Genomic DNA, 57671 nt, shown 5'->3' with positions numbered 1-57671 from the left:
TTAGAAAATTAAATGAAATAGCAGAAAAAAGAGGACAAACTCTTGCAGAAATGGCTTTATCTTGGGTTTTAAGAAAGGATGCTGTTACTACAGTCTTAATTGGTGCAAGTAAGGCAAGTCAAATTTTAGATAATGTTAAAATAATAGATAATTTAAGCTTTTCAGATGAAGAATTAAAGGAAATAGATAAAATATTATCTTAAGAATTTGAGAGACTATATAAAATCTCATTAATATTAAGGAAAATAAATTGGTAAATTTAATTAAAATATATTGAAATAAAAATAACCCCAGGGGACTGAAATTTAGTCACCTGGGGTACTTAGTTTTAGATTATTAAAAAAATCGTTGTAGTATGACTAGGAGCTTGCGATGGAGTAACTAATATAACATATTTATTTCTTTTCTAGCTTTATTTGGAGAAATCCCATAATACTTTTTATAAAGCTTACTGAAATAGTAGGGGTCATCATATCCAACCATTTTAGCTATAGTCTTTATAGATAGTTTAGAATTTTCCAATAATTCTTTAGATTTTAATAGTCTAATTTGTATTAAATAATTTATAGGAGAATCCCCCATAACCTCCTTAAATATCTTAGATATATAAACAGGGCTCAAGTACATATTTTTTGATAATGTGTACAAGGATATGTCTTGAACATAATTTTCATTTAAATATTTTCTGATATCCTCAACTAAATCTTTTTTCTCACGAGATTTAAAAGAAAATTCATGAGAATCTATATTTGGAGTTTCTTCATTAATTTCCCTATGTAATAGGACTAATAATTTCATTATAAGGGATTTTAACATAAAGGGAGAGGTCTGATTATAATCTTTTTGCTCATCAACTATTTCTGAGCAAGTTTTAAGAATATCATTTTTATATTTATTAAAAGTTAATACATTCTTGTTACCAATATCAATATAATCTTTTTTAGAATTACTAAATAAATTTAAATTAGTTAATCCAATATGAAGCTCCCTACATCTAGTTTTAGAATCAAAAAGTTCTTTATGATATATTCCAGGGTTAGATATTAAAACTTGTCCTTTTTTTAAGGTATATTTTTCACCTTCGATTAAATAATCTACTGATCCAGAAGTTATAAAAGAAAGTTCAATAAAGTCATTATGACAGTGATAGTTAGTTTCTGGAACAGAAATTTCAGGTGAGCAACACCCATCCATTACAAAAAGGATTTGAGGATTATAGCTGTCTATACTTGTGTATATTTTATTCATATCCACATCTCCATAAATATTACTTTTACTTTTTAGGAAATTATAAAAATGTTACCCTGTGAATAACTTTTTATAATTTCCATCATTCAGCTTTGAAGTGCATCTATTAATTTTGCGATGACTTGGAGCGTAGCGACGGAATAAGCAAAATTATATAGTTGCACTTTTTTATTAGTATAATAATATACATTTAAAGTTTAATATAATACATTTTTATTTTCAATATCTTCTTTATAATCATATTTAGGAAGAAATAAGATAAGGAGAGGGTAAATATGGATAGCCTAAAATGGATATTTAGTTATTTAAAGAAATATAAGTTTAAATACTGTTTTGCATTATTTTTAGTATTATGTACCTCAGCAATTAATATGGTAAATCCATTTATTACAGGTAACATTATTGATAAGGTTTTTGGAAATGGTGAGACATCACTACTTATTCCACTTGTTTCAATTATGATATCTGTTGTAGTTGTTAAAGGTATTATAACTTATATTTATCAAATGATATTAGAAAAAATTTCACAAGATGTTTTATTTAAAATAAGGACAGATTTATACGATAAGCTATTAAATTTGGATGTTAATTTTTATAGTAAGGTCAAAACAGGGGATCTTATGGCTAGAATGACAGGAGATACTGATGCTATAAGACATTTTGTGGCTTGGGTTGTTTATAATATTTTAGCATCAATAACAACTTTTACTTTTGCAATTATATCAATGATGTATGTAAATTATATTCTAACTATATGTATGCTACTTATAGCACCTATAATTGGATTTTTAACTTATAAGATGAGTAAGGAAATTTCCCCAACATTTCATAATATAAGAGAAGCTTATTCAAGATTAAATTCAGTTGTTCAAGAAAATATAAGTGGCAATAGAGTTGTAAGAGCCTTTGGTAGAGAAGATTTTGAAGTTAACAAGTTTACTGCTGAAAATGAAAATTATAAAGAGAGGAATTTAGATACAATTAAAGTTACTAAAAAGTATATTCCAAAGCTTGAATTTTTATCTAATAGCCTTTCTGTAGTTATGATATTAGTTGGAGGAATTTTAGTAGCACTAGAGAAGATTACTTTTGGAGAACTTGTTATTTTTAATAGTTTATTATGGGCATTAAATAACCCAATGAGAATGTGTGGATATTTAATAAACGATGCTCAAAGATTTATTGCATCATCTGCAAAAATTATAGATTTATTAAACACAGAAAGTAGTATAAAAAATAAAGAAGCTGCTCTTAATGTTAATAAATTTAAGGGAAATATTGAATTTAAAAATGTTAGTTTAGACTTAGATGGAAGAAGGGTAATTAATAATATTTCATTTAAGGTTAATTCAGGTGAAACAATTGGATTAGTAGGACATACTGGTTCAGGAAAATCTCTTATAATAAATTTACTTTCAAGATTTTATGATGCTACAGAAGGTAATATTTATATAGATGGTGTAGATATAAAGGATATAGATTTAGAAGTATTAAGAGGAAATATAGCTACAGCAATGCAAGATATATTCCTATTTTCAGATACAGTTAGAGATAATATAGCTTTTAGCAATCCAAGGGTAAGTTTCTCTGAAATAAAGAAAGTTTCTAAAAAAGCTCAAGCTCATGGTTTTATCAAAAGGTTAGATAACGGATATGAAACTATAGTAGGTGAAAGAGGTGTAGGGCTTTCTGGTGGTCAAAAGCAAAGAGTTTCATTAGCAAGAGCAATGATGAAAAAAGCTTCGATATTTGTATTAGATGATGTAACTTCAGCAGTTGATATGGAAACAGAAAAGAAAATACAGTATGAGCTTAAAAATATGAAGGAAAAGCAAACTACATTTATAATAGCTCATAGAATTTCATCATTAAAACAAGCAGATTTAATACTTGTGCTTGATAATGGAGAAATAGTTGAAAGAGGAACTCATGAGGAGCTTGTAAAAAGAGGAGGATATTATTCAAATATCTTTTATACTCAATACGGCAATCTAGATTTAAAGATAGGGGGAGTATAAATGGCAAGAAATAAATACAATGTAGATGAAGATTTAGAAACTGGATTTAACTTAGATTATTTAAAAAGATTACTAAGCTATATGAAACCATATAAATCAAAAATAATAACTTCAGTTATATTGATGTTAATATCAAGTTCAATATCTTTAATAGGACCAATAATAATTAAAACTGCTTTGGATAATTATATACCAAATAAAGATATTAAAAGTTTAGTTTTAATTTCAATTATATATGTACTGATGTTTATAACAATTGCAATAATTATGAAGCATAGAATGTACACTATGGGAGAAGTAGGACAGAAGATACTAGTAGATATGAGATATGATTTATTTAGAAATCTTCAATATGTTCCTTTTAATTATTATGATTCAAGGCCCCATGGAAAAATATTAGTAAGAGTAGTTAATTATATTAATTCACTTAGTGATATTTTATCTAATGGATTTGTAAATTTAATTGCAGATATGGTTACCTTAGTTATGGCAATAATATTTATGTCATTCTTAAGTATAAAATTAACTTTAGTTACACTAATAGGTATACCTATACTTATGGTAGTAATGATGTCTCTTAAAACTGCTCAAAGAAAGGCATTCCAAAGAGTAAGCTCAAAGCAATCAAATTTAAATGCATATATTCATGAAAGTATAAATGGTATAAGAGTTACACAATCTTTTTCTAGGAAAAAAGAAAGTATGGACATATTTAAGGAGCTTTGTTATGAGTGTAGTGATTCTTGGATGAAAGCAGTAAAACTAAATTTTTTAGTTTGGCCAAGTATAGATACTATTTCAGTAATATCTATAGCATTAATTTATATCTTTGGAATCTTAGTATTTAGAAGTTCAATTTCTTTAGGTTTATTAACAGCATTTGTATCATATGTGTGGATATTTTGGTCACCAATTACTAATATAGGGAACTTTTATAACACCCTAATTAATGCTATGGCTTATTTAGAAAGAATATTTGAAGCTATGGATGAAGAACCAGAGTATGATAAGAAGGATGCTATAGAATTAAAAAATGTTAATGGTAATGTTGAATTTAAAGATGTATATTTTGAATATGAGAAAGATATTCCTATTTTAGAAGATATAAATATGAATATTAAGGCAGGAGAAAAAATAGCATTAGTTGGACCGACAGGGGCAGGAAAAACTACCATTGTTAATTTACTTTCAAGGTTCTATAGAATAAAATCTGGAGAAATTTTAGTAGATGGAACAGATATAAATGATGTGACACTAAAATCTTTAAGAAAAGAAATAGGTGTTATGCTTCAAGATCCATTTGTTTTCTCTGGAACAATAATGGATAATATAAGATACGGTAGATTAGATGCTACTGATGAAGAAGTAATAGAAGCTGCAAAAATAGTTAGGGCAGATGATTTTATACGAGAATTTAAAGATGGATATAATACATTTTTAAATGAGCAAGGAAATGGACTTTCAGTAGGACAAAAGCAGCTTATATCCTTTGCTAGAGTATTATTATCAGATCCTAAGATATTAATCCTAGATGAAGCTACATCAAGTATAGATACAGAAACAGAAGCTTTATTACAAGAGGGAATTGAAGAGTTATTAAAGGGAAGAACATCCTTTGTTATAGCTCACAGATTATCAACTATAGTTAACTCTGATAAGATAATGTTTATAGGAGAAAAGCATATCTTAGAAGAAGGAACTCATAATGATTTATTAAATAAAAAAGGACTATACTACAATTTATATAAATCACAATATCTAGATGTTTAATTTATAAATTTCAAACTCCTCAATACCAAAATTTAGATATAAAATTAAATTTTGTATTGACAGGAAGGGGATGTATGTATAAAATATAGATTAAACAACAAAATATTTTTATCAAGAAAGACGGAGGGACTGGCCCTGGGAAGTCTAGTAACCTAAATTATAAGGCTTGAATTATGTATAATTTAAGGTTCTAAATCCTGCAGTTAACTACTGCGTCTGAAAGATAAGAATGGAATATATATGTGTATATTACACTGCTTTCTTATTTTTTAAGAAAGCAGTTTTTTTGTACCTTTTTTTAATCTCTAAGAAATTATATTTTTAATGATTGTATATAACAAGGGAGGGAAAAATATGATTGAATTAAAAAATTTAAATAAGATTTATAGTACAAAAGTTGGAGAAGTAGAAGCATTAAAGGATGTAACATTGAACATTAAAAAAGGAGAGATTTACGGAATTATAGGTTTTAGTGGAGCAGGAAAATCCACATTAGTTAGATGTATAAATTTTTTAGAAAAGCCAACTGGTGGCGAGGTAGTTATAGATGGAAGAGAGCTTGGAAGCTTATCAAATAGAGAGCTTAGACAAGAAAGAAAAAAGATAGGAATGATATTTCAACATTTTAATCTTATGAAATCTAGAACTGTATTTGAAAATATAGCGTATCCGCTTAAGGGAAATGGGCATTCAAAAGAAGAGATAAATAGTAAGGTTAATGATTTATTAAAACTTGTTGACTTAGAGGATAAGGCTAATGTTTATCCTTCTCAATTAAGTGGGGGACAAAAGCAAAGGGTTGGAATTGCCAGAGCCTTAGCAAATGATCCAAAAGTTTTACTTTGTGATGAAGCAACTAGTGCACTAGATCCACAAACTACAAAATCAATATTAAGACTTTTAAAAGAAGTAAATAAAAAGTTTGGAATAACAATCGTAATAATAACTCATGAAATGCAGGTAGTAAAAGAAATTTGTACAAGAGCTGCTGTAATGGAAGATGGAAAAGTTGTTGAAGAAGGAAATATATTTAAGATTTTCTCAGAGCCAAGGGAAAAGATTACAAAGAGTTTTATAGATAGTACATCTTCTTTAACTAATATTTATGACTTAATTAAAGATAAATCTTCAGTTGTAGATATAAAAGAAAATGAAAAGATATTAAAACTAAAGTATCTAGAAAATAGTACAAGCGAGCCAATAATTTCAATAGTATCTAGAGAGTTTAATGTAGATACAAGTATTATCTTCGGAAATGTAGAAATAATTCAAGAAGCACCTATTGGTGGACTTATAGTAATAATAAGAGGAGAAGAAGGACAGATTGAGAAGGTTATAGATTATCTAAAAGAAAATAAGGTAGAAGTTGAGGTGATTAAAGATGGAAAGCTTAGTACAAAAATTACTGCCTAATGCAATAACAAAGATACCAGAAATTTATAAGGCTACAGGAGAAACCTTACTTATGATTTTAGTAGCAGGAGTAATTTCATTTGTTATAGGACTTATTTTAGGAGTTATATTGGTTGTAACAGGAAAAGGAAATATACTAGAAAATAAACCAGTATACTATGTTTTAGAAAAAATAATAAATATAACAAGATCAATTCCATTTATTATATTAATGGCAGCAGTAATTCCTATAACAAGGGCTATAGTAGGTACTGCTATTGGAACAAAGGGATCTTATGTACCATTAGTTTTTGGTACTATACCATTCTTTGCAAGACAGATAGAAAGTGCATTATCTGAAATTGATAAGGGAGTCATAGAGGCAGCTGAGGCAATGGGATCATCGCCAGTTGAAATAATCTTTAGAGTTTATCTAAAAGAGAGTATTCCAAATATAGTAAGAGCTACAACTATAACATTTATAAGCTTAGTAGGATTAACAGCTATGGCAGGTTCAGTAGGTGGAGGGGGACTTGGTGATTTAGCTATAAGATATGGCTATCAAAGATATCAAGTAGATATAACCTTCGTAACTGTAATAATACTACTTATATTTGTAAATATAATTCAAGGGGCAGGAAATTTAATAATAAAAAGAACAACACATTAAAAAGCAATAAGAAATAAATAAAAAGGAGATTTTAAAATATGAAAGCTAAAAAATTATTAAATATTGTATTATCAGGAGTATTACTTTTATCATTAGCAGGCTGTGGGGCACAAAATGCAAATGAAGAAAATAATGTTATCAAAGTTGGAGTTGTTGGCGAAAATACAGACCAATGGGAACCAGTAATAAAGAATCTTGCAGAGGAAGGTATAACTTTAGAGCTTGTTACTTTTTCAGATTATAGTCAGCCTAACCAAGCTCTAGCAGATGGTGAAATAGATTTAAACTCTTTCCAACACAAGGCATATTTAGAACAAGATATTAAAGATAGAGGATTTGATTTATCAGTTATAGGAGAGACTATAATAGCTCCACTTGGAATTTATTCAAATAAGATAGCATCATTAGATGAATTAAAAGATGGGGATTCCATTGCAATACCAAGTGATGCAACTAATGGAGGAAGATCTCTTAAGGTCTTAGAAGCAGCTGGGGTTATAAAAGTAGATGAAGCTGCAGGCTATACACCAACTTTAAGTGATATAACTGAAAATCCTAAAAATATAAAATTTGTAGAAGTAGAAGCAGCTCAAACTCCAAGATTATTAGATGATGTGGCTGCAGCTTTAATAAATGGAGGGCATGCTGTTGATGCAGGCCTTAATCCAGATGAAGACTCTATTTACCTAGAAGAAGCTAATGAAGGTAGTGATAATCCATATATAAATGTAATTGTAGCAAGAACAGAGGATAAAGATAATGAAACTTATAAAAAAGTTGTAGATGCATATAGATCTGATGAAGTTGCAAAAGTCATAGAAGAAGTATACAAGGGAGCTTATATACCAACTTGGAAATAAGCGTTAAATTTATAAGGGGGCTTTAAAATGAGTATAAAAGAATATGTATTAAAAGAAAAAGAGTATATTACTTCTCTAAGAAGAGAATTCCATAAGCATCCAGAAGTAAGCTTAAAGGAATATAAAACAGCAAAAAGAATTGAAGAAGAATTAGATAAATTAAATATTCCACATAAAAGAATCGGAGAAACAGGAGTTTTAGGAGTAATAAAAGGGGGCAATTCATCAAATAAGGTTATAGCTATAAGGGCAGATATAGATGCTCTTAAGGTTCCAGACGATAAAGATGTGGAATATAAATCACAAAATGAAGGATTTCACCATGCTTGTGGACATGATGCACATACAGCTAGCCTTCTTGGTACTGCAAAAATACTAAAAGAAAGAGAAGAAAAATTAAATGGTGAAGTAAGACTATTCTTCCAACAAGCAGAAGAGATTGGAGCAGGAGCAAAGATATTTATCAAAGAAGGAGCACTAGATGGAGTAGAAGAAATACTAGGTGCCCATGTATCTTCACATATAGATGTTGGTAAGGTATCAGTAACAAGTGGACCAATATCAGCTTCCTGTGATTATTTTAAGATAATAGTTAAGGGAAAAGGTGGACATGTATCTGTCCCACATTTATCAATAGATGCTTTATATATTGCAAGTCAAATAGTAGTTAATTTACAATCAATAGTAAGTAGGCAAACAGATCCTGTTGATACAGTAGTAGTAGGTGTTGGTTTAATTAAGGGAGGAACTATTTATAATGCAGTAGCAGAAGAAGCTGTATTAGAGGGAACAACAAGAACTTTTACCTTTGAATCAAGAGAAAAAACTAATAAAAATGTAGAAAAAATAGCGAAATCTATTGGAGAAGCATATGGAGCAGAAATTTCAGTGGAATTTAAAGACTATGCATCACCACTTATAAATGACGAAAAAGTTAGTGAAGAAGTAGCATCTATTGTTAATAATATAATTGGTGAAGAAAATGTAATAACGAATGCTCCAAAGAGATTAGGAGCAGATGACTTTGCAGAATTCTTAATAGAAGTTCCGGGAACATATATCCATGTAGGAACTAAAAATTTATGTAATTCAAATACTTGCTCAGAACATCATAATCATTTATTTGATATAGATGAAGAAGGGCTATTAATAACTACAAATATAGAAGTAGATTATGTATTAAATAAATTGGGTTAGTGAAATTATAAAAACAACTTTAAAAAGCACATCAATTTATAAGAAAATAAAATTGATGTGCTTTAACTTAAGTATTAAGATAATTAATAAATATAAGAAAATAGATGTATAATGGGGCTAATGTAAAGGTTAGAAAAATTTCATTAATATATAAATGAAATAAAAAGGATAAAATAAAGTAAATTGAAGTAAAATATCTATTATGATATAATCACCATAATTGTAAACGTAATCTTTATAAGATGATAATTAAATATAAACTATTTGTATATATTAAAAATGATTTATATGAAAGGATGAGAATATATGTGCACAGCTTTAACATTAAAAACTAAGGATGGATATCATTTATTCGGAAGAAATATGGATATAGAATTTTCTTTTAATCAAGCAGTTACTTTAGTACCAAGAAATTTTACTTATACAAATAGAGCAATAGATAAGAGTGAAAAAACTAAATATGCGATGATAGGTATGGGGACTATAATAGATAATCATCCATGCTATGCAGAGGCAATGAATGAAAAAGGGTTGTCCTGCGCAGGATTAAATTTCCCTAGATATTCTCATTGGGAAGAAGAAACTATGGAAGGTAAGATAAATATTCCTCCATATGATTTAATACTTTGGGCTGTAGGAAATTTTGAAAGTATTTCAGAATTAAAACCAGAGTTAGAAAAGGTACATATAGTAGGTAAACCATTAAATGAAAATACACCATTACCAACACTTCATTGGATATTATCAGATACAAAGGGAGATTGCATAGTTATAGAAAATACAATGGAAGGATTAAAGATATTTGATAATAAAGTTGGTGTTTTAACTAATGCTCCAACTTTTGATTGGCATATTACAAATTTAGTTCAATATATAAAAGTTTCTCCTACTCAGCCATCTGAAACAATTTTGGGAGAAGAAAATATTAATCCATTAGGTCAAGGTGATGGAGGAAGAGGTCTTCCAGGAGATTTCTCATCAACATCAAGATTTGTAAAAGCAGCCTTTTTAAGAAGTAATTCTGTATTAGGAGATGATGAGTTATCTGGAATTGTTGAATTTTTCCATATATTAAGCGGAGTTTCTATGATAAGAGGTTCAGTAGTTACACCACAAAATATTAATGATATAACACAATATACATCATGTATGTGTCAAGAAAAAGGAATATATTATTACAATACATACAATAATAATCAAATAAATGCAATTGATATGAAGAAAGAAAATTTAGATGGAAAAGAAATAAAAGTATTTGAATATAGGGATAAACAGGTAATAAATTATGAAAATTAAATAAAAGTATGCTTAGAATAAAATTTTATTCTAAGCATACTTTTATTTTTTCATAAGAAGTTCTTCTTTATAATTCATATCATTATATAGTTTTCTTAACTCCTCAATAACTTCCGTATCTGAATATTCATATACTGAAAAAATTGAATCTTTATCGCTATATTTATAGATATAAATTTGCTTATTAGAAATTCCTATTGAATATATATAGCTCTTTTCTTTTTCAACATTATCTATTAATGAAATTTTAAAGTCAGGATCTTTTTCTTTCTGAGTACTTGATACACAATTTATTGTTTTTAAGTATTCACTTATGATTTTTATATCAATTTCATCAGTAACCATTTTACTCCTACCTATCTCTTTTTCATCACTAGTAATAGTTAGATTTGAAAATTCAATTCTTTTAGTTGAATCTATTGGAATATCATTAAGTGGATTTAATATCTTCTTGTTTTCAGATTTTACACAGCCAATTAATAAGATTAAAAAGGAAAAAATTATAAACGCAAAAATATATCTTTTTTTCAAAGCATCACTCCTAAAAATACCAGATATAAAATATCTTATTAAGTAATAAAGTATCTAAATGTTTTTCAATTGGAGTTTCCATAACATATTTCATTATTTGATTAAGTAACTCATCTTATATAGATTAAAGTAGATTATAGACATCTTTGTAATTAGTATAAAATGTACTTCTATTTATATCAACCCTTTTACAAATATATGTAACTGTAACTTCATGTATTTCATTATCTTGAAGTAATTCTATTAAACTTTCCTTAATTATTATATATATATGACTCTATAATTTCCTTTAGTTCTTGCCATTTTTACTCACCTTCTTTTTTTATTTTTAAGAAATTATAATAACGCGTGCTGTGTACAAGCTATTATAATTTTATTCTTGATATTGAACATTTGGCATTAATTAATTATTGAAAAAAGTAGCGAATGCTGAACTTAGTGTGAAAGCCCATCTATCCAAATGAGAGAGGTAGATGCTCTGTTATTAATAGTTAATATATAATGGGTTGTGATGACTTGAGCGTAGCGAGGTCATAAGCAAACTTATATGTGTCCACTTTTTTTATAGGTTTGAATAATCAATTTACATAAAGTTTATTATAAAGAATAGAAGAAATTTTATATAAATAATTTAAAATATGAAATTTATTTATTAAAAATAAAACTTTTTACTATTTATATACGTTTATGTAGTATAAAGCAAGAAAGATATGTATTTAAAGCAAAGGAGAATTTAGCACTAATGCATAAAGAAAATTTAAAAAAGCAAATAGCAGAGTATATCATTAGTAATAAGGAAAAATACTATAGAGTAGCTTATAGTTATGTTAAAAATGCTGATGATGCTTTGGATATTATGCAAGAATCAATATATAAAGCAGTTTCACATGTTGATTCTCTTCAAGGTATCAGTTATATAAATACTTGGTTTTATAGGATTATAGTAAATACATCTATTGACTTTCTGCGAAAACAAAAGAAAGTAATTCCGGTTGATAATGAAGTTTTAGCAAGTTTTGTTTCAGAAATAGATGACAAGTATGAGAACTTTGATTTGCAAAGAGCAATGGGTAATTTACCAGAAAAATATAGGACTGTGGTAATATTGAGATATTTTGAAGACTTAAAAATAGAGGAGATTGCAGAAATTCTTAATGAGAATACCAATACAATAAAAACACGGTTATATAAGTCACTTAAATTATTGCGGATAAAAATGAATGATTATGAGGAGATTTAAATTATTAGGAGGTTTAATATGGCAGATAAAAACTTACAGGAATTGAAGAAAGAATATAATGAAATATCTATTCCAGAAGAACTGGATTTGGTAGTAAAAAATGCTTTTAGGGATTCTGGGGTGTATAACATTAGAATAAAAACTATATATAAAAGATTAGGAGTTGCAGCTGCTTCTTTAGCTATATCTACAGGAATACTTACAGTAGGAGTAAATAGTAGTCCGGCATTTGCAGATAAATTATCTAAAATACCAGTAGTAAGCAGTATAGTAAAAGTAATAACTTTTAAAAAATATAATATCGATGAAGATAAATATAAAGCCGATATAGAAGTACCTTCTATAGAAGGTTTAGAAAATAAAGCTTTAGAAGATAGCTTAAATGAAAAATATATTTCTGAAAATAAAAAACTATATGAAGATTTTATAACTGAGATGGAAGGCTTGAAGAAAATAGATGATGGACATCTAGGTATAGAAAGTGGATACGTAGTTAAAACAGATAATGAAAATATACTTTCCATAGGACGTTATGTAGTGAATACTGTAGGAACTTCATCTACAACATTTGAATATGATACCATAGATAAGAAAAATGAGATTTTAATTACTCTTCCTAGTTTATTTAAAGACAATAAATATATAGAAATAATAAGCGAAAATATTAAAGAACAAATGAGAGAGCAAATGAAGTCAGATTCAAAAAAGGTTTATTGGATTGATGATGAAAGTGGAAATGGTAATATGGATATATTTAAAGAAATATCTGAGAATCAGAATTTTTATATTAATGATAAATCCCAGTTAGTAATTTCCTTTAATAAATATGAGGTAGCTCCTGGGTATATGGGAATTGTAGAATTTACAATTCCAACAGATATATTATCTGATGTATTGGTTAGTAATGAGTATATCAAATAACTTTTTTATAAAGGACTTTAGTATTACAGCTAGAGTCCTCTTATATTAATATTTTAAGGGGAATATTTACAAAAAAATTTTCATCTATTTAGCACCTATTATATAGATAAAGGGATGTACGCAGGAGGAAATCGATATGTTGAAAAAAATAAATAATAATGGATATATAACTGGATTAGATGGATTAAGAGCCTTTGCTGTATTAATAGTAATTGCCTATCATTTTAGCTTTAGCTGGGCTGGAGGAGGTTTTTTAGGGGTTGATATATTTTTTGTTATATCAGGTTATCTAATAACCTCTAAAGTTTTATCTATACAAGAAAATAAACAAAGTTTTAAATTTAAGGAATTTTGGAGTAGTCGTATTAGGCGTTTATTTCCAGCAGCCTTTGTAATGATAATAACTACTTTTATTTTGGTAATTCTATTTAAGCCAAATTTGATAATTAATATTCTAGGAGATGGAGTTTCATCTATTTTTTATGTAAGTAACTGGTGGTTTATTTTTCATAAACTTTCTTATTTTGATAGTTTTGGGTCTCCATCACCTTTTAAGAATTTATGGTCTTTATCAATAGAGGTACAATTTTATATTGTATGGCCGATTATACTTATAATAGGATATAAGATTTTAAAAAAAAGAGACAAGCTAGCTAAGATGATTTTTCTCTTAGCATTACTTTCAGCGATGTTAATGGGGATATTATATAAGCCAGGTATAGATCCTAGTCGTATATATTATGGTACCGATACTAGGGCATTTGAATTACTAATAGGAAGTTGGTTAGCTATTATTTGTCCAATGAAAACATTCATTGATAGAAGATCTTTTTCAAGAAAAAATTCTAATAAGCAAAAAAAGATGCTAAATATAACAGGTAGAGTTAGTTTAACAATCTTCATACTTTGCGTAGTTTTTGTTAATGAGTATAATACATTTCTTTACAGAGGAGGATTATTTTTAATTAGTTTAAATGCAGCTATACTTATAGCTTGTGTTTGTAATCCTGATAGTTATTTACGACATATATTTTCATGGAAACCCCTGACTTGGATTGGAAAAAGATCTTATGGGATTTATCTTTGGCATTATCCTATTATTGTTTTAAGTACTCCTATTTATGAAATAGGAAATCCATCATATTTGCGTGTAGGGTTACAGCTTATAATTATATTTATTGTTGCAAATCTTTCATATAATTATATAGAAATACCTATACGAAAATATGGATTCCAAGAGTTTATTAAGAATATACGATTTGAAAATATTACTAACCGTAAAAAAAGATATTTAGTTAGAAGGGCTTCAGTTGCTGTAACTATTTTAATTACTATGATTATGACTATTAACATTAATAATGTGTTAAAAGTCAAAGAAAAAACAGAAATATCTGAAGCTACTCAAACAGAAGTAGTTTTGACTAATAAAGAGAAAAGTTCTGTTACAGATAATAAAGAGGAAAGTTCTGATACATATGATTTAGAAATAAATTCTTCAACTGAGAATAATTCTTACCAAGAAATATTAGCTATTGGGGATTCTATTATGCTAGATATTAGTTCAGCCTTAAGTGATAAATACGACAATATTACAATTGATGGAAAAGTTGGAAGGCAAATGAGTCAAGCTAATGAACTTGTAAATACTTATGCAGAATTTAATAACCCTAATAAAGCAGTAATTATTGAATTAGGATCAAATGGTTATTTTACTGATAAAGAAATTGATAATTTACTTGATTCTTTCTCTGCAGCACAGGTTTATTTAGTAAACGTCCGTGTACCAAGGTCATGGGAAGGTGATGTAAATAAAGCATTGAAGAGAAAAGCAGAAGAAAGAGATAATGTAACATTAATAGATTGGTATTCTACTGCAATTGACCATCCAGAATTTTTTACAGAAGATGGTGTTCATTTAGAACCTGAAGGAATTGAAGCTTTAGTTTCTATTATAGATACTGCGATTAAATAAAATAGATTAGTAGTAAATAAGCAATCTAATATAAAATGATAATAAAAAGATGTCCAAGACTTTAATGTTTAGACATCTTTTTTATTTGTATTTAGAAAATTCCACGTTAGATGTGAGGTTACGTATAGCTTATAGCTATGAGCATGACCAAATATTTATTTTGAATAATAAGGTATTTTCATAACTTATTATTTAATTTTATATTAATCATAATTTAAATCTAGAATGAACATAACTATTAATTATTTATATATCTCATAACATAAAATTCCCCTTTTCCTACATAGGTTTTTTGATATTTCTTTTCAACAATCTCAAATCCTTGTGATTTATAACAATTAATAGCCCTATTGTTCCAAGTTCTAACTTCTAATATAACCGGTTTATTAGGAAACTTTATTTTAGATTTATTTAATGCTAATTTAGTAATTATTTTACCTATTCCTTGATTACAATATTTGGGGTTTATACCTATTCCCAAAAATATTGTTTCACCTTCATCTAATAAGTTTATAAATCCAACCAATTCATTTTTCTCATTTATATATGCAGTAAATCTATTTCTTTTTATTTCATCACATAATGAATAATTATCCTTAATCATGGTTTCCCATTCAGGTAAATTATATATTTGGTACTTACCTTCATACTTCCACGCAGCTATCTCTTTGGCATGTTTTTCTGTTAAATTTTCAGCTTTTAAATTCATATTTTATTTTTCTCCCTTATACTTTTGGCCTAATTATATTATTTAAACTAAATTCTTAATTCTTTTAAAATGATAAGCATATTTGAATTGTGAACTAAAAAATACCATATATTTATTTTGAATAATACGATATTTTTATAATTTAATATTTAATTCTCTATTCATAATATATTAATGTTCTTCATTAATAATTTTTATTTTCTTTATAATTTCGGTTACAATATCATCAAGTTCTAAAGTTCCATCGATGATAAAATCTGAATTTGGTTTTATTGTTTTTATCATTTCCAAATAAGCCACTCTTCCTTTAGAAAGGTAATTAATTAAGTCATTTTCTAATAAATCAACTGACTCATTTATCTTATCTCTCAAAATTCTTCTTGCCATTGCAATATCTAATGGTGTATCTATAAAAATTGTATAATCAATATACGGTGCAACTTTATCATTTTTATATGCAAATGGATAGTCAAGTAATATATACTCAAGATTTGATTGATTTAATAAGTAATTAATATCTTTAACCAATATATCAGTATTCCATAGATTATAATCACAACTACTTTGAACCCACTCAAAAAAGTCATCAGGACATTCTTCAAAATCATAATCATCAAAATAAAGTGCTTTAGAGGAAGTTAATTGATTGTTTAATGACTGTATAACAGTAGTCTTTCCTCCACCTGATACTGCTGATATTGCTATAACTAATTTTTCTTTCATATAAATCTCCCTTATATATTCATACTAATTAATGAATACTTTGAGTTGGCTTGATTGCGATGTTGAGGTAAAAAAATAGGATATATATAAACATTTACAAGTGATTTAAACCTAATTTATGTTAAACATATACATCTCAATATTGCAATCAATTACTAGAACGAAGTCGCTAAGAGCATCCGCCCCGTATGGGGATTCAAAAACTCACGACTAGTTTTAAAATATTAATTTTATTTAATTTTAGTATTATTCTCTCACTTCCTCTTTGGAATATTATGGTTATTGTTTATTTTAGTATATAGTTTCCCCCTCCCCAAATCAAGTACTTATTCACTTTTAATTTTTTTACGGTGATGAAGCACAAAGAGGCATTAATTTTCCGATCTTTATTAAATTTCCCTTCTCACATTCCTTACACTTACCTAATTTAATTCCTGTTAGTTTTAAAAATAGCTCCGCTGACGATAGGTTCTCAAATTCTTTTGGTTTGATCCTAAAGATTTCTATGCAACGCTTAAATTTTAGTTTCTTATTTCTATTTCCTAAAATACCGTAAAGTCTTATCTTTACGAATCTATCAGGTAGTATATGCATTGAAAATCTTCTGATAAATTCTTGTGGTTTTAAAGACATTATTTTTTCTTTGTTTTTATCTCTATAATCTCTCCACTTAAATATGACTTTTTCATTATCAACCTTAATAATTCTATTATCTGATATTGCAACTCTATGAGTATATCTACCTAAATACTTTAAGACATATTCCGCACTGCTGAAAGGTGCTTTACTATAAACAATCCATTCTTTTTTATATAAACTATCTTTAAATATATTAAATACTTCTTTAAACTGAAATTCACTAATGCTTTTTGGAAACTTTAGTTTTTTATTTTTATAAAGTTCATTTAAGTAAAATAAATATTTACCTCTAAATTTTCTTGAAAGCACCTTTACAGGAATAAAGAATTTCTTTTTTGATTTTATCCATTTACTACTATCAATGCTTAATCCACCACCAGGCACTATACAATGAATGTGGGGGTGAAACATTAAGTTTTGACCCCAAGTATGCAAAATTGTTGTAAATCCTATATCTGCACTTAAATACTTCTTATCCTTTGCTAATTCTAGCAAAGTTTCGGAAACAGCAGTAAAAAGAATAGAATACATTTCTTTTTGATTAAACAAAGTTAAAGAATTTAGTTGCTCTGGTATAGTAAAAACAATATGAAAATAGTGAGTTGGTAATAAAGATTTACTTCTCTCATAAATCCACATTTCTTTTGCATATACCTGACATTTAGGACAATGACGGTTTCTACAAGAATTATATGAAATCTTTCTTTCTCCACACTCGTCACACTCATATACATGGCCGCCTAGCGCAGCAGTTCTACAATCCTTAATAGAATATAAAGCTTTTAGAATATTAGATGGTAACTTTTTTGATTTAGTATAAGATTCACAGTGTAATTCTATAATATGTTGAAGTGAATTCATGAAACTATTCCAATGTATCTAATGGGCTCTTTATATTTAGCATTTTATAATCTCTTACATGTAAATATATTGAGGTTGTTTTCATATTCGAATGCCCCATTAATGCTTGAATAGTTACTAAATCCACTCCATCATTCATTAGATGAGTGGCAAAAGAATGTCTTAAAGTATGTGGAGTAGCTTTTTTAGTTATGCCTGACTTCTTTAGTGATTTTTCAAATGCACTCTGAAGAGTACGATTAGTTAACTTTTTCTTTGTTTGCCTTGATATAAATAAATAATCATCTGGAGAGTAATTTTTATATCCAAACTTCTTCCAATACACTCTTAAGATCTCTAAGTTTTTCTGTGATAATAAAGTATATCTTTCCTTATTTCGTTTACCATTTCTAACTCTAATTTTCATTTCAGAACTCATAATATCAGAGATTCGTAAATTTATAACTTCGCTATCGCGTAAGCCGCCAGAATACATCGTTGAAAATATTGCTTTATGTTTTAAATAAGTGGTAGATTCTAATAAAAGTCTTACTTCTTCCTTGGTTAAATATTGTGGTAAGGTCTTATCATATCTAAGTCTAGGGATTCTTAAATCACTCCATGATCTTTCAAGTGTTACAACATAAAAGAATTTTAGAGTACTATTAATATAATTTACAGTTCCCCTGCATAATTTTTTATCATTTATGCAATAATCTAGATAGTGGATAATTTGTTTTTCACCCAATGTTTCGGGTGGCTGATTATAGTATTTAGAAAATCTATTCATAGCACAGACCATATTTTTAATATTATCTTTGCTACGACCACGAAGTTCTAAATCTTTAATCATTTTTTCAATTTTTTTATACATTTTATCACTCCTTAAAAAAGTGCATAAAATGTGAGAAGTGAAGCTTCCTTGAGAAAGAAACTTCACTTCTTATTTTTTCCATATATAATCAAGTTTAATCACTAGCCCCAGCCGTCGCTTTTAGCGATTTAGTTCTTTAATACTATTACGAATTTATTATAACATATTTTGGTAAATAGCTTACTATTCAATTTTTAAAGATCAATTTACTTAATTGCTTCGCAATATAATCAATTAAACAAAAAATGTACCTTTACCTTTTTCATTAAGTTATAAGTTGATAAGTATCATATTGTAGTGACTTGGAGCAAAAGGACAGAAAGTGAAATAAAAATATAGTATATGAAGAAATTTAGATTACAACGAAAATTTACAAAAGGCAGCTATGCCTTTTTTCCTTTAGATATAAGAGTATAGATATAATATTTGTGCGACTTGGAGCGAATGCGACGGAGCAGCAAATATTATATCTATACGGTATCTCTAAAAAGTACAATAAAATAGATAGAATTTAATAGGTATAAGGAGAAGTTAACCTAATATATAATTAAGATGAAATAAAAAATGAAAAACTATAATAATTTTATAAACAATAATTAATAAGGATGTGAACAGTTATGAAATTTAGTAATGGTTGTTGGCTAAATAAAGATGGAATAACAAGATTTAGTCCTCAAGAGGTCTATAGTAGTGATAAAAATGAAAAGGTTTTAACTATGTATACTCCATGTAATAGAATAAATCACAGAGGAGATACTTTAGGGGGACCAGTTATAACATATAAGATTTCATCACCTTTAGAAAATGTTCTTAGAATTAGAGCATATCATTATATGGGTACACAGGATGTAGGACCACATTTTGATGTTAAAGAAGATGATTTAAATATATCTATAGAAGAAACTGATGAATTAATGGAAGTTAAATCTGGAGATTTAAGTGTAAAAATAAATAAAGATAATTTTTCTATGGAGTTTTATAATGGTGATAAGTACTTAACTAAAAGTGCTAACAGAAGTTCCGCATACTTAAAGGGTGAAGGTGGAAAATTCTTAGATGAAGAAGGATTTGAAACATATATGAGAGATCAGTTAAGCCTATCTGTTGGTGAAGCTGTATACGGTTTAGGTGAAAGATTCACACCATTTGTTAAGAATGGACAATCTATTGATATATGGAATGAAGATGGTGGAACTAGTACAGAACAAAGTTATAAAAATATTCCTTTTTATATAACTAATAAGGGATATGGAGTATTTGTAAACCATCCAGAAAGAGTATCTTTTGAAGTTGGATCAGAACTAGTTACAAAGGTTCAATTTAGTGTTCCTGGTGAATGTTTAGATTACTATATAATAACAGGAAATGATATGAAGGAAGTTTTAGAAAACTACACTACATTAACTGGAAAACCAGCATTACCACCAGCATGGTCATTTGGTTTATGGCTTACTACTTCCTTTACAACTAATTATGATGAAAAAACAGTTAATGAATTTGTAGATGGAATGGCAGATAGAGATATTCCACTTCATGTATTCCATTTTGATTGCTTTTGGATGAAGGACTTTAATTGGTGTAACTTTGAATGGGATAATAGAGTTTTCCCAGATCCAAAGGGAATGCTTGAAAGATTAAAAAGTAAGGGATTAAAAATATGTGTATGGATAAATCCATATATTGCTCAAGAGTCAACTCTTTTTGAAGAAGGAAAAGAAAAGGGATATTTCGTTAAGAAAAATAATGGAGATGTATGGCAATGGGATATGTGGCAACCTGGAATGGCTATTGTAGACTTTACTAATCCAGATGCTTGCAAGTGGTATGCAGATAAGCTTAGATACTTAATGGAAATGGGAGTAGATTGCTTTAAAACTGACTTTGGTGAAAGAATCCCAACAAACTGTAAGTACTTTGATGGATCAGATCCAGTGAAGATGCATAATTACTACACTCAAATTTATAATAAAGTAGTATTTGATGTAATAAAAGAAGTTAAGGGAGAAAATGAAGCAGTACTATTTGCAAGGTCAGCAACTGCAGGAGGACAACAGTTCCCAGTACATTGGGGTGGTGATTGTACTTCAGATTATGAATCAATGGCAGAAAGCTTAAGAGGGGGACTATCCCTATGTATGTCAGGCTTTGGTTTCTGGAGTCATGATATTGGAGGATTTGAAAGTACATCTACACCAGACGTATATAAGAGATGGGCAGCTTTTGGACTATTATCATCTCATAGCAGATTACATGGTAGTACATCTTATAGAGTGCCATGGCTTTATGATGAAGAATCCTGCGATGTAGTTAGATTCTTTACAAAATTAAAATGTAGCATTATGCCATATTTATATAAAACATCTTATGATGCATCAGTAAAGGGTATTCCTGTAATGAGATCAATGATATTAGAAAATCAATATGATCCAACTTGCAGATACTTAGATAGACAATATATGCTTGGGGATAATATTTTAGTAGCACCAATATTTAATGAAGAAGGAGTTGCAGAATACTATTTACCAGAAGGAACTTGGACAAACTTTATAACTGGAAAAGTATATGAAGGTGGAAGATGGGTTAGAGAAAATCATGGATATTTAAGTATTCCTATGATGGTTAAAGAAAATAGTATAATTCCTGTTGGAGCAGTAGATAATGTTCCAAACTATAATTATGGAAAAGATTTAACATTAAAAGTATTTAATTTAGTAGATAAGAAAGAAGCTTCCGTAGAAGTTTTAAATGAAAATGCAGAAGTTGTATTAAAGGCTACAGCACTAAAAGAAAATAGTACTATTACTTTTGATGTAGATGCTAAGGATAGCTATAGCATATTACTAAATGGAATATTTGCAATTGAAAAAGTAGATGGAGCTGAAGCTAAATTAGAAGAGTCAGGAATAAGATTAACTCCTAATACTAAGAAAATAATAGTTAAGTTCTAAGATACCAATTAATATAAAGTAGCCTCAGTTTAAACTTAAATTTAACTGAGGCTATAATACTTAATTATAAGGGGGAAGTTTTTATGAAGAAGGAAAATAGCTTTGATAATAAAATAGAAGAAATAATAAAATGTCTAACATTAGAAGAAAAGATTGGAATGATACATGGAGCAGGTCTTTTTAGAACTGAAGGAGTAAAAAGGCTTGGAATAAAGCCTTTAAAAATGGCTGATGGTCCAATGGGAGTAAGAAATGAGTTCCCAGATAATAGTTGGGTACCATATGGATATAGTGATGATTATGTTTCATATCTTCCATGTAATACTGCATTGGCATCAACTTGGAATAGAGAACTTGCATATAAAGAAGGCTATGTTTTAGGTAATGAATCAAGAGGTAGGGGAAAGGACATAATATTAGCACCAGGAATAAATATAATTAGAAGTCCCTTAGGAGGAAGAAACTTTGAATATATGTCTGAAGACCCTTATTTAACAAAGGAAATGGCAGTTCCATATATTAAGGGTGTTCAAGAAAATGATGTAGCAGTTTGTGTTAAGCACTTTGCTGTAAATAATCAAGAAACTGAAAGATTAAATGTAGATGTTGTAGTTAGTGATAGGGCATTAAGAGAAATATATTTTCCAGCTTTTGAAGCAGTAGTAAAAGAAGGTAATGCTTACTCTATAATGACTGCATACAATAAAATATGGGATCAATATTGTGCTCATAATCCAAAACTTCTTCAAGAAATTTTAAGAGATGAGTGGGGATTTGATGGAGTATTAATATCAGATTGGTCTGGTATTCATGATACTAAGGAAGCAGCAGAAGCAGGAATGGATATAGAAATGTCAGTAACTTATAACTTTGATGAATATTTCTTTGCAAATCCAATGATACATGCAGTAGAAAAGGGAATAGTAAAGGAAGAAGTTATAGATGATAAGATAAGGAATATCCTAAGATTAATGTATAGATTAAATATATTCTCCGACAATAGAAAAAAAGGAGCTTATAATAGCTATGAAAATAGACAAAAAACTTTAGAAATAGCTAGAGAATCAATAATTCTCTTAAAGAATGAAGAAAATGTACTTCCATTAAAGGAAAAAGAAATAAAGACAATAGCAGTTATAGGAGAAAATGCAGATATAAAACATTCAGCAGGTGGTGGATCAGCAGAAATTAAGGCTCTATATGAAATAACTCCACTTCTTGGATTAAAAATGAAACTTGGTGGAAATACAGAAGTAAAATATGCAAAGGGCTATACTCATAATGAGGAAGAAAGAGAAAAGGTTTTAAAAGAAGCATTAGATTTAGCAAAGAGTTCTGATGCAGTAATATTTGTTGGAGGATTAAAACATACTAAGGAAGATTTTGAACTATATCAAAATGCTTTAAAATCTACAAAGGCAGAAGAAGAATTAATAAATATAGATAGTGAAGGTAATGATAAAACTAACATGGATCTTCCTTATAAACAAGATATAGTTATAAAAGAATTATTAAAGGTTAATAAAAATACTATTGTAGTTATATCAACAGGTTCACCAGTAGATATGTCAAGCTTTGCAGATAATGCAAAGGCAATTATTCAAACTTCTTATAATGGAATGGAAGGAGGATTAGCTCTAGCAGAAGTAATATTTGGAGATGTTAATCCATCAGGAAAATTACCAGTAACTATTCCAGTTAAATTAGAAGATTCACCAGCTCACTGTCTTGGAGAGTTCCCAGGAAAAGAGAAGGTTAGATATGATGAAGATATATTTGTAGGATATAGATATTTCTCAACTTATGATGTTGAACCATTATTTGCATTTGGACATGGCTTATCTTATACAAACTTTAAATATGATGATTTAAAAATAGAAGCAACTGAATTAGAAGATGATGTTAGTGTTAGAGTATCATTAAAATTAACTAATATAGGTGAAGTATCAGGATCAGAAGTAGTTCAAGTTTATATAAATGATGAAGAGTCTAGCGTAAAGAGACCTAATATGGAATTAAAGGGCTTTGAAAAGATACATTTAAGTCCTAAAGAAACTAAGACAGTTAATATAAATTTAAATAAGAAGGATTTTGCTTTCTATAATGAAGATAAAAAGGAATGGACTTTAGAAAGTGGAAAATTCAATATTTTAGTTGGTTCATCTTCAGACAATATATTATTGAAAGAAAAGATTAATTTAGAAAAGGATTATAAATTCTAAATATATTTATGAGTAAAAAACTTTGGTATAGAAAGCCAGCAGAAAAGTGGGTAGATGGACTCCCTCTTGGTAATGGAAACTTAGGAGCTATGGTTTTAGGAAATATATTTAATGAAAGAATAGCCTTAAATGAAGATACTTTATGGACAGGTATTCCAGAAGATAAAACTAATTATAATAGTAAAAATTATTTAGAAAAAGTTAGAGAACTAATAAATAATGAAAATTATTATGAAGCTCAAGAAATAATAAATAAGGAAATGTTATCAGGATATACAGAGTCCTATGCTCCACTTGGAAATTTATATTTAGATTTTTATTATGAAGATGAAAAATACTCAAATTATACTAGAAAACTTGATTTAGACAAAGCTTTAGTAACAGTAAAATATAATATAGGAAATTCAGAAATTAAAAGAGAAACTTTTATTTCTTCAAAAGATAAAGTATTAGTAATGAAGATAACCTCTAATAAAGAGGAAAGTCTTAATTTTGATGTAAGGCTAAATAGTTTATTGAAAAGTAATGTTTCTCAATATAGAGAAGATGGACTCACTTTAAATGGAATAGCACCAATTAAAATTCTACCTAGTTATGTAAGTGATGAAACTATAATTTATGATGAAAATAATGAGTTAGGAACTAAATTTTGTACAAGGTTAAGAGCTATAAATAAAGATGGAAAAGTTAATATAAATAAAGATATATTAGAAGTTAGAAATTCAAGTGAAGTAGTTTTAATATTATCAGCAAGTACTAACTTTGAAAAGTTTAATATAAAACAAGGTTCATTAGGAAGAAATGAAAAGGTTCTAAGTGAAACTATTATAAATAAAGCAAGTAAATTATCCTACGATGAACTATATAATAATCATTTAAAGGAATATAGAGAGTTATTTTCTAGAGTAGAATTTAAATTAGGAAAAGAAGTTAGCATAGAAAATAGGAATATGTTTGGACAAGAAGTAAAGAGCTTGAAAGAAGATGATGATGGGCAAGTTGTAGATAAAGAAGATATTCCAACTGATGAAAGACTTGAAATGTTTAAAAATGGAGAAGAAGATTTAGGTTTAATAACTCTTTATTTTCATTATGGAAGATATCTTTTAATTAGTTCTTCAAGAAATGGAAGTCAACCTGCAAACCTTCAGGGAATATGGAATGAAGAAGTAAGACCACCTTGGAGTAGTAATTATACTATAAATATAAATACAGAAATGAATTATTGGCCAGCAGAGGCTTGCAATCTTTCAGAGTGTCATGAGCCATTACTAAATATAATTAAGGATCTTAGTATATCAGGAGTTAGAACTGCAAAAGAAGAGTTTAACTCTAAAGGATGGACAGCAAATCATAATGTTGATATTTGGAGATATTCAAATACTGTTTTAGGAAGCTGTGAATGGGGATATTGGCCAATGGGAGGACCGTGGCTTTCTCAACATATCTTTGAACACTATGACTTTACTAGAGATAAGGAATTTTTAAAGGAATACTATCCTGTTTTAAAAGGAGCAGCTACTTTCTTATTAAGTTGGTTAGAAGAAGATAGTAATGGAGTCTTAAATACTTGTCCATCAACATCGCCTGAAAATAATTTCTTAGATAATGAAGGAAGAGGATGTGCAGCTAGTAAATCATCTACTATGGATATAGCAATAACTAGAGATTTATTTACTAATTTAATAAAGGCTAGTGAAGAGCTAGATATTGATTTAGACTTTAGAGATGAAGTACAAAAAGCTTTATATAGGCTACCTAAATATAAGGTAAATAAATTTGATGGAATTCAGGAGTGGTTTAAAGACTTTGATGAAAAAGAACCAGGCCATAGGCATATTTCTCATTTATTTGGATTATATCCAGGAAAAGAAATTACAGAATATAAAAATACACATTTACTTGAAGCATGTAAAAATACCCTCTCAAGAAGACTATCACAAGGGGGAGGGCATACAGGTTGGAGTTGTGATTGGATAATTAATTTTTATGCAAGGCTAAAGGATTCAGAGCTATCTTATAAATATTTAAAAACCTTATTAAATAAATTAACTTATCCCAATCTATTTTGTGTTCACCCACCATTTCAAATTGATGGAAACTTTGGAGGAACAGCAGGAATTGCAGAAATGCTAATTCAAAGCCATACAGAATATATAGAAATCCTACCATCAATACCTAAAGAGTGGAGAACTGGGGAAGTTAAAGGACTAAAAGCAAGAGGTGGATTTATATTAGATATAGGTTGGAAAGAGGGTAAACTTATATCACTAAAAGTAAAAGCAACAGTTGGTGGAATCTGCAATATTAAATATAGAAGAAACCTAGAGAACTATAGTAAAGTGAAGAAAGAAAGCTATTCACTAGTTGTAGGAGAAGAAAAAATAATTATATATAATTAATACATTGAGGACACTTATGAGGACACTTAGATTTACTAGGTGTCTTTTTAAATTTATGGTATAAGTATATTATTTTTAAGCTACGATGGATGGCATGGCAGTTGTACGTTTTCCGCCTTTTGGCTATTGATATTAAAACATAATAAAGATTTTACTTTAGAAATTAATTTAAAACTTTTAGGTTTACCTATTAAGATTGATATTAAATAAAAAAGATATCAATCCTCGAAAGATTAATACCTTTTTTCTTCGTTTCATATAAACACTATCAATAGCCAAACGTAAAATGTTCTAGGACTAGCATCGTATTCGCAGTACGATGCTTTTCTTATTTATATTATAGCGCTTATTTTTATTTTATACACTATTTTATTTATTATTCTCTGGAAAATTTAACGTTGAAATTTATTATTGAAGAAATTAATATTAATATTTTCCCCTTTATAATATGCCTTCAATAGCACTAATTCTGCTTCTAAATACATATCTATATATTATTATAAATCTAAGTTGTAAATTAATATTTTCCGTTTATTTCCTATGTATATAGTATACCTAAATATGGTATAATTCTAAAGTAATATTTTGAAATACCGTAGAGGATGGCTATGGTGGTTGTACGTTTTCCCACCTTGGGTTATTGGTGATTTTAACCTTAACTTAAGGGGGTGGTATTGGATATGTTTGATACTTTTATAAAGTGTATATCTATTATCTATGTTATTAGATTAATTTTAAAACATAATTTATTTATACATCATTTAAAAATTAAGATTAAAATTCTTGGTTTAGATATAGAAGTTAAGAGCAAAGAAAAAAGTGCTCCATCCCGCAAAGATTAGCACTTATCTCTTAATAAATTAAATTCTATTTATCCAATAGCCCTAAAACTAAAACGTTCTAAGGATTGCTTAGTGTTACCAGCACTAAGCTTTTCTTATTTAGCTTTGCATAAGGTCGATTATCTAAATAAAAGATTTATAATCTTACTTATATTATATCAAATTTTTATAGAAAATAAACATAAATAAATTAAAATAATATTTTTAATAATTTTAGTTTATAGGTTAGTTAATAAACAAGTAAACTCTATGAAAATATAATTATTAATTAAGATTATATTAAATATCTAATAGTGTCTTCAACATGATATTCTCCATTTTCATTAAAGAATTGCTTTAATAAGTGAACATGAGCTGTACCAATAATTAGCAAGATACGATCTTCATTTGATTCAAATAAATCAACTAGATTTTTATATATAATCATATTGCGATAATACCAATATTTACTTACCCATTGAGCACCAATAGGGTTTGAACCATCACTAATTAAAGCAAGTTTCATGTAAAATTGATGGTTTTTTATTGCAAATTCATCTTGATTAATTTTTAGAATAAACTCTTTAATAGTATGATTATTTAAATAATCTTGAGTTTCTAATGCGTCTTGAGCTAGTTCTTTACTCAATTCATCCCAAAGAGCACATTTATTTTCACTTGCCCATTGTAGGATATTTGGAACATGAGATTCGACTTTATTCCAGTTAACACAATGTAATTTATTTAAACCAAGTTCTTTTGCTAATTTAAATCCGATTTGATGTTTCTCATTAGTTGTTAGTAAAAAAGTACCCTTTAAAAAATTTGTATAATCAATATTAATTTTTTCATTAATTTCTGTATCTAATTCTAATGCAATTTTTGTTGGATTAAACTTCTTTAAGCTCATAATTAGTTCTTTGATTTCAGCTTGTCTTTTTTCTGACTCAACATTTCCACTATGAAATTTGTACATATCACCATTATTAGGATTATCTAAATGATGAACTCCTAATATCATTATAGATTTTTTCATAAAAACTCACTCCTTTTACACAATAATACTACAAAATGGAATTGATGTATATTTCAGGTGTGAAGGAGGATATAAAGATAATCGCTACATATTAAGTAAAGTATAGTCTTTAGGTAATTTATACAATAACTCAACAGATGTTTCTTTTTTTATTATATTTATAAATTTAAATTTCTCTTCTTTATCTTTAAAAGCAGTAGGTGGAATAATTATATCATCATAAAATAATGTTCTAATAAAAATATAATTATCAATATCATAAAGTCCATAAATACTATTCCAATAAAATGTTTTGCATTCAAATTTCTTTTTAATAATTTTTTTAACTCATTTTTAGAAAGTATAAAATTTAGTTCCATATTTTTATTCTCCATGTATAAATCTATTTAAATAATAATTTGAGTTTTTGTCTTAATTTTTAATTTAGAGTTATTTAAGATATAATCTAAAAATAAATTTTGTTCAGATAAATCTTTAAAGGAAGATAAGGGAATTAAAAAATAATACATATATTTTGTTTTTATATAGATATAATCATCAATTAAACAAATATCTGTTAAAGATTTATATAACAATGTCTTAATGCCAAATTTTGTTTTAATTGAAATACCTTTATCATCAATACTTAAATAATGATCTTCAAATAAATATGCATATCTTTCTAGTGAGTATTTCCATTCTAAATCTTTAGTCATAGTAAATAAAATTAATTTTTTAAAAATAGTATAAGTAATAAAATTGATACAATAGGATAAATAATTATTAGAGGTTTGTTATTTCTTTGATTAATTAATATAGAAATATAGGGTAATAAAATTACAGTATAAATAGTTATTGATTTCATAAAAAATATACAATATATATTCTTAATTTTAAAGGAGCCATCTTACGACAGCTCCCTGAAAGGAATTTATATGAAAAAAATTATTAGCTCATTAATTATCAATTGACTTAAGTATTGCTACATCTTTAGCCTTTATTGTTAAATTTTCTTTTATAGTTGCGTTATTTAGTATATTTATATAATTCTTATTATCTAATTTTAATGTTACGTCATCATTATTGTGATTTAGTACAAAGGTTAAAGAATAATTATCTTTATTTCTTTGTGTAATTTCTACGCATTCTTTAGGTTCTATTCCTAGTAATAAATTATTTTCTTTTGCTAATCTTAAAGCAAAGTCATTTAAGAAAGCTTGTTCAGGGTTAGATCCTATATAGTAGGCTAATCCATCCCCATATTTATTATAGGTGAATACTGGTTTATCTTTATAGAAGTCAGAACCATAAACAGCAAGTGCTTCAGCACCTTCTAAGTTTATAATATCGCAAACCATATTACAGGTATAATTATCCTTCATAGGATTTAGCTTATATATGAAGTTAATAGAGTTATTCATATCTGGTGGAAGGGCATCTATTTCTTCAACCCAAAGTCCTAGCATATCTCTTAGTTCTGCTGGATATCCACCAAGACTTACTAAATCATTCTCATTTACATAACCACTAAAGTAAGTCGTAATAAAGGTTCCACCATTAGAAACAAAGTTCTTAATATTATCAGCAGCGTCTTCTTTTAACATATATAAAACTGGAGCTAGTACAATTGAATACTTAGATAAATCTCCAGTAGGTTCTACAAAATCTACTGCAATATTTAGATTATGGAAGGCTTTATAGTATCTTTCTATTTGTTCTACATATTTAAGTGAAATAGAAGGGCCACTTGAGAATTCTACTGCCCACCAGTTATCCCAATCAAATATTATTGCAACCTTTGCATTATATTTTGAATCAATTATTGTATCACCTAAAGCTTTAAGTTCTTCACCAAGCTCTGAACATTCTCTAAAAGTTCTAGTATTTTCATGTCCAGCATGAGATATTACTGCTCCATGATATTTTTCACAGGCACCAATTGATTGTCTCATTTGGAAGAACATAACCGTATCAGCACCATGAGCAACTGCTTGATAACTCCAAAGTCTCATAACACCTGGTCTTTTTACACTATTATAAGGTTGCCAATTTTGTTGATTTGGAGTTTGTTCCATAAGCATAAAAGGCTTTCCATTTTTTAAACTTCTCATTAAGTCATGGCGAAGAGAAGTATCACTTGGATCATCATTTAAGCCAGGGTAGTTGTCCCATGAAATCACATCCATATGTTTAGCCCATTTAAAATAATCTAAAGGCTTAAAGGTCCCCATTAAGTTAGTAGTTATTTCAATATCTGGAGTAATAGCCTTAATAGCCGTATATTCTCCTAAATAACATTCAAGAATAGAGTCAGACATAAATCTGTTATAATCTATAGCAATTCCTTGGAAATTTGTACACTGTTTATCATAGCCATACCACATTTCGCTTAATCCTGATGGAGCAATTATCTCATCAAAGCTATATAGAGTATGTCCCCAGAAATTCATATTCCAAGCTTTATTAACTTTTTCAATAGTCTTATATTTCTTTTTAGCCCATTCTTTAAATTTATTTTCACAATGATCACAATAGCAATAGTTATCATATTCATTTCCTATATGCCAAGCAATTATATTTGGATAATCCTTGTATCTTTCAGCAAGTTTTGTGGCAAGGTTTACAGAAAGCTCACGATATTTTTCACTATTTGGACAAAACTTAACTCTACCACCAAACTTTCTCTTACGACCTTCAAAATCTACAGGCAATATTTCAGGATACTTTTTTGACATCCAATTTGGTTGAACAGCTGTAGAAGTAGCCATACAAACATAAATATTATTTTCCTTTAATATCTCTAAAATATCATCAAGCCATTCAAAGTTATAAGTATCTTCGTTAGGTTGTAAAAGAGCCCAACTAAAGACAGGTAAGGTTACAGTATTTATATTAGCAAGTTTAAAAAACTTCATATCTTCAATTACAGTTTCTTTTGACCATTGATCTGGATTATAATCACCACCATATAATATAAAGGGTGTTTTTTTACTAATCATAATATCCCTCCTTAATATATAGTTAAATTTTAATATGAATAAGTAACTTTCAATACACAGTTAATTATATTAAATATATATTGAAAATTAGTGATTGTGAAATTTTGTTTAACAAAATTTCACAAGAGTTATATAATACTAATGTTTACATAATTTTGATAATGGATTAAAATTAGTATGAAAAATACTTTTGGAGAGTTAGCTATGGGTAAAATAATTAATAAAACAGTAAATAATTTAAAAATAAGAAGTAAGCTTTTAATAGTTTATTTTCTTATAGTTGCCGTAACGGTTTTAACAATTGGGATTTATTTTACTACCAGGATGAGTGAAGAGGTTGTTGAGAATTCTAAAAAAGATGCAAGGGCAAATTCAAATCAAATAAAGCAAAGATTAACAGAAACCTTAAGGCTTGCAACTGCAACATCAGATATGATATATCAAGATACTAAACTACATGAAATAGTTAAAACTCAATATTCAAGTTATGGAGAAAATGTAAAGGTTTATAATGAATATCCTATATTAAGTAATTATTTAAAATATTATAGTGATTTATCTAATATTAGACTTTATGTGGAGAATAATACTATTTTAGATAATTCAAATATAGTAAAGGTAAATGATGAGGTTAGAAATAGTACTTGGTATAAGAAAGCAAGGGCAGATAAAGGGGTAATAACTTGGGTTTATAAATATGATGAGATTTCAAAGGATTATAGTTTATCTCTTATTAGAGATATAACAAGTGAAGTTGATGGTCATATAGGGGTATTAGTAATAAGCCTTCAAACCTCGAAGTTTAGAAAAATAATTTCAGAGCAGCCCTATCCAATAACTATATTAATAGATGGAACAGTAGTAGCATCTGGAGAGTTTGAAGAAGGTAGTAATGTGAATTATATCTATAATTCAGATGAGGTAGATTATTATAACAGTGTTAAAGAGGAAATTAGCTTAAAGGATAGATATATTATTTCTGATAAATTTAAAATAGACAAGTCATTTAATAATATTTTTGAAGTATTGGTAAGTGTACCAGTTTATCAAATTACAGAAACTTCTAGAGTGGTCATGCACCAAAGTATTGCTTTAATAAGCTTTGTAGTAACAATATCTTTAATAATTATAGTTTATTTTTCAAGACAGTTTTCAAATAGAGTTAGTTTATTAAATAAAGAAATGGCAAAGGTAGTAGAGGGAAACTTTGAAATTAAAGAAGAGATAGATGGACGGGACGAAATAGCTGAGCTTTATAAAAATTTATATACAATGGTAGATAGTATAAAGAATTTAATAAATGAAGTTTATGTAAAAGAACTTGAACAAAAAAAGCTTATAGTTAAGCAGAAGGATGCAGAATTTAAGATGCTTGCAAGTCAGATAAATCCTCACTTTCTATATAACACCTTAGAAACTATTAGAATGAGAGCCTTTTGTAATGGAGACAGGGAACTTGCAGATATAGTTAAGAAATTAGGAAAAATAATGAGAAGAAATTTAGAGGTTACTAATGAAATAGTTACATTAAAATCTGAATTAGATATGATTAGTAATTATTTAGAGATTCAAGCATTGAGATTTAAAGGAAAGGTTGAATACGATTTTAGATTAGAAGTAGATCCAGAAGACTATTTAATACTACCTTTACTATTACAACCAATAGTTGAAAATGCTTTTGTTCATGGTTTAGAAAGTAGCACTAAAATGGGTAAAATAGAAGTATCTATTTACGATGAAGTAGGATATTTAATAGTAGAAATTTCTGATAATGGAGTAGGTATTACTCAAGAAAAATTAGATTATATAAATGAAAAATTAAGAGCCTATAATGATGTTAATAAAAAGAGCATAGGTATTAGTAATGTAAATGAAAGAATTAAGATGTTCTATGGGGAAGAGTATGGCTTATATATTTTAAGCACCTTAGAGGTAGGAACTAAAGTAATAATTTTACTACCAAGTAAGAAGGGAGAGACAGCTGATGTTAAAGGTATTGATAATTGATGATGAGCCTTATGTAAGAGAGGGATTAAAGCATATTATAGACTGGAGTGAAAATGGTTTTGAAATTTGTGGTGAAGCACAAGATGGAGATGAAGGATATAATAAAATTTTAGAATTAAATCCAGATATAGTACTTTTAGATATACAAATGCCGGGAAAACTAGGTTTAGATATATTAAAGGATATAAGAGAAAAAGGAATTAAAGGAAGATTTATTATTATAAGTGGTTATTCGAACTTTAAATATGCACAGCAGGCAATAAAGTATGGAGTTAAGGACTACTTATTAAAGCCAATAGATGAAGATGAACTTTTAGATATAGCCTTAAAATTAAAGGATGAAATAGAAGAGGAAAATAAAAGTAAAGATAATATAGAAAAAAATAAAGTAGCTTTAAGACAATATGTATTAGGGCAACTTATCTTAAATAATAACACTAATGAATATGGAGAAATAAAAAAGGCTTTAAATAATTCAACCTTTCAAGTAGCACTTATAAGCAATTCTTTAAATCAAAATAATTTTGAAAATATATTAAAGATAGAAAATTTAATATTAGAAAATATTGAGGAAAAAGAAAATATAGATATTATAAAGCTTGGTGATAGATTAGCTTTAGTTATTAGAAATATGAATGTTAACTATACATATAAAATACTAACTAATCTAAAGGAGAGATTAGATAAGGCTTTAGGTGGTAATAACTTTATTGCATTAGGAGAAGAGGTAGATAATATAAATGATCTATATTTATCTTATAGAAATTCAAAAAAATTAACTAATAATAAATTTTTATTTAATAGATTAGAAGTAGCATCTAGCTTACAAGTTAATACCAAAAATATTGATTTAGATTTAAGTGAAAAAGAAATATTGGAGAATGCTTATACTTATGTTGAAATTGGACAGGAGGAGAAAATAACTGAATCCATAAATATGTTAGAAAACTTAATTAGAGCTAAATCATACAATGAAAATGAATCAAAGGTTTTAATTACTAAGAGTCTTTTAGATTTTGAGGATAAGATTAAGAAAGATTATAATCTTTCAGCAAAAGATATAAATATTGGAGAAAATATAATAGATAAAATTTATAAAGAAGATAATTTACAAGATATAACTCAAATATTGTTAGAAGGATTATCTAATATATCAAAAGAAATTAGCATAAATTCTAATAATTCCTCAATTAAGAGAATAGTTAAATATATTGAAACTAATTATTATAAGGATTTAAAGCTTGAAACATTAGCAGAAATATTTAATTATAATAGTGCCTATTTAGGAAAGATATTCAAAAGCTATACAGGGGAATCCTTTAACACTTATTTGGACAAGCTTAGGATAGAAGAGGGAAAGAAGCTCTTAGTAGAAAAAAATTTAAAGGTATATGAGGTTTGTAAGCTTATTGGATATAAAAATATAGATTACTTCCATAGCAAATTTAAAAAATATGTAGGAGTTAGTCCATTAAACTATAAAAAGCAAAAAGAAGCAGAAAAGTAGGAGATGATTCACATGAGCAATAACGATTTAAAGAGCAACAGAGTTTATTATGAGACCAAAAGATTATTATATATTTTAATGATAAATGCATATTTTTTAATATCTATTTCTCCTTTTATAATTTATTTTTTACTTTCAGGAACAGGTTTATCTATTTATATACTATCATTTTTAGGAATTATAATAGGGCCATCACTTTCAACATTATTTTCTGTATTAGGCAGGCTTATTAGAGGTGAGGAGACAGAAGCACATAAGGATTTTTTGTATTTTTATAAATTAAACTTCCTTCAAGGAATCTTTGCAGGTGCTATAATAAGCATAATTTTATTGATGAGTTATTTAGATATAGAACATTTCTTTGGAACAGGATTAGATATAATATCATATATTTTCATAGGAATTGCGGTGTTTACCCTATCTATAAGTTTATATGTATTTCCAATTATAGCTAGAATAAATGCAAAAACTTTAGATGTGTTTAAAATATCTATAGAAAAGACAATTAAAAAGTTCTATTTAACAATAACAATAATTTCGATAATAGTAATATTTTTATTTATAGTAAAATTTCTAAAAATAGCTTTAATTGCAGTGTTATTTGGACCAATTGCCCTAGCATATTTAACATTAATACTAGAAAAAAATACACTAATAGATATAGAAAACTACTTAAAAGAAAAATATAAAAGTACTACTCACAATGAAGAATGAAAAATTAATAAGTATTGTAAAAACTCCTTAGGGAGTTTTTTTCTTTAGCTTTCAATTGCACATATGTAACTTTTCGATGATTTGTAGATGCTACAGAATAAGGAAATTTACATATGAACAATATCTAATTTTTATATGAAAACATATACATTTTTATAGGTATGAAGAGCATATGGAAAATATTATTATATAGGTAACAGTAGAAGCAAAGGTTGAAAAAAATGGAGGGATAGATAATGCAGCTTGTTAGAAATGTTGATGTAAAAACAAAAAAAGAAAAAAAGAAGAAAGAAAGAAAAATTACTTGGAAAAATATTAAGAAACAATGGGTATTAATAGCGATGTCCTTTCCTTTTGTGCTTTGGGTAATTATTTTTAAATATTTACCGCTATTTGGCTGGACCATGGCCTTTCAAAATTACAAACCTCAACTTTCATTTTTTGAACAAGAATGGGTGGGATTTAAGCACTTTATAGATTTATTCCAAGAACCATTATTTTATGAGTCCTTGAAAAATACTTTAGGAATGAGTATATTAGGTTTAGTATTTGGAACAGGATCAGCAATATTATTTGCACTTTTTTTAAATGAGTTAAGATATACAAAATTTAAGAAGTTAGTACAAACTGTTTCATACTTACCTCACTTTATTTCTTGGGTAGTAGCAGCAACTATTGTAACCAATATGTTGGCTAATGCAGGAATAGTTAATGAATTACTTATGAAATTTAATATTATTTCACAGCCTATAAATTTCTTATCTAGTACAAGCATGTTCTGGGGAATAGTAACAGCTTCAGATGTGTGGAAGGAAATGGGATGGAATGCAATTATTTATTTAGCTGCTATGACAGCAATAGATCCTGAACTTTACGATGCTGCCAAGGTAGATGGAGCAGGAAGGTTTAGAAGGATGTTTAGTATTACCTTACCTTTAATTAAAAGCACAGTATTAGTTTTATTAATTATGAGTATAGGAAACATATTAAATATTGGCTTTGAAAAGCAAATGTTACTTGGAAATCCAACAGTTGCAACTAAGTCATTAGTTATTGATAAATACGCTTTAGACTATGGTATTGGAATGTTTAGATATTCCTTTGGTACAGCAATCGGTATATTTAAGTCTGTAGTAGGAATTATATTAATATTCTTAGCCAATAATGCATCTAAGAAGTTTAATGATGGAGAAGGCAGCTTAATGAAATAATAGCAAAGCCATAGGAGGAACGAGAAATGAAGTTTAAAAAGAAAAAAGGTAAAATAGAAGTTTTTGATATAGTATTAGTTATATTTATGATTTTTGTCTTAGTAATTACTTTATATCCATTTTTAAATGTACTAGCTATATCCCTAAATGATGCTTCAGATACAGTTAAAGGTGGAATACACATTTGGCCAAGGGAATTTACATTACAAAACTACAAAGAAATATTTTCAGGCAGCAGTAAATTACCAAGAGCCTTTGTTAACTCAGTATTAAGAACTGTAATAGGAACAGTAACTGGTGTATTAGCCACTACAATGGTAGCTTATACTTTAAGCAGAAGAGATTTCATATTCAATAAATTCGTTACTTTACTATTTATAATTACAATGTATGTAGGTGGAGGATTAATTCCAGAATACTTAGTAGTTAGAAAGCTAGGTTTAATAAATAACTTTGCAGTATATATTTTACCAGGACTTATTTCAGCATTTAATGTTATAGTAGTAAGAGCATTTATGGATGGATTGCCAGAAGCTTTATATGAATCAGCAGAAATAGATGGAGCTAATGATTGGGTTGTATTTAGAAAAATAGTATTCCCATTATGTTTACCAGTAATAGCGACAGTAGCTTTATTTATAGCAGTTGGACAATGGAATAGTTGGTTCGATACATATATTTATGCAAGAACTAACGATAGCTTAACTACATTACAATACGAGCTTATGAAGATTATGGACAATGCAGCAACAACAGTAGACATTCACAATCCAACATTACAAAATGCAGCAAGATCTAATCCAGAATCTATAAAAATGGCAATAACAATAGTTGCAACATTACCAATACTAATGGTTTATCCATTTGTACAAAAATACTTTGTTTCAGGAATGACATTAGGAGCAGTTAAGAGTTAGGACTAGGTATTTAAATAAATTATAATGTTAAACACAAGGTTTCTATGGGTTTTTGTTAGAAAACTTTGTTTATATAAATTCTAAAATTATGGATTCCAAGGGGAAAATAAAATTTAGGAGGGTAAATATGAAAAGAAGAAAAGTATTAACTTTACTTTTAGCAGGTTTAATGACTACAACAGTTTTTGCTGGATGTGGTAAGAAAGGAGACGATAGCTCTAGTGCTTCAGGGGAAATGGATAAGTCACCAATTACATTTACCATCTTTTCAGCAGATTTAACTGAAGATATACCATTTACTGATGATGTTGCTAAAAAGATTACAGAATTAACAGGAGTAACATTAAAGTTTGAGCATCCAGTAGCAGGAGATACTCAAGCAGTTCCACTTATGATAGCAAGTGGAGAATATCCAGATATGATTTATGCAAAGGGAGATACTTCGAAGTTAATTGACGCAGGAGCAATTATTAAATTAGATGATTATATTGAAAAAAGTGGAGATAACTTAAAAGCTTTATACGGAGATCAATTAAATAGATTAAAATATAGTAATGAAGATCCATCAATTTATTCAGTAGGTACTTATGGAGTTACTCAAAAAGTATTTGATCCTTCAGGAACTATGCAACTTCAACATCAAGTTCTTAAAGAAATGGGATATCCAGAAATAAAAACTATCTATGATTATGAAGAAGTTATGAAGGAATATCTAGAAAAGAACCCTACAACTGAAGATGGACAACAAAGAATAGGGTTATCTTTAATGGCAAGTGACTGGAGATGGTTAATTACAGTAGGAAATATATCATCTCTTGCAGCAGGTATTCCAGATGATGGACAATTTTCTGTAAACGATGAAACTGGAGAAGCAACTTATAAATTCTTATTACCAGAAGTTAAAGAATACTTTAAGTGGTTAAACCATATGAATGATATTGGATTATTAGATCCAGAATCCTTCACTCAAAAGGAAGATACTTATAAAGCTAAGATAGCAGCAGGAAGAGTAGTTGGATTATCAGATGCTTATTGGGATTATCAATCTGCAGCAATTAGTTTAGTTGGAGAAGGAAAAGAAGAGCAAACTTATGCTAGATTGCCAGTAGTTATAGACGATAGCAAACAAAAAGACCAAACTTTAAAAGATTATGGATTTAGTGGTGGTTGGGGAATTACAATTTCATCAAGTTGTAAAGATCCAGAAAGAGCATTCGAATTCTTAGATTGGTTAGCATCAGATGAGGCACAAGTTTTATTAAACTGGGGTATAGAAGGCGTTCACTATAAAATTAATGATGAAGGCAAGAGAGAATTTTTACCTGAAGTCCAAGAACAAAAAAATACAGATCCAGACTTTTCAAAGAAAACAGGAGTTGGACAATATGTTTATCCATTCCCACAAAGAGGAGTTGGAGCTTTAGATTCAAATGGAGATAGTTATTCAACAACTACTATAGAAAGCATGACAGCAAACTATAATAGTGCAGAAAAGGAAACATTATCAGCTTACGATGCAGAAGCGTGGCCAGATTTATTCCCAACAGCAGAAGAACTTGGAACTTCTAATCATGGACAAGTATGGCAATTAAATATTCCAAGTGATAGCGATATGGCTATAATTCAAAAGAAAGCTGATGATTATATTCAACAAGCAGCAACTCAAGCAATTTTAGGAAAACCAGAAGATTTTGATAAGGCTTGGGATGAAATAGTTGCAACATTAAAAAGTTATAAAATAGATGAATTAAATCAAGGAATTACAGATTTAATTAAAGACAGATTAGAATTATGGAATAACTAAGTTAACCTTCCAAATAATAAAGCCCCAGGGAACCTAAAAGGGTAACCTGGGGTATTTAATTATATTTTTAACTCTTTAGAAAGTTATAAGAATTTTATTTTTTAATAACTATTTATAATTTTCTTTCTTCAATTTTGGAGCGTACCTATTAATTTTTATATATCTTTGGTACTATATAATTGTAGATTATTAAAAGCTTTGAGGTACGAGGAGGAAGTTATGGAGAATAAAGGAGTAGTATTTTTTGATGTAGATGGAACATTAATAGATTGGACAAAGCAAATATATGCACCAACAAAAGCAACTAAGGATTCTATAGTAAAGCTAAGAGAAAATGGTTATTTAACAATATTAGCAACGGGAAGACCTAAAAATTGTATAGATGAAGGGATACTTGATTTAGGATTAAATGGATATATAGCTTCAAATGGAGCTTATGCAGAAATAGATAATAAGGTTTTATTTAATGAAACTTTAGATAATAAGGAACTTAAAGTATTACTTGATTTTCTAGAAGAAAAAAATGTTGTATATATGCTTGAAGGTCAAGAATATAACTATGTTTTAGATATTAATAATGAAAAAATAGCAAATCTTATAAGAGACGTAAAGTTAAAAAGAGAAAACTTTACTGAAGATTGGGATAAGGAAACAGTTAAAGTTAGTAAGATAATAGCAGTAGCTTATGATGAAAAATCTTTTGATTTAGTTTGCGAAAGATTTAAAAAAGAAGGATATGCATTTATGTCAAACATAAGCAATGGTGGACTTTTTGAAATTTATAAGGCTAAGTATACAAAGGGATATGGTGTAGATCATTTATTAAAGTTATTAGATATAAGTAAAGATAATGCCTATGCCTTTGGTGATGGCGAAAATGATATAGAAATGTTCCAATCTGTAAAGTATGGAATTGCCATGGGTGGATATCATGAAAGATTAGAACCATATGCGTATGACTTTACAGAAGAAGTTGCAAATGAAGGAATAGAAAAGGGACTAATTAAATTAGGACTGATTTAGTGCTACGCACAATGAAGAATGTAAAATGTAGAATGTAGAATAAAGGATTAAGTTCCTTCGGAATTTATAAATTTCATAATTCAGCTCGTCTGAATTATTTCAACTTTAATTATTAATTGATGCCTTTGGCATCTTAAAGGGGGTTATTATGAGAGTTGCAATAATTGGTTTAGGAGCTATTGCTAAAAAAGCGTATATGCCAATTTTATCAGCTATGGAAGATGTAGAACTTTTAATTTCCACAAGAAATAAAGAGGTTTTACGAGAAGTATCTAATAAATATAAAATAGATAGAGCATATAGTAAGTTGGAAAATTTGCTAAAAGAGGATATTGATGCAGCTATAGTTTCAACTCATGCAGATGGGCATTACGAAATAGCTAAAAAGTTATTAGAAAAAGGCATTAATATCTATATAGACAAGCCGATAACTTATAACCTTGAAAAAAGTATGGAAATTGAAGCTCTTGCAAAAGAAAAGAATCTAATTGCTATGGTAGGATTTAATAGAAGGTTCTGTCCAAAAGTTAGGGAACTTAAATCTAAGGGAAAAGCAGAGATTATAGTAATGGAGAAAAATAGAGAGTATCCAGCAGGAGATAGTAGAAGATTTATTGTAGAAGATTTTATCCATGTTGTTGATACTTTAAGATTTTTAATGGATGAAGAAATTAAAGATATGGATATTAATTTTCTAAAAGAAGGAAATAATCTGAATAATGTAGTAGTTACATTTAAAGGTGATAAGACTACAGCTATAGGAATAATGAATAGAAATGCAGGCATAACAGAAGAAAATATAGAATACATGATAAAAGGCAATAAATATGTAGTTGAGGATTTAGTAGATAGCTTTGAAGTAAACAATAGGGGAAAAGTTAAGACTACTTATGGAGGATGGGAAAATACTTTATATAAAAGGGGATTTGAAGATATAATTAACCACTTTTTATCCTCAGTAAAGGAAGGAAAGAAACCAAATCCATCAATTGAAGATTCAATAATAACACATAAAATTTGTGAAGATATAGTAAATTATACAGTTAATAATTAGATAAAAGATATCTAGAAACTTTAATTCAGTTTTAAAGTGTAGTTATTAATTTTGATATGACTTAGAAAAATTAATAATTCCCATGAATGAGAAATTATTATCTTTAGTTTATAGCAGTAAATATTTTGTATTAAAGCCACTTGGAAGTCGCAATAGAGCGGTAATACAACGTATTTACTGCTTTTTTACTCTTTAGAAAATTATTACTAAATTATGTAATAAAGAATATACAATAAAGTAGAAATATTCAAAAAACTTTGACAGACTGACAACTTAATGATATTATAAAAGTTGTTGACAGATAAAGGGAGGAATTTTATGATAGAATTTAGAAATATTAAAAAAAGTTATAAAAATAATGTTATCTTAGATGATTTCAATTTGAAGATAGATAAAGGTAACTTAGTTGTTTTAATTGGTTCCAGTGGCTGTGGTAAAACTACATTACTAAAAATGATAAATAGATTAATTGAAGCAACTTCAGGTGATATATTAGTAAATGGTAAAAATATCAGAGATATAGATCCAATCAAATTAAGAAGAAGTATAGGTTATGTTATTCAACAAACTGGATTATTTCCTCATATGACAGTAAAAGAAAATATAGAGATAATTCCAAAGCTTATTGGTAAGGATCAGGAAGATATAGAAAAGAAAACAGATGAATTATTAAATATGGTTGGATTAGATCCAGAAAAATATAGTGATAGATATCCAGTAGAATTAAGTGGTGGGCAACAACAAAGGGTTGGAGTTGCAAGAGCATTTGCAGCAGATGCAGAAATAATTTTAATGGACGAACCATTTAGTGCTTTAGACCCAATAACAAGAACGGAACTTCAAGAAGAGCTTTTTAATATTCAAAGAGAATATAAGAAAACAATAGTTTTCGTTACTCATGATATGGATGAAGCTCTTAATTTAGCAGATAAAATATGTATTTTAAAGGACGGAAAAATCCTCCAATATGATACTCCAGAAGATATATTAAAAAATCCTGCTGGTGAATATGTTGAAGAATTTGTTGGTAAGAATAAAATTTGGACAAAACCTGAAATGATAAAAGCAGTAGATGTTATGATTCCAAATCCAATAACAGTGAACCCTAAGAGAAATCTTCTTCAAGCAAGTCAAATAATGAGAGAAAAGAAGGTTGATAGTTTACTTGTAATAAATAAGCAATATCAGCTTTTAGGATATATAACATTGGAAATAATAAGGAAAGCAGAAAATAAAAATGTTCTAGTAGAAGAAATGATGAATAAAGAACCTATTTGTGTTTGTGGAGATAAGAGTTTACCAGAGTTATTAGAAGTATTTAATAATTTACAAAAAGGATATTTACCAGTTTGTGATGATACTGGAAGACTTTCAGGACTAGTTACAAGAAGTAGTTTAATATCAGTTTTAAGTAGTCAATATATAGAGATAGGAGGTAATAATTAATGAATAACTTTATAGAACAATTAATGACAAAGAAATCAGAAATTCTATCACTATTAATTGAACATATAGAGCTTACTATAGTTGCAGTATTGATAGCAGTAGTTATAGGTGTACCTCTAGGGATTGTGATAACTAGAAATAAAAAATTGGCAAGTGGAGTAATTGGAATAGCTAATTTAACACAAGCCATTCCAAGTTTAGCTATTTTAGGATTCTTAATTCCAATTATAGGTATAGGGTCAGCACCAGCTATAACGATGGTTGTCTTATATTCTATGTTGCCTATAATTAAAAATACTTATACAGGAATTACAAATATTAATCCAGATATGTTAGAAGCAGCAAAAGGCTTGGGAATGACAAGTGGACAAACATTAAGATTAATAAAGATTCCGCTAGCAATGCCAGTAATTATGGCAGGAATAAGAATGGCAGCAGTTACAGCAGTTGGACTTATGACTATTGCAGCCTTTGTAGGGGCAGGTGGACTTGGATATCTAGTGTTCTCGGGAATTCAGACTGTTGATAATAACTTAATTTTATTCGGAGCAATTCCAGCAGCAATCTTAGCATTATTAATAGACTTTATAACAGGAAAAATAGAAGATGTAACTATGCCAAATGGAATTAAAAAGTCTGATGGAACTATGAAGGTGAAGAGAAATAAAATGTCTAAGGCTAAAAAGAGAGTAGTTATAACTGCAACTTCATTAGCAGTAATTGTATGTTTGGGATTTGTTATAATTCCAAAAGCCTTATCTAAAAATGATAAAACAATAGTAATAGCTTCAAAAAATTATACTGAACAACTTATTTTAGGAAATATATTATCAGAGTTTATTAAAGATAATACTGACTTGGATGTAGTAGAAAAGTTTAATTTAGGTGGTAGCCAAGTTACCTTTAATGCTCTTAAGTCAGGAGCTGTAGATTTATATGTAGAATATTTAGGAACAGGATATGTAAGTATATTAAATATGGCAGAGCCAAACTCTAATAGAGATGAAGTATATGATATAGTTAAAGATAGATTTAAAAGTGACTATAACTTAGAAGTTTTAAATCCATTAGGTTTTAATAATACCTATGCTATGGCAGTAACACAAGAAACAGCAGAAAAATATAATTTAAAAACAGTATCAGACTTAGCAAAGGTAGCAAATGAATTAATAATTGGACCAACTATAGAATTTCCAAATAGAGAAGATGGTTTAATTGGATTAGAAAAAGAATACAATATGAAATTTAAAGATGTTAAAGCTATTGATGGTGGATTAAGATATACAGCTTTAGTAAATAATGAAACGCAAGTAATAGATGCATTTACAACAGATGGGCTTATAGATAAATTCAATCTAGTAATTTTAGAAGATGATAAGAACTTCTTTCCGCCCTATGATGCAGTTACAGTTGTAAGAGAAGACACTTTAGAAAAATATCCTGAACTTAGAGAAGTTATTGGAAAGTTAGATGGAAAGTTAACAGAGGAGAAGATGAGAAGGCTAAACTATGAAGTAGATATAAATAAGAGAGATGTAAAAACAGTAGCAATAGAATTCTTAGAATCAGAAAAACTGATTAATAATTAAGAATGCAAAATGAAGAATTATTGATATAAAATTTTTAGCTTCACAATTATTACTAATCACAAAACATGAATATTCCCTTCAATATACATTGAAATTATCGTAAATTATTGTTATAATGAATATCTGTTTTAAAAAATAATTTACTTTTAGATAGAATTTTTTTGGAGGGTTTACTATGCCAAAGAGAATTGCCATTTTGGGTGGTCCAAGATGTGGAAAAACTACACTAATACAACAGCTTTATGTTGAGATGAAAATTAGAGATTTAAATGTTGGAGTAGCAACAGAGTATAGCACTGATTATTTAAGAGATAAGGGAATGATAGAAAATATAGCAGAGCAATACGGCATATATTTAGGACAACTTCACTTAGAAGACAGCTTAAATGAATTTGATTATGCAATAACTGATTATGCAACTTTTGTTCCATACATATATGGTAGATTTATGCTTGGAGATAAAAAGAGAACAACTAAAGAAATCGAAATATTAAAAGACTTATACATCTTAGCTTTAAGAGACTTACCAAAATACGATCATATATTCTTTGTGCCAAGAGAGTTTGGGTATACTAAGGATGGAGTAAGATGGCAAGATGAAGAAGTAGCAAAAGCAGTGGACAACGCTATATTAAGTTTCTTAGAAGCAGAAAATGTTAGATATACTATAATAACAGGATCGACAAAAGAAAGATCAGAAAAGATTTTAGAAATGCTGAATCTTTCAGAAGAATTAGAAGAAAAAGACGTTAAATTAGATATGGCAACAAAGTAATAAAAATTAAGAGTAAAGAATTAAGGAAATAGCTCAGCTTTGGCTGAGCTATAATTTTTCATATTACTATATCTATTTAATTTACAAAAGCTTTTCTAAATTATCTATTAGCTCACTAATAGCATAAACATATTCATTAGCTATTCTATTAGCAATTTCTTTAGCCATATCTTCATTATAAATATGGGAAGTTGAATTTCTATCTTCTAAAAGATTAATCCAAACTTTATCATCGGAAATCAAATTATTAACATATGCTTTTTTAAATATTGTTCTTGGAAAAGAGTTTTCCAAAGTAACACCTAAGTATTTCATAAATTCTTTTAAAGTTTTATGAGTTAGTTCATAAGTAAATTCAAATCTTTGTATTAAAGAATCCCTAATAATATCATTATTTCCATCATATATGTCATTAACTTCTTTAAGTTTAACGTAAGCTTTCTTTAAATTCATATATTTAAATTCAATACTTCTCATATATAGGTATTCCCTCTCTTTCAACTTGCTCTATAAAGAAATCATCATTTACTTCAGACATATTAGTAAAATCGAATTCTAGTAATGTAGGAGTATTATTTTCTATATCATAAATAAAATCTAATAAACTAGATGAATTATTTTCAATGTATATCGCTAAATCTATATCGCTTTTTGGTGAATTATCTTTTCTAGCTCTAGAACCAAATAAGAGAATTTTTCGTATATTTTTATATTTGCTTGCTATTTCATAAATTTCTTTTACTATTTCTTTATCTAAATTAAATTCAAAGTTAGTAATCAAAAACTCACCCCCTATAGTTATAGAAAAATACTATTTTCTATAATATTATATACATAATTCTATATTAATTAAACATAATTCATTAAAAGTTTTTTGATGTATTCAATATTAAATAAATTCAAAATAATTATGTCGTAAAAGTTAAAATGAAAACGATTGAAAGTACCGATGTTTGTTGGTATAATTTTACTTAGAAGGTAAAATAGACTTTCAAATATTTAAGGGGATGAGAGAGAAATATGAAAAAGAAAAAGATATTATCAATCATAAGTGCTTTAGCTTTAACAACTACATTAATATTTGGAAATATTAAATTTGTAAATGCAGATACTTTAAATTCAAAGGCTGAGGCTGAGAAAATAGTAAGTGAAATGACTCTAGATGAAAAAATAGGTCAAATGTTAATGCCTGATTTTAGACAATGGAAGCAAGAAGGGCAAAGTACAGTTCAAGATTTTACTGAAATGAATAATGAAGTAGCAGGAATTATTGATGAGTTTGATTTAGGTGGAGTTATATTATTTGCACAAAATGTTAAGACAACAGAACAAACAGCTAAGTTAACTTATGATATTCAACAGGTTGCAAAAAATGATGAAGATGGTAATTTACCGTTATTAACTACAATCGATCAAGAAGGTGGAATAGTTACAAGACTAGGAACAGGGACTAACTTTCCAGGAAATATGGCACTAGGTGCTACTAAAAATGAGCAAAGTGCTTATGATACAGGAGTAGTTATTGGTAAAGAGCTTAATTCTTTAGGGATTAATGTTAATTTTGCACCTTCAGTAGATGTAAACAATAATCCATTAAATCCAGTTATAGGCTTAAGATCATTTTCAAGTAATGCAGATTTAGTAGCAAAACTTGGAGTTAAAATGATAGAAGGAATTCAAGATAATGGGGTATCAGCAGCAGCTAAGCATTTCCCAGGACATGGGGATACAGCTACAGATTCACATTATGGACTACCTAAGGTTGACAAATCATTAGAAGAATTAAAGGAAGTTGAATTAAAGCCATTCCAAGCAGCAATTGACAATGGTGTAGATATGATAATGACAGCTCATATTCAATTTCCACAAATAGAAAAAGATACTTATACATCAATAAAAGATGGACAAGAAATACAAATTCCTGCAACACTATCTGATGACATATTAACAGGTTTGTTAAGAGAGGATATGAATTTTGAAGGAGTTATTATAACAGATGCTCTTAATATGGCTGCTATTTCAGAAAATTTTGGAGAAGTTGAAACAGTGAAAATGGCATTTGAAGCAGGAGTAGATATAGCATTAATGCCAACAATATTAAGAAGTAAAGAGGATGTTCCAAAGCTTAGAGCAATAGTGGATGGTATTAAAGAAGCTGTTGCAAATGGAGAAATATCTGAAGAGAGAATTAATGAATCTGCAGAAAGAGTAGTGAAGTTAAAAATAGATAGAGGAATAATTGATATTGAAAATGATAATAGAACAGCTGATGAAGTAATAGAAAATGCCAAAAGTGTAGTTGGTTCACAAGAAAATAGAGATGTTGAAAGAAGAGTATCAGCAGAAGCAATTACAGTAGTAAAAAATGAAGAAAATATTCTACCATTAAATCCTAAAGAGGGGGAAAAGGTTCTTCTTATAGCTCCTTATGATAATGAATTACCAGGAATGAAATTTGGATTAAATAGATTAATTAAAGAAGGAAAGGTTAATTCAGTTGAATTAGATACTTATTGTTATAAATCAGAAGCAACAATGACAGATGAATTAAAAAGTAAAATTAATGAATCAGATTATATTGTAGTTTTATCAGAAATGGGTAATTACACGCATTTAAGTAGTACTCATTGGATAACAGCAATTCCAAATGAAGTTACAGCATATGCAAATGAATTAGATAAAGATTCAGTAGTTGTAAGTGTTGGTAAGCCATATGATGTGGCAGCACACAAGAATGCAAAGGCAGAAGTAATAGCTTATGGATATAAGGGAATGGACCCAACAGAAGCAGATGGAGGCTTATCTCCTGTTCAAGCTTTTGGGCCTAATATTCCAGCTTCAATTGAAGTTATTTTTGGAGCAGCAGAAGCAAGAGGAACTTTACCGGTTAGTATTCCAGTTGTAGATGAAAATGGATTGGCAAATCTAGAAGTAAATGCTTTTGAATATGGATTCGGTATTACTAATTTAACATCAGTAGGTACAACAAGTATCAATACAGTTGAGGAAGTTAAAAGTGGAGAAGAATTAGAAGTTAAAGTTACAATTGATGGAATAGAAAATTTAAAATCAGATAATTACATGGCAAAAATAAATTATAATAATAATGATTTTGAATTTATATCAATAAAATCTGAAGATGAAAATACTGAAATTAAAAATGTAAATTCAGAAGGTAGTCAAATAAATGTAGAACTATCTGATAAGGAAAGTACTACAAAGACAACTTTAATAGTAACTTTAAAAGCAATATCAAATGAAGATAAAGAATCACAAATAATAAGGTCATTAGAAGTATTAGATAATAAAGAAAGAACATTTAATACAGAATTAGAAAATAAAACTATAAAAATTAATAAAGTAGAAGAAACTAAACCAGAGGAAGAAGTTAAACCAGAAGAAGAGAATAAACCTGTAGATGAAATTAAGCCTGAAGCAAAGCCAGAAGATAATAAAGGAAAAGGCAACTTACCTAATACAGGAGCTGTAGTTGCACCAGTAGCAACAATTGCTGTAGGTATTGGCTTAGTAGCTGCAGGATTGATTTTAAATAAAAAGAAGAATAAAAAATAAATTTATAAAAAACAGTAAAAATGAGCTAACATTTCGTTAGCTCATTTTTAATTCCTTATTTTGTAAATAGGGTTATTGATTTTTATTTATTCTTTCATTTTTCTGAATGCAAGAGGGGTTTTTCCATGAAGCTTTTTAAACATTTTTATAAAGTTTGCACTATAGTTATAGCCAACCATTTTAGATATTTCATCAATGCTTAAATCAGTAGTAGAAAGTAAATTTTCAGCCATTGTTATTCTAATAGAGGTTGTATATTGATTTATAGACATATGATATTTTGCTGAGAATCCTGCTTTTAATTTTTGTTCATTTAGAAATACCATTTTACTTAAGCTTTTTATAGTAGGTGGATTGCAAGCTTCTTTTGTTAATATATCATAGGCTTTTTGTATTGCATTAGCATCAGAAGCTGTTAAAGTAACACGTCTATCTTTGCCTATTTTAATATCTCCATAGTTTAATTGGTTAGTAAAAGCATTCTCTGGTGATGAATGTACTTCATTTGAAATTAAGGCAATACATTCTAAAATTTTACTTTCTAAATATAGTGGTGTTAGGCTATCAACCTGAGATAGACTTCTTAGATTTTGAATAATAGAAGCTATTTCAAGAGGTAAATAGCGATAGGTATAATTAACAATAAAATTATCAAAGCCTATAGCTTTAGGGAAACTGGGTTTAATTACTTCATCAAAATATTTTTTATAAATAGTTATTTCGGCTCCATGAAAGTGCTGCCCTTTTGTCCAGGATTGTTTTCCTTTTAATCCTTTTTCAACAACAAAAAATGAGGAAGGACTAAAAGAAGAAACAGGATTATTTTCAATTTTAAACTTAGTTTCTCCAGTATAAACAGTTCCAAACCTCATTAACTCTTCCTTATGATCAAAGGCAAGAGAAAAGTTAAGTGGAATAGTATAATCACCAATTCCAAAGTCATAATATCCCTCACGGCTATATTTAATAAAATATCCAAGTTCAGGTCTATCTTCATTTTTATAAATAGTGCAGTTTTCCATTGGATATTCAGAAAAGGTTATTCTCTCTAAAACCATATTTTGAAATTCTTTAGTTGTTTTACAAACCATATTCTATACCTCGCTTTTCATTTGTTTGAATTCTCATTGGCATGTGAAATGATTTTACTAATTTTACGATGACCAAAAAAGATATCTATTTTTTCAGTCAGAAACTCAAATTCAACGAATTAAAAATCCTAAAAGGATTTTTTTCTTAATTATGCATTACCAATTATCAATTATAAAAATGCTCGTATTTGTTATACTATTATTATAATAACATATATTATAGTAAAAAATTATCCTAATAGATGATAAAATTATTAAATTAGTTGCAAAGATTGTAATGAGAATGAATATCATATACAATCAAGAACAGGTAAAAGAGTAGCAAGAAAATTAGCTACATTAATGGAGGTATATTAATGAAGAAAAATTTATTAAAGACATTAGTAGTTTCATGTATGACTTCTATAATGCTTGTAGGATGCGGAGTTAATGGTGGTACAAGTGAAGAGAAGTCATCAGAAGAGAAGATAACAGTTACAGATGTAAGAGGAGATGTTGAAATACCGAAAGATCCTCAAAGAATAGTAGATTTAAGTGGTAATAGTGATATTTTATCAATTTTAGGATACAAAGTAGTAGGAACTGCAAATAGTGATGCTTATGATTACACTAAATTTCCTACATATTTAGAAGATACATTAAGTGGAGCAGAAATATTAGGATATAGCATGCAAGATACTATGGATGTAGAAGCAGTTATGAACTTAAATCCAGATTTAATAGTTATATCAACAGTTCAAGAAAAAATGTACGATCAATTAAGTGAAATAGCTCCAACAGTTATGATTCAATTAGAAGCTTTAGATTGGAAAGAAGATGTTAAAGCTTTTGCAAAGGTATTTAATAAAGAAGATGCAGCTAATAAGTGGTTAGAAAATTATGAAGCAAAGGCTAAAGAAGCTGGTGACAAGATTAAAGCAGAATATGGAGATGATACTACATATCTTTCATTCTTAGCAAGTGGTGGTCAATTCTTCGTATTTGATGGTGCTGGATTTGGTAACGTGTTATATGAAGATATGGGGCTTGCTAAACCATCAGGAATGCCAGCACAAAGCGATATAAGTCTTCCAGTTGTTACATATGAAGGATTAGCATCAATTAATACTGACTATATATTCTTAATTACAACAGATGAAGATTATGCACAACTTCAAAGCAATGCAATTTGGAATAGCCTACCTGCTGTAAAAGAAGGAAAAGTGGTTAAGTTAACAGCATCACCATACTTTAACCAAGGATATAGCCCAATAGGAAGAGAATTATTAGTAGACGAAATAGGTGACATGTTAAATGAAACAAAGTAAGAAACATACAACAATATTTGTAATTTGTAGTTTGTTACTTTTAATAGGAGGACTGGTTCTAGCTGTAAGGCTAGGATCAGTTCATATTGGTTTTTCAGAAATTTGGAATAGCATTTTTAATTACAGCGAAACTTTAGAGCTTATGTTAGTTAGAGATGTACGTATTCCAAGAGCACTTTCTGTATTACTAACAGGAGGTATATTAGGAGTAACAGGAGCAATGATTCAAGGAGTTACAAGAAATCCAATAGCTGAGCCTTCAATATTAGGTGTTAGCCAAGGGGCAACCTTAGTTATAGCAATTTTTTATGCGACAGGAATTACAATAAATACAAGAAATGTAATGATAGCTTCTTTTATAGGAGCACTTATAACTGGAATTATAGTTTTAGGATTTATATCAAAAAAAGCAAATAATAATTCAATTGCAAAAATACTTTTAGCAGGAACAGCTATGAGTACATTTTTTATTTCATTAACTACAATAATAGGATTACTATCAAACCAATCTCAAATGATAGGCTTTTGGGTATCTGGAGGTTTTAGAAATGCAACTTGGTCAGATTTTAAATTAGTATTTATTGTAGGAATTATAGGACTTATAATAGCAATATTATTATCACAAAAGATAAATATATTAAATCTTGGAGACGATGTTGCAATTGGACTTGGAGAAAATCCAGAAAAAATAAGATTTACAACTCTTATGGTTATGATACCAATGTGTGCAGCAGCAGTAGCAGTTGGAAAAAATATAGCCTTTGTTGGACTTATAGTTCCACAAATAGTTAGAAAAATCTTAGGGGAAGATTATAGAAAAAATATACCATGTTCATTTTTACTTGGTGCAGTTCTTTTAACATATGCAGATATTGCAGCAAGGATGTTATTTGATCCTTATGAAACTCCAATTGGAGTATTTACAGCTCTTATTGGAATACCATTTTTCATATCAGTAGCTAGAAAGGAGAGGGGATAATGAAAAAAAAGAAATTTAAAATATCATTAATAATTTTATTAGCCCTATTACTTATCTCCTTTGCAGTTACATTATGCTGGGGTACATATAAAGTTTCAGTTTTAGATGTTATAAACACACTTTTGGGAAATGGAACTAAGCTTCAAAACACAGCAATATTAACTATTAGATTACCAAGACTTTTAGTTGGAGCCTTTGTAGCAATTGCATTATCAACAGCAGGAGCAATCCTTCAAACTATAACTAAAAATGATTTAGCAGATACAGGAATAATAGGAATAAATGCTGGAGCAGCAGTGGCAGCAGTATTATTTATAACTTACCAAACAGGAACATATTATAGTGAACTTGGACAGCTTTCTATCTTTGTATTACCTTTTATGGCAATAGTGGGAGCTGGAGTTTCTTCATTTATAATATATATGCTATCTAGCAGAAAAGGCATAAGACCAAAAAGACTTTTATTAATAGGAATTGGATTAAATGCAGGACTTAATGCTTTTATTACCTTCTTTACTTTTAGAGGTGGGGTTGGTGATTATAACAGAGTTTTAGTTTGGACATCAGGAAGCCTTTGGGGATCGGGATGGAGCTATGCAAAAGTAATAATACCAATAGTAACAGTAATGTTTGCATTAGTTTTATTAAATCATAAAAAATTAGATGTTTTAAATCTTTCAGATGAGCTAGCAATATCCTTAGGTTTAAATATAGAAAAGGAAAGAAAAAAGTTTTTAAGCGTTGCAGTTATATTAGCAGGAACAGCAACAGCTTTTGCAGGAAATATAGGATTCTTAGGACTTATATCTCCACATATTGCAAAAAAATTAGTTGGACCTTATCATAAACATTTTGTTGTAATATCAGCAATAATAAGTGTTATTATAGTTCTTCTTGCAGATGCAGTTTCAAGAAATTTATTTTCTCCAATAGAAATTCCAGTGGGAATAACAGTATCAATATTTGGAGTACCATATTTTATTTATTTAATGATGAAGGAGCAATAATTATGGAAGCTATTAGTGTAAAAAATTTAAGTGTTGCCTACGAAAGCAATACCATAATTGAAGATATGAACTTATCAATACCAAAGGGAAAAATAAGTATAATAATTGGAGCAAATGGATGCGGAAAATCAACTTTACTTAAAACTATAGCTAGAATTAATAAGCCTAAAAGTGGAGATATTCTTATAAATAATAAAAATATAAAAAAGGTAAAAGAAAAAGATATAGCAAGAGAAGTTGCTTTCCTTCCTCAGGGACCAGTTTGTCCAAGTGGACTTACAGTAAGAGAACTTGTTGCCTTTGGAAGATTTCCTCATCAAAAAATCATAGGTGGACTTAATAACCATGATAAAGATATTATTGATTGGTCAATAGAAGAAACAGGACTTTCTGAATTTGCAGATAGAGAAGTAGAAAATTTATCGGGGGGACAAAGACAAAGAGCTTGGATTGCTATGACTTTAGCACAAGAAACGGATATTATAATGCTTGATGAGCCAACAACTTACTTAGATATGTCTTATCAGCTTGAAGTTTTAGAAGTTTTACAAAAATTAAATAGAGAAAAACAAATAACTGTAGTAATAGTTTTACATGAGCTTAATAATGCATGTAGATTTGCAGATAACATAATAGGTCTTAAAAAAGGAAAGATAGTATGTGAGGGAAGACCTATAGATGTTATAAATAAAGAAAATCTAAAAGAAATTTACGGAATAGATGCTAAGCTTCAATTAAGTGAAGATGGTAGTTACCCAATTTGTATGGATTATGAGCTTTTAAGATAATATTTTAAAGGTAGGTAAAAATGAGAAATAAAAATTTTATAATAATAGTAATAGGGCAAATTATATCTTTATTTGGTAATGCCATTCAAAGATTTAGTATGTCACTATATTTATTGGAGTTTACAGGAAGTACAGCAACTTTTGCAAATATACTAGCAATATCAACAATACCATATATTGTATTTGCACCAATAGCTGGAATGCTTTCAGATAATGTTAATAGAAAAAAGATAATGGTTTACTTAGATTTTTTCTGCGCATTAATAATAGGAGGCTATGCCTTTATTCTATATAAAAATATGGATAATACATATATAGTTGGACTTGTTATGTTTATACTATCAATATGTTACACATTATATGGTCCAGCAGTTACAGCTTCAATTCCACAAGTAGTTGAAGAAGATAAGTTAACAAGTGCAAATGGAATTATAAATCAAGTAGGATCTATAGTTAATTTTGCAGGTCCAATAATAGCAGGAATTTTATATGGAATCTTTGGAATAAAAATTATAGTAGTAGTTAATGCAATAAGCTTTTTATTTTCAGCTATAATGGAAATGTTCTTAGATATACCAAATGTAGAAGTAAAGAAATCAAATAATAAGATATTTTCATTTGGGTTTGTTAAGGATTCTTTTATAGATATGAAAAATAGCTTTATCTATTTAAAGAAAGAAAAGAAAATTGTACTTGGAATTATAGCTTCATATGCTTTATGTAATGTTTTCTTAGTTCCAATACTATCAATAGTTGCCCCATATTTTATAAATATATTACTAGGACTACCATCAGAAATATATGGAATAGTAGAAGGAATATGTGTTTTAGGTATGATTTTAGGAGGACTTTGGATAACATTGAAACCAAAGATGTTTTCTATGAAAAAAGTTCACTATACATATTTTCCTATGATTGCAGGGGTTATATTAATGTCTACCCTAACTAGCATTAAAGTAAGCAATTATATATTAGCATCTTTATTTGCTGTAGGTGGTATGGCAATTATGTTATCACTTTCATTATCAAATGTTTTAACATTAACTTTTATACAAAAGGAAGTACCAGTAGATATGCTAGGGCGTGTATCTGCTTTTTCAGTAGCAGTTGCAACAATAAGTGTTGCACCAGGACAGTTATTATTCGGACAAGTAATAGATATGGGAATACCAATAGCAATTATTTTATCTGTAACAGCAGTAATAAATCTTGGACTTATATTATTTGTTAAATGGAATGCAAGAGAAATAAATTAAAATAAATAGAAAATTAATGAAACAGCTCTAACTTAACATAAATACATATGATTTATGTTAAATTAGAGCTATTTTTAATATTAAAAGTAATATAAACTGTAAGTTCTCAAAATAGATAGATAACTTAGCAAGATACTAATATATATTTATTGAAAACTAATATATAATTAAGTTGAACCATATATGTAAAAGAATACATAAATATAATGTATTTTTATAGGTTCTAAAAACATAAGAAAAGGTATAAAGGGCAATAAATAAAAAATATGGAGGTGAAGTATCATAATTCCAAATTTCATAGAAAGGAAAGTGATAGGTATGGTTAATATTCTTAAAAGAAGTAAGAAAAGACTTGGAGCTGCAGCAACAGCTTTAGCTGTATTTTGCACATGTATATTTCCGTCTTTAAGTGTTTTGGCAGCGCCAAAAACAATGGCACATATAAAGGCTGGAAGTGGCAATGGTAATGGACACTTTGGTAGTACAAACCCAGAGTTATTCGTATTATCAGATAAAAAAGATATTACAGATCAGTCAATCAGCTTTCAAATTAAAGTAGGAAGTTCTAAAGCTGATACAAGATTTCGTTTTGTAAACAAATATGTAGACGATACACATTGGTCATATGTGGCATATGATGGAGCATCTGGATGGTTTATAGAATATAAGAATGGGGATAAAACAGGCTATCCATCAATTACAGGTCTGCCAGAAATGAATCAAGATGATATTGTGAATATAAGTACAGAGTACAATGAAAGTGGACTTAAAATAAAAGTAGATAATAAGACAAGTGGTATAAATGGAGAAGCAACAATTAATGCAGCTGATTTTATTAGCTTAAAAACTCAACAAGGAAAAGTTGGATTTGGTGCTGCAACATATGGTACACAGTATACTGATATTTATTTTTCAGATGTAACAGTTGGAAGTGATAAGTACTCAGATTACAATGCTTGGACATTATATAAAGATAATCTTGCAGGTCAAGTATGGGAACCATCAGTAGTAGTTTCAGATAAAGAAGATCCAGAAGAACCATCTGAACAAGGTGAAAAGTGGTTTAAATTAACAGGTGGAGCTAACAATAGTGGTGGACATGCTTATGGAAATGCAGCTACAAAAGCACCAATTTTATTACTTGATAATGATAAGAGGATGGAAGCATCAGGGGAACTATCATTAAAATTAAAACCAAGTAGTAACTGGGGAGTTTTTTATACTTATGTAGACGATAACAACTGGCTATATGTAGGACATGATTCAAGTAGTAAGTGGTATTATCAATATAAGTTAGACGGTAAGGAAGCATACCCAACAATATCAGGTCTTCCAGAACCTGTAGAGGGTCAAGAATTGCAAATGTCTGTATCCTTAAATCGTGAGACATTATCTATAACTGTTAATGGAACTACAGTTAGAGTTACTAATCAATCTTTAATTTCATTTTCAGATAAGACTTCTGGAAAAGGAAGATTTGGAGTAAAGACAAATGGAGCAACTTCGATTTCATTTGCAAATGTAAAATATGGTGAAACAAGCGCAATGGATGATAATTGGGTATTTGCTGCAGAACGTCAAGGTCAAAAATTTGAAGAAATATATACAAAACTTGTACCTGTATCAGGAAGTGTTTCAGATAAAGATGGAAATCCAATTTCTGAAGCAGTTATACGTATAGGAACAAAGTCAGTTAAGAGTGATGAAAATGGAAATTATCAGCTTGATGGCTTGGAAGTTGGAGAGCATAATATGGCTGTTACAAAGGCAGGCTATAAGGCATATTCTAAAGTAGTAAATGTTGAAGAGGAAAACAATGTAGTAGATATTATATTGGAAGAAAAAGAAGAATTAGATTTAACAGAATATGATAGTATTGTATCAGATACAATGAAAGTATATATTGGAAAAACATTCCCAGTAGTTGCTAGATATCAATTACTTAAAGATGGAGTAGAAATTAAAGACCAATATATGCGTGGTAATGAAACTAAACTTAATACTGTAGCAATTAATGGCGTAACAATTGAACCAACAGTTAAAGTTGAAGAAACAGAATCAGATTATAGAATATATTCAATGCATGTTGAAAATACTCAAAACAACATAAATTTAGATATGAAAATAAAAGTAAGTGTAAAAGAAAATGATTTAACATGGGAGGTAACAGAGCTTAATAAGGCAGAAGGTTGTGCTAAGATAGCAACAATTGATGTTCCAGGGTTAAATCTTTTAACAGTAGATGCTGTAGAAGAAGGTGCTAATTTTGCAGGAGCAAAAGCATCTACAACAACAACATCAACTGGAGACGTATTT

45 protein-coding genes and 1 riboswitch (2 of these 46 running past the window's edge) are annotated in these 57671 nt (G+C 28.4%); of the genes, 33 read left to right on the top strand and 12 right to left on the bottom strand.

The window, feature by feature from the left end:
- Positions 1–203: the end of an L-glyceraldehyde 3-phosphate reductase gene (mgrA, locus tag ACQPVP_RS00845; protein ID WP_430846318.1), read on the top strand. Its footprint begins 790 nt before the window's first position; only the last 203 of its 993 coding nucleotides appear in the window; its start codon lies off the left edge, out of view; its stop codon occupies positions 201–203.
- Between the two features lie 178 nt (positions 204–381).
- Here mgrA and ACQPVP_RS00840 read toward each other — a convergent pair whose 3' ends face one another.
- Positions 382–1248, bottom strand: a complete 867-nt coding sequence (locus ACQPVP_RS00840; RefSeq protein ID WP_430846316.1) for an AraC family transcriptional regulator — start codon at positions 1246–1248, stop codon at positions 382–384.
- A gap of 275 nt (positions 1249–1523) precedes the next feature.
- Between ACQPVP_RS00840 and ACQPVP_RS00835 the strand changes: the two genes are divergently transcribed.
- From ACQPVP_RS00835 to bsh, 7 genes are all read left to right on the top strand, one after another.
- Complete coding sequence (locus ACQPVP_RS00835; RefSeq protein WP_430846313.1) at positions 1524–3266, top strand: ABC transporter ATP-binding protein; 1743 nt, start codon at positions 1524–1526, stop codon at positions 3264–3266.
- Complete coding sequence (locus tag ACQPVP_RS00830; protein ID WP_430846311.1) at positions 3267–5036, top strand: ABC transporter ATP-binding protein; 1770 nt, start codon at positions 3267–3269, stop codon at positions 5034–5036.
- Positions 5037–5141: 105 nt separating this feature from the next.
- Positions 5142–5266, top strand: a riboswitch (SAM riboswitch).
- Between the two features lie 124 nt (positions 5267–5390).
- Positions 5391–6449 carry a methionine ABC transporter ATP-binding protein gene (locus ACQPVP_RS00825; protein WP_430846309.1) on the top strand — a complete coding sequence of 353 codons (1059 nt, stop codon included), beginning with the start codon at positions 5391–5393 and terminating at the stop codon, positions 6447–6449.
- Positions 6418–7098, top strand: a complete 681-nt coding sequence (locus tag ACQPVP_RS00820) for a methionine ABC transporter permease (protein WP_430846307.1) — start codon at positions 6418–6420, stop codon at positions 7096–7098. Before ACQPVP_RS00825 ends, ACQPVP_RS00820 begins: the two co-directional genes overlap by 32 nt.
- Positions 7099–7136: 38 nt before the next feature.
- Positions 7137–7958, top strand: coding sequence for a MetQ/NlpA family ABC transporter substrate-binding protein (locus ACQPVP_RS00815; protein ID WP_430846305.1), 822 nt, complete (start codon positions 7137–7139; stop codon positions 7956–7958).
- 27 nt (positions 7959–7985) lie between these two features.
- Positions 7986–9155 (top strand): M20 metallopeptidase family protein, encoded by a 1170-nt coding sequence (locus ACQPVP_RS00810; RefSeq protein ID WP_430846303.1) that lies wholly within the window; start codon positions 7986–7988, stop codon positions 9153–9155.
- Positions 9156–9461: 306 nt separating this feature from the next.
- The gene (gene bsh, locus ACQPVP_RS00805; RefSeq protein ID WP_430846301.1) at positions 9462–10451 is read left to right on the top strand and encodes a choloylglycine hydrolase; all 990 of its coding nucleotides are present in this window, start codon (positions 9462–9464) and stop codon (positions 10449–10451) included.
- A gap of 42 nt (positions 10452–10493) precedes the next feature.
- Here bsh and ACQPVP_RS00800 read toward each other — a convergent pair whose 3' ends face one another.
- On the bottom strand, positions 10494–10982 hold the full coding sequence (locus tag ACQPVP_RS00800) for a hypothetical protein (protein ID WP_430846299.1): 489 nt from the start codon (positions 10980–10982) through the stop codon (positions 10494–10496).
- A gap of 742 nt (positions 10983–11724) precedes the next feature.
- Between ACQPVP_RS00800 and ACQPVP_RS00795 the strand changes: the two genes are divergently transcribed.
- The 3 genes from ACQPVP_RS00795 to ACQPVP_RS00785 all read left to right on the top strand — a co-directional run bounded on the left by ACQPVP_RS00795 (position 11725) and on the right by ACQPVP_RS00785 (position 15115).
- Positions 11725–12222 carry an RNA polymerase sigma factor gene (locus tag ACQPVP_RS00795; protein WP_430839968.1) on the top strand — a complete coding sequence of 166 codons (498 nt, stop codon included), beginning with the start codon at positions 11725–11727 and terminating at the stop codon, positions 12220–12222.
- A gap of 18 nt (positions 12223–12240) precedes the next feature.
- Positions 12241–13143 carry an RsiV family protein gene (locus ACQPVP_RS00790; protein WP_430846297.1) on the top strand — a complete coding sequence of 301 codons (903 nt, stop codon included), beginning with the start codon at positions 12241–12243 and terminating at the stop codon, positions 13141–13143.
- A gap of 136 nt (positions 13144–13279) precedes the next feature.
- Positions 13280–15115, top strand: coding sequence for an acyltransferase family protein (locus ACQPVP_RS00785; protein WP_430846295.1), 1836 nt, complete (start codon positions 13280–13282; stop codon positions 15113–15115).
- Between the two features lie 238 nt (positions 15116–15353).
- Here the strand turns inward: ACQPVP_RS00785 and ACQPVP_RS00780 are convergent, their stop codons facing one another.
- The 4 genes from ACQPVP_RS00780 to ACQPVP_RS00765 all read right to left on the bottom strand — a co-directional run bounded on the left by ACQPVP_RS00780 (position 15354) and on the right by ACQPVP_RS00765 (position 18900).
- A complete protein-coding gene (locus ACQPVP_RS00780) occupies positions 15354–15824 on the bottom strand; it encodes a GNAT family N-acetyltransferase (RefSeq protein WP_430846293.1) in 471 nt (156 codons plus the stop codon).
- A gap of 171 nt (positions 15825–15995) precedes the next feature.
- Positions 15996–16547, bottom strand: a complete 552-nt coding sequence (locus ACQPVP_RS00775) for a hypothetical protein (protein WP_430846291.1) — start codon at positions 16545–16547, stop codon at positions 15996–15998.
- Positions 16548–16892: 345 nt separating this feature from the next.
- Complete coding sequence (locus ACQPVP_RS00770) at positions 16893–18047, bottom strand: IS91 family transposase (RefSeq protein ID WP_430846289.1); 1155 nt, start codon at positions 18045–18047, stop codon at positions 16893–16895.
- Between the two features lie 4 nt (positions 18048–18051).
- The gene (locus ACQPVP_RS00765; protein WP_430846287.1) at positions 18052–18900 is read right to left on the bottom strand and encodes a tyrosine-type recombinase/integrase; all 849 of its coding nucleotides are present in this window, start codon (positions 18898–18900) and stop codon (positions 18052–18054) included.
- 617 nt (positions 18901–19517) lie between these two features.
- Here ACQPVP_RS00765 and yicI point away from each other — a divergent pair.
- The 4 genes from yicI to ACQPVP_RS00745 all read left to right on the top strand — a co-directional run bounded on the left by yicI (position 19518) and on the right by ACQPVP_RS00745 (position 27314).
- The gene (gene yicI, locus ACQPVP_RS00760) at positions 19518–21848 is read left to right on the top strand and encodes an alpha-xylosidase (protein WP_430846285.1); all 2331 of its coding nucleotides are present in this window, start codon (positions 19518–19520) and stop codon (positions 21846–21848) included.
- Between the two features lie 83 nt (positions 21849–21931).
- Positions 21932–24070 (top strand): beta-glucosidase family protein, encoded by a 2139-nt coding sequence (locus tag ACQPVP_RS00755; protein ID WP_430846283.1) that lies wholly within the window; start codon positions 21932–21934, stop codon positions 24068–24070.
- Between the two features lie 8 nt (positions 24071–24078).
- Positions 24079–26472 carry a glycoside hydrolase family 95 protein gene (locus ACQPVP_RS00750; RefSeq protein WP_430846281.1) on the top strand — a complete coding sequence of 798 codons (2394 nt, stop codon included), beginning with the start codon at positions 24079–24081 and terminating at the stop codon, positions 26470–26472.
- Positions 26473–27146: 674 nt separating this feature from the next.
- Entirely contained in the window at positions 27147–27314 is a 168-nt protein-coding gene (locus tag ACQPVP_RS00745) for a hypothetical protein (RefSeq protein WP_430846639.1), read from the top strand.
- Between the two features lie 274 nt (positions 27315–27588).
- On the opposite strand, the gene ACQPVP_RS00740 is transcribed toward ACQPVP_RS00745, so the two are convergent.
- From ACQPVP_RS00740 to ACQPVP_RS00730, 3 genes are all read right to left on the bottom strand, one after another.
- Positions 27589–28329, bottom strand: coding sequence for a DUF5694 domain-containing protein (locus ACQPVP_RS00740; protein ID WP_430846279.1), 741 nt, complete (start codon positions 28327–28329; stop codon positions 27589–27591).
- A gap of 209 nt (positions 28330–28538) precedes the next feature.
- Complete coding sequence (locus ACQPVP_RS00735) at positions 28539–28688, bottom strand: hypothetical protein (RefSeq protein ID WP_430846277.1); 150 nt, start codon at positions 28686–28688, stop codon at positions 28539–28541.
- A gap of 576 nt (positions 28689–29264) precedes the next feature.
- Positions 29265–31307 (bottom strand): beta-galactosidase, encoded by a 2043-nt coding sequence (locus ACQPVP_RS00730; RefSeq protein WP_430846275.1) that lies wholly within the window; start codon positions 31305–31307, stop codon positions 29265–29267.
- Between the two features lie 204 nt (positions 31308–31511).
- On the opposite strand from ACQPVP_RS00730, the gene ACQPVP_RS00725 reads away from it, so the two are divergent.
- The 11 genes from ACQPVP_RS00725 to ACQPVP_RS00675 all read left to right on the top strand — a co-directional run bounded on the left by ACQPVP_RS00725 (position 31512) and on the right by ACQPVP_RS00675 (position 45354).
- Positions 31512–33314, top strand: a complete 1803-nt coding sequence (locus ACQPVP_RS00725; protein ID WP_430846273.1) for a cache domain-containing sensor histidine kinase — start codon at positions 31512–31514, stop codon at positions 33312–33314.
- Entirely contained in the window at positions 33292–34821 is a 1530-nt protein-coding gene (locus ACQPVP_RS00720; RefSeq protein WP_430846271.1) for a response regulator transcription factor, read from the top strand. Before ACQPVP_RS00725 ends, ACQPVP_RS00720 begins: the two co-directional genes overlap by 23 nt.
- A gap of 12 nt (positions 34822–34833) precedes the next feature.
- Complete coding sequence (locus ACQPVP_RS00715; RefSeq protein WP_430846269.1) at positions 34834–35535, top strand: DUF624 domain-containing protein; 702 nt, start codon at positions 34834–34836, stop codon at positions 35533–35535.
- A 236-nt stretch (positions 35536–35771) separates the two neighbouring features.
- The gene (locus tag ACQPVP_RS00710) at positions 35772–36746 is read left to right on the top strand and encodes an ABC transporter permease (protein WP_430842521.1); all 975 of its coding nucleotides are present in this window, start codon (positions 35772–35774) and stop codon (positions 36744–36746) included.
- Positions 36747–36772: 26 nt separating this feature from the next.
- A complete protein-coding gene (locus ACQPVP_RS00705; protein WP_430846267.1) occupies positions 36773–37663 on the top strand; it encodes a carbohydrate ABC transporter permease in 891 nt (296 codons plus the stop codon).
- A gap of 127 nt (positions 37664–37790) precedes the next feature.
- Positions 37791–39467 (top strand): ABC transporter substrate-binding protein, encoded by a 1677-nt coding sequence (locus ACQPVP_RS00700; RefSeq protein WP_430846265.1) that lies wholly within the window; start codon positions 37791–37793, stop codon positions 39465–39467.
- Between the two features lie 219 nt (positions 39468–39686).
- Positions 39687–40490, top strand: coding sequence for an HAD family hydrolase (locus ACQPVP_RS00695; RefSeq protein ID WP_430846263.1), 804 nt, complete (start codon positions 39687–39689; stop codon positions 40488–40490).
- A 148-nt stretch (positions 40491–40638) separates the two neighbouring features.
- Positions 40639–41544: a Gfo/Idh/MocA family protein gene (locus ACQPVP_RS00690; RefSeq protein ID WP_430846261.1), complete on the top strand. Its 906-nt coding sequence runs from the start codon at positions 40639–40641 to the stop codon at positions 41542–41544.
- Positions 41545–41862: 318 nt separating this feature from the next.
- Entirely contained in the window at positions 41863–42990 is a 1128-nt protein-coding gene (locus ACQPVP_RS00685) for an ABC transporter ATP-binding protein (RefSeq protein ID WP_430846259.1), read from the top strand.
- Positions 42990–44579: a glycine betaine ABC transporter substrate-binding protein gene (locus ACQPVP_RS00680; RefSeq protein WP_430846257.1), complete on the top strand. Its 1590-nt coding sequence runs from the start codon at positions 42990–42992 to the stop codon at positions 44577–44579. Before ACQPVP_RS00685 ends, ACQPVP_RS00680 begins: the two co-directional genes overlap by 1 nt.
- Positions 44580–44754: 175 nt before the next feature.
- A complete protein-coding gene (locus tag ACQPVP_RS00675; protein ID WP_430842509.1) occupies positions 44755–45354 on the top strand; it encodes an AAA family ATPase in 600 nt (199 codons plus the stop codon).
- Between the two features lie 81 nt (positions 45355–45435).
- Here the strand turns inward: ACQPVP_RS00675 and ACQPVP_RS00670 are convergent, their stop codons facing one another.
- Entirely contained in the window at positions 45436–45831 is a 396-nt protein-coding gene (locus ACQPVP_RS00670) for an HI0074 family nucleotidyltransferase substrate-binding subunit (RefSeq protein ID WP_430846255.1), read from the bottom strand.
- A complete protein-coding gene (locus ACQPVP_RS00665; protein ID WP_430846253.1) occupies positions 45818–46135 on the bottom strand; it encodes a nucleotidyltransferase domain-containing protein in 318 nt (105 codons plus the stop codon). Before ACQPVP_RS00665 ends, ACQPVP_RS00670 begins: the two co-directional genes overlap by 14 nt.
- A 239-nt stretch (positions 46136–46374) precedes the next feature.
- Between ACQPVP_RS00665 and ACQPVP_RS00660 the strand changes: the two genes are divergently transcribed.
- Complete coding sequence (locus tag ACQPVP_RS00660; RefSeq protein ID WP_430846250.1) at positions 46375–48927, top strand: glycoside hydrolase family 3 N-terminal domain-containing protein; 2553 nt, start codon at positions 46375–46377, stop codon at positions 48925–48927.
- 86 nt (positions 48928–49013) lie between these two features.
- Here the strand turns inward: ACQPVP_RS00660 and ACQPVP_RS00655 are convergent, their stop codons facing one another.
- On the bottom strand, positions 49014–50018 hold the full coding sequence (locus tag ACQPVP_RS00655; protein ID WP_430846248.1) for a helix-turn-helix domain-containing protein: 1005 nt from the start codon (positions 50016–50018) through the stop codon (positions 49014–49016).
- A 356-nt stretch (positions 50019–50374) separates the two neighbouring features.
- On the opposite strand from ACQPVP_RS00655, the gene ACQPVP_RS00650 reads away from it, so the two are divergent.
- The 6 genes from ACQPVP_RS00650 to ACQPVP_RS00625 form a co-directional block, all read left to right on the top strand.
- The gene (locus ACQPVP_RS00650) at positions 50375–51325 is read left to right on the top strand and encodes an iron-hydroxamate ABC transporter substrate-binding protein (RefSeq protein ID WP_430846246.1); all 951 of its coding nucleotides are present in this window, start codon (positions 50375–50377) and stop codon (positions 51323–51325) included.
- Positions 51312–52304 carry a FecCD family ABC transporter permease gene (locus ACQPVP_RS00645; protein WP_430846244.1) on the top strand — a complete coding sequence of 331 codons (993 nt, stop codon included), beginning with the start codon at positions 51312–51314 and terminating at the stop codon, positions 52302–52304. The genes ACQPVP_RS00650 and ACQPVP_RS00645 overlap by 14 nt, the downstream gene beginning before the upstream one ends.
- Positions 52304–53311: a FecCD family ABC transporter permease gene (locus tag ACQPVP_RS00640; protein WP_430846242.1), complete on the top strand. Its 1008-nt coding sequence runs from the start codon at positions 52304–52306 to the stop codon at positions 53309–53311. Before ACQPVP_RS00645 ends, ACQPVP_RS00640 begins: the two co-directional genes overlap by 1 nt.
- Before the next feature lie 2 nt (positions 53312–53313).
- On the top strand, positions 53314–54099 hold the full coding sequence (locus ACQPVP_RS00635) for an ABC transporter ATP-binding protein (protein ID WP_430846240.1): 786 nt from the start codon (positions 53314–53316) through the stop codon (positions 54097–54099).
- A gap of 20 nt (positions 54100–54119) precedes the next feature.
- Positions 54120–55355 (top strand): MFS transporter, encoded by a 1236-nt coding sequence (locus ACQPVP_RS00630; RefSeq protein WP_430846238.1) that lies wholly within the window; start codon positions 54120–54122, stop codon positions 55353–55355.
- 318 nt (positions 55356–55673) lie between these two features.
- On the top strand, positions 55674–57671 hold the 5' end (the start) of the coding sequence (locus ACQPVP_RS00625) for an endo-alpha-N-acetylgalactosaminidase family protein (RefSeq protein ID WP_430846236.1). The gene runs 4695 nt beyond the window's last position; 1998 of the gene's 6693 nt are visible here — the first part of the coding sequence; it begins with the start codon at positions 55674–55676; the stop codon falls past the right edge of the window.

This window comes from Clostridium nigeriense, assembly GCF_050585265.1.
GTDB lineage: Bacteria > Bacillota > Clostridia > Clostridiales > Clostridiaceae > Clostridium > Clostridium nigeriense_B.
This window is presented reverse-complemented; position numbering and strand designations above follow the sequence as displayed.

Coding starts and splice junctions, on each gene's coding strand:
- ACQPVP_RS00840 (WP_430846316.1), bottom strand. CDS start 1,248: ATGAATAAAATATACACAAGTATAGACAGCTATAATCCTCAAATCCTT.
- ACQPVP_RS00835 (WP_430846313.1), top strand. CDS start 1,524: ATGGATAGCCTAAAATGGATATTTAGTTATTTAAAGAAATATAAGTTT.
- ACQPVP_RS00830 (WP_430846311.1), top strand. CDS start 3,267: ATGGCAAGAAATAAATACAATGTAGATGAAGATTTAGAAACTGGATTT.
- ACQPVP_RS00825 (WP_430846309.1), top strand. CDS start 5,391: ATGATTGAATTAAAAAATTTAAATAAGATTTATAGTACAAAAGTTGGA.
- ACQPVP_RS00820 (WP_430846307.1), top strand. CDS start 6,418: ATGGAAAGCTTAGTACAAAAATTACTGCCTAATGCAATAACAAAGATA.
- ACQPVP_RS00815 (WP_430846305.1), top strand. CDS start 7,137: ATGAAAGCTAAAAAATTATTAAATATTGTATTATCAGGAGTATTACTT.
- ACQPVP_RS00810 (WP_430846303.1), top strand. CDS start 7,986: ATGAGTATAAAAGAATATGTATTAAAAGAAAAAGAGTATATTACTTCT.
- bsh (WP_430846301.1), top strand. CDS start 9,462: ATGTGCACAGCTTTAACATTAAAAACTAAGGATGGATATCATTTATTC.
- ACQPVP_RS00795 (WP_430839968.1), top strand. CDS start 11,725: ATGCATAAAGAAAATTTAAAAAAGCAAATAGCAGAGTATATCATTAGT.
- ACQPVP_RS00790 (WP_430846297.1), top strand. CDS start 12,241: ATGGCAGATAAAAACTTACAGGAATTGAAGAAAGAATATAATGAAATA.
- ACQPVP_RS00785 (WP_430846295.1), top strand. CDS start 13,280: ATGTTGAAAAAAATAAATAATAATGGATATATAACTGGATTAGATGGA.
- ACQPVP_RS00780 (WP_430846293.1), bottom strand. CDS start 15,824: ATGAATTTAAAAGCTGAAAATTTAACAGAAAAACATGCCAAAGAGATA.
- ACQPVP_RS00775 (WP_430846291.1), bottom strand. CDS start 16,547: ATGAAAGAAAAATTAGTTATAGCAATATCAGCAGTATCAGGTGGAGGA.
- ACQPVP_RS00770 (WP_430846289.1), bottom strand. CDS start 18,047: ATGAATTCACTTCAACATATTATAGAATTACACTGTGAATCTTATACT.
- ACQPVP_RS00765 (WP_430846287.1), bottom strand. CDS start 18,900: ATGTATAAAAAAATTGAAAAAATGATTAAAGATTTAGAACTTCGTGGT.
- yicI (WP_430846285.1), top strand. CDS start 19,518: ATGAAATTTAGTAATGGTTGTTGGCTAAATAAAGATGGAATAACAAGA.
- ACQPVP_RS00755 (WP_430846283.1), top strand. CDS start 21,932: ATGAAGAAGGAAAATAGCTTTGATAATAAAATAGAAGAAATAATAAAA.
- ACQPVP_RS00750 (WP_430846281.1), top strand. CDS start 24,079: ATGAGTAAAAAACTTTGGTATAGAAAGCCAGCAGAAAAGTGGGTAGAT.
- ACQPVP_RS00740 (WP_430846279.1), bottom strand. CDS start 28,329: ATGAAAAAATCTATAATGATATTAGGAGTTCATCATTTAGATAATCCT.
- ACQPVP_RS00735 (WP_430846277.1), bottom strand. CDS start 28,688: ATGGAACTAAATTTTATACTTTCTAAAAATGAGTTAAAAAAATTATTA.
- ACQPVP_RS00730 (WP_430846275.1), bottom strand. CDS start 31,307: ATGATTAGTAAAAAAACACCCTTTATATTATATGGTGGTGATTATAAT.
- ACQPVP_RS00725 (WP_430846273.1), top strand. CDS start 31,512: ATGGGTAAAATAATTAATAAAACAGTAAATAATTTAAAAATAAGAAGT.
- ACQPVP_RS00720 (WP_430846271.1), top strand. CDS start 33,292: ATGTTAAAGGTATTGATAATTGATGATGAGCCTTATGTAAGAGAGGGA.
- ACQPVP_RS00715 (WP_430846269.1), top strand. CDS start 34,834: ATGAGCAATAACGATTTAAAGAGCAACAGAGTTTATTATGAGACCAAA.
- ACQPVP_RS00710 (WP_430842521.1), top strand. CDS start 35,772: ATGCAGCTTGTTAGAAATGTTGATGTAAAAACAAAAAAAGAAAAAAAG.
- ACQPVP_RS00705 (WP_430846267.1), top strand. CDS start 36,773: ATGAAGTTTAAAAAGAAAAAAGGTAAAATAGAAGTTTTTGATATAGTA.
- ACQPVP_RS00700 (WP_430846265.1), top strand. CDS start 37,791: ATGAAAAGAAGAAAAGTATTAACTTTACTTTTAGCAGGTTTAATGACT.
- ACQPVP_RS00695 (WP_430846263.1), top strand. CDS start 39,687: ATGGAGAATAAAGGAGTAGTATTTTTTGATGTAGATGGAACATTAATA.
- ACQPVP_RS00690 (WP_430846261.1), top strand. CDS start 40,639: ATGAGAGTTGCAATAATTGGTTTAGGAGCTATTGCTAAAAAAGCGTAT.
- ACQPVP_RS00685 (WP_430846259.1), top strand. CDS start 41,863: ATGATAGAATTTAGAAATATTAAAAAAAGTTATAAAAATAATGTTATC.
- ACQPVP_RS00680 (WP_430846257.1), top strand. CDS start 42,990: ATGAATAACTTTATAGAACAATTAATGACAAAGAAATCAGAAATTCTA.
- ACQPVP_RS00675 (WP_430842509.1), top strand. CDS start 44,755: ATGCCAAAGAGAATTGCCATTTTGGGTGGTCCAAGATGTGGAAAAACT.
- ACQPVP_RS00670 (WP_430846255.1), bottom strand. CDS start 45,831: ATGAGAAGTATTGAATTTAAATATATGAATTTAAAGAAAGCTTACGTT.
- ACQPVP_RS00660 (WP_430846250.1), top strand. CDS start 46,375: ATGAAAAAGAAAAAGATATTATCAATCATAAGTGCTTTAGCTTTAACA.
- ACQPVP_RS00655 (WP_430846248.1), bottom strand. CDS start 50,018: ATGGTTTGTAAAACAACTAAAGAATTTCAAAATATGGTTTTAGAGAGA.
- ACQPVP_RS00650 (WP_430846246.1), top strand. CDS start 50,375: ATGAAGAAAAATTTATTAAAGACATTAGTAGTTTCATGTATGACTTCT.
- ACQPVP_RS00645 (WP_430846244.1), top strand. CDS start 51,312: ATGAAACAAAGTAAGAAACATACAACAATATTTGTAATTTGTAGTTTG.
- ACQPVP_RS00640 (WP_430846242.1), top strand. CDS start 52,304: ATGAAAAAAAAGAAATTTAAAATATCATTAATAATTTTATTAGCCCTA.
- ACQPVP_RS00635 (WP_430846240.1), top strand. CDS start 53,314: ATGGAAGCTATTAGTGTAAAAAATTTAAGTGTTGCCTACGAAAGCAAT.
- ACQPVP_RS00630 (WP_430846238.1), top strand. CDS start 54,120: ATGAGAAATAAAAATTTTATAATAATAGTAATAGGGCAAATTATATCT.